We start from the raw sequence: 56699 nt of genomic DNA, 5'->3' as shown, positions 1-56699 counted from the left end.
TGTTGATCGCCTGCCCCTGCGCATTGGGATTGGCGACGCCCGCAGCCATCATGGTTGGCACCGGACAGGCTGCCAAGCAGGGGGTCTATATCCGTAACGGCGAGAGTCTGGAAATCGCCAGCAAGCTCAACGCCATCGTATTCGATAAGACCGGGACGATTACCGAAGGCAAGCCCAAGGTCGTCAAAATCCATAAAGTCTCGCGCATCGCCGAAAACAAGCTGCTGATGCTGGCGGCTTCCGCCGAAAACAATTCCGAACATTTCCTGGGTAAGGCCATCGTCAAACATGCCGAAGAACAGGGAGTGGCCTTGCACGACTGCGCTTATTTTTACAGCGAGACCGGGCACGGCATCCGCGCCGAAGTTGACGGCTACAAGTTGCTGATCGGTAACCAGGCCTGGTTGCAAAGTCATCAGGTTGAGGTTCACGGATTGGCGGAGCCGGCCGATACCGCCGCCGCGCTGGGACAAACGCCGGTTTTCATGGCGGTTGACGGCAAGGAAGCCGCGGTATTTGCCATCGCCGATACGCCGCGACTCGAAGCTGCCGCCGCGATCGAGCGTTTGCATCGGATGGGTATCAAAACGATGATGGTCACCGGCGACACCGAAAAAACCGCCTACGCCATCGCGTTTCGGGTGGGAATAGCCGACGTGGTGGCACAGGCCAAGCCGGACGACAAACTCCGGATCATTCGGCAATTGCAGGCGGACGGTCTGAATGTCGGCATGATAGGTGACGGTATCAACGACGCGCCGGCATTGGCTGCCGCCGATGTCGGTTTCGCGGTCGGTGGCGGTACCGACGTCGCGATAGAATCCGCCGATCTGACGTTGGTGCAAGGCGACATCGGCAAAGTTACCGACACGATAGAACTCAGTGCCTTCACGATCAGCGTGATTAAACAAAACCTGTTTTGGGCATTCGGCTACAACACCATCGCCATCCCGGTAGCGGCAATGGGCAAACTTAACCCGATGATCGCCGCGGCAGCCATGGCGTTGAGTTCGGTGTCGGTCATCGTCAATTCACTCAGACTCAGCAAATAAATGGACCACCAAATGCACGGCATGGATCATGCGATGCATGGCATGACGGAGATGGCCGCCGCTAGCGGTTTCGACTATACCCTGGCATTCGCGGCAGGCTTTTTAGGTAGCGGACATTGTCTGGGCATGTGCGGGGCCTTGGTATCCGGCTTTTTCATGAAGGCCGGCAAAAGTCGAAGCTACTGGCCTTATCTGGCTTACCAAGTGGCCCGTATTACGGTGTATGCGACGATAGGCATGGCCGCTGCGACCCTGGGTGTCGTGTTGATATCCAGCGGCTTGTTCGGCAAGATTCAAAGTGTGCTGCAAATCACGATGGGCTTAGTCGTCATTGCGTTGGCGATGGGGGTTTTGGGTTGGATACCCTGGCAAGGTTCGCTTCGATTAATCCCGTTGGGAATGTTGCGCAAGGGTTACGCCACGGCGAATCAACGAGGACCTATTGTCGGCTCGATCATCGCCGGACTGTTAAACGGCTTGATGCCATGCATGCTAACCTTCGCGATGGCCGTCAAAGCCACGACCGCGACGAGCGTGCTGGAAGGGGGGGCGTTAATGTTGGCATTTGGCGCCGGCACCTTACCGATGATGCTATTCATCAGCGTGGCATTCGGCAAAATGAGCGCGAAACTGCGCGGTTTCATGTTCAAGGCCGCCGCGGTGATTATGCTGGTGATGGGCTTGAACACGATCAACAACGGCGTCAGCTTTTACATGGACCAGGACTTCGACCACAGTCATTTCCTGTTCTATCTACAAACCCAGCTCGATCTGGCGATAGCGTTTCTAAAGAACATGATGGACTACTTGTCGAGCATGATAGACAGCATACGCAACAAGTAGCGCGCCGCAAAAAATGCTGGATTACCTCGCCGTTTTTTGTATAATGGCGAGCCAATTTGCTGGCGTAGCTCAGTTGGTAGAGCAGCTGATTTGTAATCAGCCGGTCGCGGGTTCGAGTCCCATCGCCAGCTCCATATTTATCAAAGGCTTAGGTAGAAATACCTAGGCCTTTTTTATTGTGCTGACCATAAAGTGTCCACTTTTTTTCATTGGGTTAGCTTAATGCCAATACAGGGAAATTAAGGGGGGGCGAGGAAAAGAATGATTTGTTTAAATAGAAAGCGAATTGCTGCTATTTTGAGTGTAGACAAACATCTATATATAGTTTGCGAATGGCAAAAAAATGCTATATATTGATTTCTAGCACTCTGATTGTAAGAGTGCTAACGCGTTGAGAGTAATCCGCCAGAGGTTGCAGCCTCTAGCGGATCGGCAGTGACAAAACTTTAATCAGCGTACTGCCACCTAATACTGAAAGGCGGCGAATCATAGTTGAATTGCTTTGATTTTTCAACCATTTTTCCCGCGTTGGATTCTTGCGCTGATTCCTTTTTTAAGGAATTTAAAATGAGTAATACAAATAAGCCCGGTGGAAACACCGGTAAGAACGGCGGCATCTTTCAGGAAGTCGGTCCGCGGGGTGGTCGAAAAGACAACTACGCGGCCGTTCCTGATAATAAGACGCTGCCACCCACTTCTAAACCCGGTCATTCTTGGGAGCAAATTAAGCGTACTCCTGATAGTCATCGGAAATAGTAGTGGTTTAAAGGCGGTCGTAAGACCGCCTTTTTATTTGCTTAGATGATGTGTTGGTCGTTTCGTTTAAGGAGTTGTGATTATGAAATGTCCGTCTTGCGGCGCTGCCGAGCTGGTGGGGGATACCCGAGACATGCCTTACATCTACAAAGGCGAGTCTACGATGATTCCCGACGTAACCGGCGAATTTTGCCCGGCCTGCGATGAAGTGATTACAGATGCCGACGAATCCCGGCGCACGATGGCTTTGATGATTGAATTCAACAAGCAGGTCAATGCGTCGATTGTTGACCCCAGCTTTATTGCCAGCGTCCGCAAAAAATTGGCACTCGACCAAAAGGAAGCATCGGAGATTTTCGGTGGCGGTATCAATGCCTTTTCCCGCTACGAGAACGGCAAAACCAAGCCACCGCTGGCACTGGTCAAACTTCTAAAAGTCCTAGACCGACATCCGGATTTGTTGGACGAAGTTCGGACGGCTTAGCCTAGTTTTGGGCGTTGTCCCGTGGGACACTGGCGGGACACCCAGAGATAAAAAGCCGCGGTCATTGAGCATAAGCGTTGCTCTTAGATGCCTGTAACATCGTCAACAGCTCTTTAATCTCGTCCAGGCTCAAATATTTCAGCTCGAACTCGTCAATTTTTAAGCTTCTTAACCTTGCCGACAGGGTTAGGCTCCGACCAGTCGCCCGAGCGGCCCAGCTCGTTAAAAATCGCGTTTAGATAAGTCTGCTCGTGATTGATCGTATTGGCCGACACGCCGGCCGCTAATCGCTCGTTGCGATATGCTAAAAACAAATCCGCGTCGATCTCGATGGCTCTTGGATTCTTCAACCGACTGCACATGTTCCGGATCATCAGCAACTGGTTTTCGCCGTCCTTCAAATGTTGGCCGTGTGACTGATACCATTTGTCCACCAACTCCGACAATCGCCGGCTATCCTTAGGCGTTGGCTCCCAATCCGGCCGCTGCTTTAATCCAGGCTTCCCAGCGTAACGCCTCCGCCTTGGTCGGAAAGCTCTTTCGATAACGTTTTCCGCCAACCCCGCGTTCGGGCGAATATCGGCAAATCATTCGCCGGATTCCTGTTTTTTATGCTCATTGGCTACAACTGCAGTATTGTTCCTGAATGCGTTACCATATATACATTAAAATGATAGCTGAAGTAGGAAGAGGTTAGGCCTGTGCTGTTCAGGGCTCGCTGGTCGCTTCGAATTCAGAATATTTAATTATTTTTCGGTGTTCTATATTTCTGTAGAACATTAGTTTATCTGTTTAATTGGTTTTTAAATGGCTTATCATCAGCGCGATTTGTTTGAAGTGGGTTATTATGAAACATTTTCTGCGTTAATTGATAGTTGCGGCGAACCTGCGACAATCGTAGTAGGTTGTGGGAAATCCAAATTAGGTGAATCTTCCGCCGCTAGAAATCTGTATACCTCGTTTCGCTTTAGAGCTGCTTGCGAAATTGCTGAAACATTGAATGCGAAATATTATGTATTGTCTGGCCTTTATGGTTTAGTTGAACCAAGCAAAGTATTGCCTTCTTACGATTTTGATATTGCAGTAGCCGATTCTGACCATATGATTAAATGGTGTAAGCAAATTGAATCAATGTTAAAAAGGAAGAAAAATAATATTAAGAAAATATGCTTGTTAGCTAATAAAATATATTCTGAAGCTTTTATGAGTGTATGTAGTAAACAACTTCAGCAGGTGTCAGTTATAGCACCTCTAGTGTCGATTGATGAGTTTTACTATGACGACTGGCACAGAAAAGCATTGTCTGATTCAAAGCGATATCGAGATTTGAGACAGTTATATGGTTTGATTAAAAAATCTCGTCTATCTGGGAAAACTTTTTTGCTCAGTAAATTAAGAAATCAATCGCTACCCAAAAGAGGTGTGTATGTATTTCTTGATCTCAACGAACCAAATTTTTTAGGTGAGCCTGGAAGAATAGTCCGTATAGGGACACATGCAGTAAGTGAAGGATCAAAAGCAACGTTAAAAAATCGCCTTAGATGCCATGCTGGTCAAATTGATGGAACAGGCAATCATAGAGGATCAATATTTCGCCTTCATGTGGGGAGAGCACTACTTGTTAAGGAGGAAACTGTCGCATCACTTACTAGTTGGGGAGATGGTCAGAATGCATCAGCCTATATTCGAAATATTGAAAAGCAACATGAACTCCGCGTTAGCGAATATCTTGGTTCGTTAGAGGTTTTTGTGATAGATGCGGACGATGTGCCCAGCAAAAATAGTTTAAGGGCAAGCATTGAGAGGCAACTGATCGCTCTATGTTCCGAAGATTTCCAACTAATCGATCATCCTTCCAAGGAATGGCTTGGACAATTTTCTTCGATGCCTACAATTGTACGCTCAGGCCTGTGGAATCTAAGGGACGTTGGGCGTAAATATGACGCTGATGGTAGTGGCTCCGTATCTGACATTATTAGGGGATTTAAATAATGAAGCACCTTCGAACTGCATTCGAAAGGCAACCGAATTTGCATCGTTTTTTGTGCCATTTATATCAGCGAATTGCCGAAAAGCGTCTGAATTTGGTTACTGGGGCTGGAATATCGATTGATGTTGGCGTTCCTTCTTGGTTTGGCTTGCTTGATCGTTTGTCGGAGCGTTCTGAAGAGTTAAAGGTAGATATTGGTTTTCACAGGGAAAACGGGTTAAATCCAGAATATCTTGGTCAAATAATTTTTCATCGCATAAAAAACGAACCTCGGTCCGATGTCAGTTCTGATTTACTTGAGGCAACTGTAAATCGTGACTGGTCTAACGCAATTCACGAGGCAATATATAAAGATCTTGATAAAAATATTACTGAAATTCTGGGCAGGCATCCTTACTTAAATGATCTATGTGAGTTGGCTAAAAAATTGTCTTTGGTAATAAACTTTAACTTCGATGATATTCTAGCGGAGGCTATGAATTTTGTTTCAGAAAAAGAAAAGTCGTTAAGCCAACGACCATTTACTGTGGTTTACCATCCGCCTTTATTAGACAGGTCGGATGCTACGACTATTTATCATGTAAATGGGGTTTTGCCTCGCGAAAATTTAAAAAAGCGTAGTCCGCAACTTATTTTTACTGAGGATTCATTTGCTGATGCTTTAGCGCGTTCTCCGGGAATTAGTAGCGAATATATATTCTTGCGTTTCGTTCAAAATACAATGCTGCTAATCGGTCATTCTTTAAATGACACTTCTCTCAAAAACTACCTGAGGTTGAATCGCGATAAATGTCCTGCAAATCATCATTATATGATTTATTGGCTTGATAAACCGGATTCTTTGTCTGCGCAACAGCGAAATGATTTATTCGAAGCTAATTTGGAGTTGTATAATTTAATAACTATATTTCTAACGTCTCCCGAAATCAAGGAAGTATTGGAATTGCTTAACAAAAAAGAGGAAAGGGATTTTCGCGACTTAATTGATGATATTGTTGATGAAGGTTGCTCGTTTAATTACTATATTGTTGGTCCGGTTGCTGCGGGAAAGTCGAGTGTACTTGAACAGTTACGTTGTTTTCATACGTATGAAGAATGGACACGTTTGCCTCCGAAGGAAATGTATTTGTCATTTGACAAATTAGATGACAACGAAAAGGAAAAAGTTGACAATTTTGTTTATGGAGAGCTCAAGGAGAAGAATATTCGCATTAGTAAAGCGGGTGTTGGGTTCCACTTCATGGATCGTGCACCTTTAGATTTATATGCTTTTTCGAATGACGATAAAGAGCGAAAAGATAAAACTAAATCTATTAAATCCAAGGTGACTCGGCATCAGGGTTTTCAAAGAGGAGAAATTATATTTGTTACGGCGAAAGGTGAGACTTTGGTAAAGCGTAACCTTGGGAGAGGTCGCCTTCCCTCAAAATCAGGGGAGGAGGGTTATCTAGAACAACAAAGTGGTTTTCTAAAAGATCTCTATAATCCAAATATCATTATTAATACTGATAATATGATGCCAGGGGAGGCCGCGCGGAAAATTGCTAGACATGTATTGCTTGACGAATATTCTCCAATAGACCTCAACAAGATCATGGACAAATATTCATGAAGCGGCTAAAAAAAATAAATATTTATTTTGCAGCGCCGCTCTTTAATCCTGTTGAGCGCGCATTTAATGAAAGTCTAGTCGCTCGTCTTGATGAATACGCTGACATATTTCTTCCACAGCGCGATGGCGCATTGCTAACTAAGCTTGTTTCTGATGGCAATACAGTTGAAAGTGCTAGAAATAAAATATTTAAAAAAGATACCAGTGCTATTCGGAACTGTGATCTTGTTGTTGCTGTATTAGATGGGCGAACAATTGATGAAGGCGTTGCATTTGAACTCGGTTACGCGTTTGCATTGGGGAAAACATGTGTAGCATATAAAAGCGATGATAGGGTAATGCTTCCAACAGGTGACAATCCGATGATAGTAATGAGTTGCAAATATCATTGTTCGACACCAGATAGTTTAATTGATGTTATTCTAAATATTAATTTAGATAAGCTGGAAAGTAAGAATTCTCTCCACTCGTCCTCTTCGTTGCACAATACAATTTACAAGTAAAATAGACGATGTATTGATTGTCTTTGTTTAACTCTGTATATCTAAACCTTTATCATCCCTGGCTGAATAACAGTAATTCCATTTTGCTAAAGCCTTAGCTACCGTTACCCAGCGCTGTCTAGTTTTGTCTGGTTGCCTCCAGCTCAGGGCTGATTTGTCCAGTTTCTGGGTTGGTCTGTTCTGTGGCTATCGATTATGCGTATTCAGGCTATAGCTTAATACTGCTTCCAAATGTTATTCTTCGTTGGCTCAAATTGGGTCTTTGCGCTTGATGTTTGACCATTTTGCACGGTCAACGCTTGTTATCTCTTCTAAAGATTTTGGAGCTTGTCCTTTAAAGTCAATTACCTGAAAAGTCGCTCGCGCAAGGTTTCCATAGCGGTAGCTTGTAAATATAGCAGTCATATTTTACCTGTAGCCCAACAAGCACTAATACTACCCCAAACGCCCGACAACATGGAACAAGCCCAACAATGGCCCTTGCCGGCCGTCGTCCCGGTTATGCATCGGGAACGCTTCCGCGAGCTAACCGGCATCCTCTCCGGCGTCCTCGAAGGCTGGGTGACTCGCGGTTATATCCCGATTGTCGCGATTGGCAAACACAAGCTAATCAACATCGTCGAGCTAACCCAAACCAGCAAATTTCGATTCGTGCCCAACGCCTGTGATGCAATCCATGACCCAGTTGGTTCGGGCCGCGCTGGTGCCGTTCGACGGCGAGCGGCCTTGGCCGCGCAGTTCGGCGACGATGGCGGCGATCAAGTGCAATTGGATGTTTTCCGGATTCGGCGGCAGGTAGCGTTGGGTGCCCGTAGGAGTTTCCAGCTCGATCTGCGTGAAGGCAAAAGTCGAGAAGCGGATCGTACCGGTAGTGCCTAGGATTTCGACGCTGTCGCTTCGGTCGGTGTCCGTGGCGGTGAAGGTCCAGAAACCCGTGCCCAGCGCGCCGCTTGCGAATTTAAAAGATGCCGCGACGGTGTCTTCCGCCGGATAAAGTCCGCCGCGATTTTCGGCGCAGCCTTGGGCGTCGACGATGGCGCCTAGTAAAAAGTCCAATAGGTCCAAGCTATGGCAGGCCAAATCGAAGAAGTAACCGCCGCCGGCCACGGCCGGGTTTACCCGCCACGGCAAGCTGTTTGGATTGCGGTCGGCCGGGCGCGGCGATTGCACCAGGCGCACGTTGACCGCCAATACCGTGCCGATCGCGGCGGTATCCAACAGCGCTTTGACTTGCAAAAAATACGGCAAGGCTCGCCGGTAATAGGCTACGAATAGCGGCAGGCCGGCGGCGCTGGCGGCTTGGTTCATGGCCTGGCATTCGGCGTAGCGGCAGGCCATCGGTTTTTCGACGTAGACCGGTTTGCCGGCTTGCAAGGCCAGCACTGCGTATTCGGCGTGGCTGGACGGTGGCGTCGCGACATAAATGGCGTTGACCCCCGGATCGGTCATCAGCGCCTCCGCATCGGCATACCATCGCGGGACACCGTGGCGCGCCGCGTAATCCGCCGCCTTGCGGGCATCGCGGCCCATCACCGCCACCAGCCGCGAATGCTCGATCTTATTGAAGGCCGGCGCGCTTTTGCGTTCGGTCACCGCGCCGCAGCCGATCATGCCCCAGCGTACCTCGTCGAGAACGATCCCCATCGCCGCGAGAACTAAACCGCCGGACGGCGCTTACACCGGATATTCGGCGTAACGCGGCAGATCGTCGCCGTCGCAAGACCAGTCGGCGCGCGAATCCCAAAATATCCGCGCTTGCGGCTGGATCGGCGCGGCATCGTCCAGTGCGCCGGCTGGAATTACCACGCCGTTCAATTCCGGTACGAAGCGAGCCACCGCCGCGCCGCATTCGCTGCAAAACTGGCGGGCAAAGCGTTGGGCGTCCGGTACTTTAAAGCGCTTCAGCAAGCTTTCGCCTTGGGTAAAACTCAGCGCTGCGTCGCCGATGATCAGATTGCTGGCATGGCCGGTGCCGCTGGCCTTGCGACAGCGGCGGCAGTGGCAGTGGTAAAAACGTTGCGGCTCGCCGCGCACTTGAAATTGCACGGCGCCGCACAGGCAACCGCCGTTTAACGTGACTTCGGACATTGGACCTCCGGAAAATGGCGACGGCCGGGCGGCGAATTCGCCCGGTCGTCGCAGTTGGACTGACAATCAGAATGCACTTTTGATCACGCCGCCGTCAACCCGCAGCGCGGCGCCGGTGGTCGCCGCAGCCAGCGGACTGGCCAGATAGCAGACCAGCGAGGCGACTTCGTCGGTCGTCGCGAAGCGTTTGATTAACGAAGTCGGGCGGACGGTTTCGAAAAATTGTTGTTCGAAGGCCTCGAAGCTGATGCCTTGTTGCTCGGCCAGTTGGTTGACGAAATCGCCAACGCCGCGCGAGCGGGTCGGGCCGGGCAACACCGAATTGACGGTGATGCCGGTGCCGGCCACGTGTTCGGCCAAGCCGCGCGCCACCGCGATCTGCGCAGCCTTGGTCATGCCGTAATGAATCATTTCCGCCGGGATTTGCACGCCGCTTTCGCTGGAGATGAACACAATCCGGCCCCAGTCGGCGGCGCGCATCGCCGGCAGATACAGTCGGGCTAGGCGCACGCCGCTCAGCACGTTGACTTCGAACAACCGGCGCCAGTCGGCGTCAGGAATGTCTTCGAAGGCCACCGGTTCGAAGATGCCGAGGTTGTTGATCAAAATATCCACCTGGGGATGGGCGGCCAGCAAGGCCACCGCCGTGTCGGCCTGAGCTAAATCGCCGGCAAAGCCGAACAACTGGTTAGCGGCGCAGGGCGTTAGCGCTTCGATCGCCTGCGCCACCGACGCCGTCGAGCGGCCGTTGACGATGACGTTCGCGCCTTCGCCGGCCAGCGCCTTGGCAATGGCGAAGCCGATGCCGGCGGTGCTGCCGGTCACCAACGCGGTTTTGTCGTGTAATTGCAAATCCATGAAGACTCCTGATCGATTGTGCTGATGGTTCTGACTGGCCGAGACTAGCCGATTAATATTGCAAGCAGGGGAAATCGATATAGCCGGTGGCGCCGCCCGGTGTGTACCAGTGGGCGACATCGGCTTCCGGATTCAATGCCGCGTTCCGGGCAAAGCGTTCCACCAGGTCCGGATTGCTGATGAACGGCCGGCCGAACGCGATCAGGTCGGCCGCGCCGGAAGCGATGGCTTGCTCGGCGCTGGCTTGATCGTAGCCGGAGTTGCCCATCAGCGGCCCGTGGAAATACTCGCGGAATTCGCTTAAGGTCATCGCGCTGCCGAGTTGGTGAAATCCAAAGCCCAGGCCGTCCATCACGTGCAAATAGGCCAGGCCGAGTCGGTCGAGTTGTTGAGCGACGTAAGCGAACTGCTCGCGGTAATCGGCCGACCCCATGTCGTTGAAGGCGCCGTTGGGCGACAGTCTAACGCCGATGCGGTGCGCCGGCCAGACCGTCGCGATCGCGGCAAACACTTCGCCGAGCAGGCGATAGCGGTTGGCGATGCTGCCGCCGTAGGCGTCGTCGCGGTGATTGGTTTTGGATTGCAGAAATTCGTCCAACAAATAGCCGTTGGCGGCATGGATTTCGACGCCGTCGAAGCCGGCTAGCAAGGCGCGTTCGGCGGCGCGGCGATAATCCTCGACGATGCCGGCCAATTCGGCGGTTTCCAGCGCGCGTGGCGTTTCGTAAGGCTGTTTGCCTAGCGGCGTGTGAATGTAATCGCCGTTTAGTTTTATCGCGGACGGTGCGACGGCCGGTTGTCCGCCGTGAAAGCTGCTGTGCGAAGCCCGGCCGCAATGCCACAGTTGCATGAAAATCCGGCCGCCCCGGCTGTGCACCGCGTCGGTCACCTGGCGCCAGGCTTGCGCCATCGCATCGCTGTAAATACCGGGCGTTTCCACCCAGCCCAAGCCTTGCTCGGAAATCGACGTCGCTTCGCTGATCAGTAAGCCGGCGGAGGCGCGTTGCCGGTAATATTCGGCCATCATGACATTGGCCAGCCGTTCCTGGCCGGCCCTGGCGCGAGTCAACGGTGCCAGCACCACGCGGTTGCTCAGCGTTAAATCGTGCATTTGAAAGGACGTTAATAGTTGCTTGGACATGGCTTACTCCTGGTTTAGATTGTGTTTGTCGTTGAAAGCGGTTGTTGGGTTCAATTCAGTCCGCCGTTGGCGCGCAGGACTTGGCCGTTGATCCAGCCGCCGTCCGGGCCGGCCAGAAACGCGACGACGGCGGCAATGTCGTCCGGCGTTGCCAGGCGTTCCAGTGGCGGCAGCTTGCGTAAACGTTCGACTTGCTCGGCGGTCTTGCCGTGAAAGAACAATTCGGTATCGGTCGGTCCCGGCGCGACGCAATTCACGGTAATATTGCGGCCGCGCAATTCGTTGGCAAAGGTGCGGGACAGGGCTTCCACCCCGGCCTTGGCGGCGTTGTAGATCGCATAGCCGGGCAAGGCCAGGCCGATCGCGCTGGTCGAAAAATTGACGATTCGGCCGGCGTCGTTCAAGTGTGTCGCCGCCAGGCGCAACGTGTTGAACGTGCCTTTCAAGTTGACCGCGACGATGTCGTCGAAGCCGGCGTCGTCGGTTTCCGCCAGCATTTGCAATTTCATGATGCCGGCGTTGTTGACCAGCACGTCGATGCGCCCCAGCGCTTGCTCGGCGTTGGCGAATAACTCGGCGACTTGCGCCGGATCGCTGACGTCGGCGGGCACAGCCACCGCTTGCCGGCCGATCAGGCGAATTTGCGCGGCGACCTCATCGGCGGCCTGGGCGTTCGCGGCGTAATTGACCGCGACGTCGAAGCCGTCTTGTGCCAGACGCAGCGCGACGGTCTTGCCGATGCCGCGCGACGCGCCGGTGATTAAAGCGATTTTTGCCATCCGAACCTCCGTTTTGCGGCGCCAGCGCGCCGGTTGCAATAGACGGAATTCAGTATATTTTTAGGATTTCATCGGATAAACGGGCAAATGCCGATAACACTGTTCAAAATTTCTAACTATTCATACGGCGTTGCCCAATCGCTTTTTCAGGAAACCAGTCCTCCAAGATGAATCAACTCGACGCGATCAAAATCTTCGTTCGGGTCGCGGAAGCGGCCAGTTTTACGCAGGCCGCGGCGGATTTAGGCCTGCCCAAGGCCTCGACCTCGCTGGCCGTGCAATGGCTGGAAAACCAAACCGGCATTCGCTTGCTGCACCGCACCACCCGGCGAGTGCAAATGACTCAGGACGGTCAGGTGTTTTACCAACGCTGCCTGGAATGGCTGGCAGACGCCGAGGAACTGCAAGACATGTTCCGGATCGATCCGGCCGACGTGCGCGGCCGGCTGCGGGTGGATATGTCGGTCGGCGCGGTGGCCGGCATCGTGATGGCGCGCTTGCCGGAATTCATGGCCCGCTATCCGAACGTCGAAGTCGAACTCGGCGCCACCGACCACTTAGTCGATATCGTCGCCGAAGGCTTCGATTGCGTGATGCGGGCCGGCACCATCTCCGACTCGCGCTTGGTGGCTCGCCGCTTGGGCGCCTATCGGCAATTGAATTGCGTCAGTCCCGCGTACGCCGCCGCCTACGGCATCCCGCAAACCCTGGCCGATTTAGCCGAACATCGTTTGATACATTACGCCCTGAGCCTGGGCAGTAAACCCGCCGGCTTCGAATATGTCGATGCCGCCAGCGGCGACGTCCGCAACCTGCCGATGGCCGGCAACTTGACCGTCAACAGCTCCATCGCCTATTTCTCCGCCTGTCTGGCCGGTTTGGGTATGATTCAGGGACCGGAACCCAACCTGGAACCCTACCTGCAGCGCGGCGAGCTGATCGAAGTCTTGCCGGACTACCGGGCCGAACCGCTGCCGGTCACGCTGCTATACAGCAACCGCCGCCACCTGTCCCGGCGCGTGCAGGTCTTCATGTGTTGGCTTGAAGGCGTTATGACACCGCATTTGCAAGCGCTCGCGCCCTCGCGGCCCTAACGATGGCGGGATTGCCGGCGCCGGACTCGTTCGATCGGCGCTTGGCCGAAGCCGATGCGTTGCTTGGGCGTGTTGCAGCTTTCGGCGCAATGGTTACTAAGCAGGCGCAATCCATGGACTTGGGCGGCGAGCAACCCGGTTAAGTTACGGATTAACCGTTTGTCCCGAGCACGGTCGACGGGCGAAGGGTTAAACCGTCCGCAGTTCGACAAGCTCACCACGAACGGTTTAACTTATCGGCATATGGGCGACTATTTCGGCTATGTCACCGGCTTAGACGGTTTTCTCTGGGAGGGGAGGGCGCCAACTATCCGGACTTCCCTGATCGCTAAGCGGACGTCAAGCCAGCCATCGAGACGGCCGGCTGCGGTGAAGCCGCGTAACGCGGTCCGCCGCTAACCTTATTGAGCCGGCCCTTAAAAGTTCAAACCTTGCGTGCTTATCGAAAGATTGGCCGTCTTGCCAGAGGCGAACGGCCGTTTAGACTTCGCGAGGCCGGAATAACAAACACCCAGGAGACCTTATGACTGTTAAACGTATGGACAATGTCGGCATCGTCGTGGCCGATCTCGATGCCGCCGTTGAATTTTTCTTGGAACTCGGCCTGGTCCTGGAAGGGCGTATGAACATCGACGACGAATGGGCCGGGCGCGTCACCGGCTTGCGCGGCCAGCGCGTCGAGATCGCCATGCTGCGTACGCCGGACGGCCACGGCCGCATCGAGCTGGCGCGTTTCGACGCCCCAGCCGTGGCTTCCGATCACCGTGCCGCCCCGGTCAATGCGCTGGGTTACCAGCGCGTCATGTTTGCCGTGGACAACCTCGACGACACGCTGACCCGGCTTGGTCTGCTCGGCGCGACCGTGGTCGACGAGGTCGTCAACTATCAAAACAGCTACCGGCTCTGCTACATTCGGGGTCCCGAAGGCATACTGCTTGGCTTGGCCCAGCAACTTGGGCAACAGACCGATCGAGAGAATCCGCTGGCGGATAGCGGTTGAGCTGGCAATCCGCCGATTGGCGAAATACCATCGGGGAAAAGGGACAGAACGCCAATGATGCGACCGTTCATTGGACCAAGCACTTTGCGGAATCTGCGAGTCCTGCGGTGGAAGGGAGGCAGAATGCGATCCACGGGAGGCAATCCTGCAGGGCTTATCCAATGACCGGGGGCGAGTCAATTGCCGACAGTAGGATGGGTAGAGCGAAGCGAAACCCATCAAACGAAATACCCCGATAAACCCGATATGACAGAATATCGCCGACATCGCCTCAAAGGCGGTTGTTATTTTTTCACAGTCAATTTGGCGGAACGACACCGGACTTTACTGACCGACAGGATTGAATTGCTTCGCGAATCTTTTCGTAACGTAAAAGATCAACACCCGTTTAATATCGACGCGATTGTTGTGTTACCGGAACATCTCCATACCATTTGGACCTTGCCGGAAGATGACGATGATTTTAGTTGTCGCTGGCGGCTGATCAAGACCCGCTTTACCAAACAGGTCGAAAAAGGCGAACGAATTTCCAAAAGCCGCGAACGCAAACAGGAACGCGGTATATGGCAAAGACGGTTTTGGGAGCATCGAATTAGAAACGAGGACGACTTCGTCAAGCATGTCGACTATATTCATGACAATCCAGTAAAACACAGCTATGTCCGTTGTGTTGCCGATTGGCGATATTCTTCGTTTCATGATTTCGTCAAACGCGGCATTCTCCCGGAAAATTGGGCGGGCGGCATCTATCCTGAATTGGATTTGGCGTAATCTATGGTGTTTTGATGGGTTTCGGCTAGCGCCTCTACCCATCCTACGAGCTGAATGGAAATTATATGCCAATCAATGAATTATCGTTTCGAGGATCATTTTTCGTTAGATATACGGAAACTATTTAATTCCTTGTTAGGCATGAAAATATGTACATCCTCGACATGAACCAACTAAAGGAGGGCGATGTTTTACTCACATCGGAGAAAAGCCTCACTAGCAAAGGTGTACGTGGGGTGACTTTCAGTGGCTTTTCTCATGCCATTCTATACGTTGGCCATGGAAGCTATATTCACTCCGACTCGAAAGGCGTTCATTCCGCGAACATACAAAGGCTACTTTTTGACAAACCCTCTAGGGTTAAGGTGCTTCGGCCTAAGGCGGGAGGCGTTGCTACTAACGCTTCAATGTATGCTCGCTCCCAGATAGGAAAGGAGTATTCGATCAAAGAAGCTGTTAGAACAAAGATCGGAACCCAAAGAAATAAAGAAAACAAGCAGTTTTGTTCCAGGCTTGTAGCGGAAGCTTTTGAACACGCCGGAAAAAAAGTAGTAGAAAATCCATCATATTGTTCTCCAGAAGATATTAATCACTCATCATTCTTCGATGAAGTATCTGGGGTTATTCGAATAGCAACAGAGGAAGAAGTAAGATTCGCAAAAAGCTTCAATCCGATACAAAGGCAGACAGAAATAACAAATGCAATATTATCTGAAGCAAGGCGCATCACAAAAAGCAAGATCCAAACTCTCGAAGAACTAACGCTTTATGTAACATCTAACCCGGCCTGTGCTGACAGTATAGTGGATGTATACACAAAATCTGGTTATCTCACTATGTGGCAATTTGAAATGGAGCAAAACCCATGGCGGTACAACGGGGAATTGTTCATGTCTTTGCCTATATCACGAGAAGAAAAACTTAGTCTCGCTAAGTTCGAGGCTGAAAGCGCAAAAAAGCAATTGGAATTGTATGAGTATAACTATCGCGCTTATGAACAGCTGGGCAAAAAGGCTTGGTCTTCCTATATCAGTATGAGCTTAAATTTATATAGTAATCTTTTGAAACAAATGACGTCTCGTCTTCAAGCATCGGAGTATGTCATAAAAAATGCCTAACAATGCCATAAACACGGACGTCAAAAAGCTGCGCCACTCGTTTCTCGCTATGCAGCTTTTTGCCTCCGGTTATGGCAGGCGTTAGCCATCGGAAACCATACAGATGTACTGTTATGCGTTTATAAGTTACCAAACCGCAGATAAGCAGATTGCGGGCCGAATCAAGGAACTTCTGGAATCTATCGGGATTACCTCATTTCTAGCACACGAAGATATTGATGTTTCCGAAGAATGGAGTGATGTAGGGTACGCATTGCGTACCTTCTTTGGCGTTTGACTCATCGGAAACCTTGAATATGATATGCGGTGCATACCCTACGCGGCTCATGCCCTCAATACGAGAGAGCATTCCACAAAGAATCATGGGGTTAAGCGTCAATGACAACATCATCCAACGCCCATTTCAAGTCTGGTGGACAAGGCTTTTGCGCCCACGCGAAGCAAATCGATGGGCAATTTTGCCCACCCTACAGCTGCTCGGCTTGGGGCGCGAGACTACTCGCAAGAATTGGCTGGCGGATGGTCGAAGAAATGGTCCAATTCCTTGGACGCATCGGATTACTCGGAGGTGATGGGAATGAACCGGGATGCCGGAAATAACCGCCGTGCAATTTTTGCCGATTTTTTCAAGCAGGATGTCCGAAAAAGTCTTTCGGAAAAAGGCTCGGGACGGGTTTATTAAACCCGTCCCACTCAAGGAAATGCATCGATCACGGCCAATATTTTTGTGCCTTACCGAAGTTTACGAGATAAACCCATAAAGCCAAGCGCGGATAAAAATAGTACGGCTGTTGGCGGTAAAGGCACAACGCTAGCCTCTATATGGTATGAATATTTATTTTCGCCTGCCGGTGAATCTGACGGTGAGCTACCTATCCAGGTAACGTTCGGATAAAAGGCAAAAAATTGCATTTCGTTACTCGTAAAATCAACCGATAAGGATTTACCGTCAAATGCTCCGGATATTTTAGGTGCAAATATATTAGGCATTGTAAAGCAAGCGCATATTGTGCCAGCAGGCAAAGAAAATGCTAAGTTATTTGGAAAAACCCCGTCCCGTAATGTCTGTGCTGGCAAATTCAGAGTAACATTCCGGCCGCTTGGCAGAATACCTGGCGAGACGTTAATGGCTTCCGTTTCTAATGAATAGAGGTAGTTGCGACCCAGTATGACATTAATATTGCCGCTTAAGGAAAAACGCTCACTCGGATGATAAATTGCTTCCGGCTGTGGCTCGCCGAATGGTATTCCCGAAGATAAATCCGGTATTTCACCCGCTGAATTTGGAAGAACTTCAACCCAAGGAATATCTTGAACCCAGCTTGTCGATGGATTTATTTGTAACGTAATAACCTGTGTCGCATGGCTAAGATTAGGAGCAAATAGCCAGGCAAATATTAAAATCGCACTATTATGTAAATTTCTTGTTTTCATATTTTGATATTAATCCTTTTAGTACCGGTCCAGCCAAATACGAAAATTGCTAAAGTTAATTGCACACGATAGTAGTCCCAACCTACAAAGGTTGTAATACCGCGACTATCATCGTTCCGAGTGGATTGGCGTCGGGGCGGGATCGGCTGATGCCGCTAACACGACTGTAGGTCAAGCTTTGATCGTCCAAGTTAAAAGGCGCTAGGTCGCCTCGGCTTGGAAGACGGTTAAGCTCAAAAGCAGGCTGATGGCCCAATATCTATTTCTATATTAGCCACCTTAAATGGTTCGTCTGCAGCCAACACTCGAATGTGTTGGGCTAGCCTTTTGCCATTATGCGTCGGTAACTACCGAACACTTGGGGGTCTAACGAACATTCAGCGCCGCTTTTCAGCATGATGACCAAAATATCAAATTTTGTAAAGCACTTAAAGTTATTTGATGTAAAGGTTTCATGACAACTCTTGACATTACAAAATTTGATTCTGCTAAACCCTCGGCAATGGTATATCTACGAGCATTATGGTCAATTTCACCCGCAGAGACGGGCCGCTTTCGGTGAGCATTTCGCCGTTGGCATTATGACTGCAGGTGTCTCTTCGTGGCCGTATTGCGCCGCCGTATAACGTCAATGACACCCGATGACGATCGATTGATGTCCAATATTCCGATCAAATCGCCGCTCTAAAACCGAAATACCGGAAAAGTTCAACAGGTTCAATAACGCTACAGGCTGGTCTTCGTTTCGGTCGTGAGCCGGCGCGCTAAGGTTGGTTAGTCGGCATTCCACTAGGCCGAGGCAATCGGACTGAATTCGGTTGGCGGCATCGGCGAACCGGCAGGAACGTTTATGATTCCTTCAAGGTCGTTTGTCGCTAGATTATTAGCCATGCTTGGGCGGACACAAGCTATTGGTCCAGATGTAAAATTTTCCGATATTTCAAAATGCACCGCTTCGGACGGCTATCGCCATCCGTCCGAATCGTCGGTCAGGAAAGTTCAGGACCCGCGTATTCCAAGCTTTGCTATCCGCGACGTTTCAAGCCCAGCAAACCCAATATGGCTGAACCAAACAACCAGGCCGCGCCAGGTACAGGCACTTGGCTGATCGTAAACACTTCCATGGCACCATAGGTGACATTGACGCCGTTGTAGTGTGAACCGTCGATAATGGAGTTTCCGCTGGAAGTATTGGTGTAGGTCGCCAGGTATGAATAACCAGTATTCAAACTGCTATCGACAAAGATATCGTAGCCGCTACCAAAACTTGGGCCATACGAGCTTTGGTTGAGTGTTATATAAGCACCAAATTGTAAAAAAAATTGACTATTGCTTAAATTGAAGAGGAATGAGCTTTGCTGAGTGGGGTTAGTGTGAGCGACAGAATTCCATGACTCGGGATTGTAGCCACCGATCACCGCGATATTTCCATTGTCTTCCGCTGCTTGCATCACCACAAAGGTCCGGCCTTTATTGTCAACCGCATTGTGGAAATCAACGGAAGTGGCGCCGGGTGATTTAGTGAATATATTGGTCAACGCGATAGGGCCTTCGCCAAGCTGATTTTCCAGTTGGCTCAGATAGGTTTCGGTCAACAGCGAACTGCCGCCGACAATGATAGCCGCCTGGGCTGGCATAACCGATGCCGCCAACAACACGCCTGACAGGCAGACTGTCGTCATCATGTGGTTTTGATGCTGCATAATCTTGAACTCCATGGTTAAAAATGGGAAACCCTGTTAGTGAGCAAACTCTGTGCCTTCGTAAAGTATGCTAAAAATCAATGAATTAAAAACGCCGTATCAAGCTTGCGTAAAATTTTTTGACAATTTTAAAACGCTATAAGTAGCCCATTTATCCAATAAGTCTTTAAGGACGCTCCGAAAAAGCCTGGGTGGGCAAGGTTTTGTGCTCGCGCGAAATTGATCGGTGGGCAAATTTGTCCGCCTGTTTCCAAGTCCTTTAATGCTTGCCAATGGTCTTCAACATCGACCGCCCCGGCAATTCAGTCAATCTTGACGCTGTTTAAAGCGGATATTTGCTTCGATCGCTTTGGGTTTGGGGGCAATCAACCGTTGCTCCGGAACGGAATGATCCGGGGAGATAGCGATTTTCAGGGAAGGCGACCTTTCAGGAACATTTCATTTATAACAGACCGATCTACCAAATCCGGTAGCCGAAAAAACGGCGCAAGCGACCAGATAGCCTTGCCAGCAATTCTCAAAGCCTTGCGCTCGAAGTTCCGAATAATAAACGCAAGGTTCCGAGCCTTGCCCGCAACGCTAAATGTCTTGCGCGCAATGCTCAGCGTGATAAACGCAAGGCGCCGAGCCTTGCCCGCAACTCTCAAAGCCTTGCGCGCGACACTCCGAGTGATAAACGCAAGGTTCCGAGCCTTGCCCGCAACACTAAATGTCTTGCGCGCAATGCTCAGCGTGATAAACGCAAGGCGCCGAGCCTTGCTCGCAACGCCAAAAGCCTTGCGCGCAAAGCTCCGAGCAATAAACGCAAGGCGCCGAGCCTTGCCCGCAACGCTAAAAGCCTTGCTCGTAAGCCAAAAAGCCTTGCGAGCCGGCCGCAATGCCAAACGCAGCGCGGAATTCGAACGGGCGGGCTAGTGCGGCCGCCGGCGAGCGGTTTGCGCAGGTTCGGTTCGCGGCTGGCCGGTGTCGACGGTATCGCCGCCAACCGGCTGCCCTTGGCCGGTAAGCGCGGTTCACTGGCGCGGCACTTTAACTTAAATTTAATGGGGTATTCAGCTTGAGCTTATCGCCGTCGAATAGGATTTTGGCTTCCTAATCTTATTCGTTCAGGAGAACAAACCGTATGAACCACGCCTTATCCGTCAGGCTATTCAGTTTTCTTACCGTGTTGGGCCTGTCGGCCAGCGCCGTTGCCGCTACCACCGTGCAAATCGGTCCCAGCGGTAAAACCTTCGCGTCGGCGGCCGTCGCTTGCGCGATCAATCCGGCGACCGGCGCCCAAGCCGCTACGATTCAAGCGGGGCTGTTCAATCCCAGCGCCAAAACCACGGCCACGGTTCGCCTCAATGGCGGCACGGTCGCTAAAGTGACCGCGGCCCAGCCCGCCGTGCCGGTTTGGCTGGCGGACGGCAATAACAGCGTGGTGGTGGCTCTGTCCAAACGGGTTGCCGACACCTATACGTTCACGGTCCAAGCGGATTTCTGCAGCCTGCCGGATACCTCGGGCAATACCTTCAGCAGCGACGGCACCTTAGAGTACGCGGCTAGCGGCAAATCCTACGCGCTGGTCAGCCCCGGTTGCGCCTTCAATCCGGCCACCGGCAATGCCCAACCCTTTGTTAACCTGTTCGATAACGGCACTTATCTATTGAACGTGTCGATCAACGGCACGCCGTTAACCCAATTGAACGGCACCACGCGTAAAGCCGTGCCGGTGTTTTTGGGCGCGGGCCCGAACGTGATCTCGGCCGCGAACGGCACGCTGTCCACCGACTACTACATCCGCGATGGCGGCGACGGTACCTGCACTCTGCCGTAAGCCGCCGCTCGTATCGATTTGCAAACCTCGTTATCCACTTTGCCGCCCGGGATGGGCGGCTTTTTTTTGCTCGAAATCCGGCCGCCGTGCGGCGCCGGCCGCCTTGTCTTCCGCGCTCTTGGAGTTAGTCAAAGCCTATCGGCCATGCGGGTCTGCTTGCGACTAAAGCCATTAGGCTAAGCAACGGCGTAGCGTACCCCGTTTTAGTCAACGCGCGCGAAACCCGGATACCCCAGCAAACGACAGGCGTATGGCCTAAACTTGGCGCATGAATCTACCCGTATTGTTTTTCATCGCCGGTCTGCTGGTATTGCTGATAGTGTTTTGGCGGCGTTTACGGCGTTCCGCCCGTGCCGACTATATTCGTACTTACCGTTTTCCGCCGGCGCTTTACGACAAGCTTCGCAAGCGCCGGCCGGAATTGGCATTAAAGGATTGCCAGTTGGTGGGGCGCGCCTTGCGGCAGTTTTTCCTGGCTTATTTGCTGGGTGGTCGCCGTTACGTGTCCATGCCCTCGCAAGTGGTCGACGATCTCTGGCATGAATTGATTTTATATACCCGCCATTACGACAGTTTCTGCAAAAAAGCCTTTGGCGGCTTTCTGCACCATACGCCGGCGGTGGTGCTGAGCCGGGATAAACAAAACAACAGCGGTTTGCGCCGAATTTGGTGGCTGACTTGCCGCGACGAGAATATCGATCCGCGCAATCCCAGTCGTTTGCCGTTACTGTTTGCTATCGATAAAAAACTCCAGATTACCGACGGCTTTGTCTATGTGCCGGATTGTCGCGGCGTGCGGCGCGAAGACGATACCGGCGGAGGGACGGCCTACTGCGGCGGGGATTTCTCCAGCAACGATTTCGACGGCTCGACCGACGGCTTCGGCGACGGGTCCTGGAGCGGCGACAGTAGCGATGGCGGTAATAGTGACGGCGGCGATGGCGGTTGTGGTGGCGGCTGCGGCGGCGGCGATTGACGCGGCGATGGCCGACGGCGGCCAGTGCTCGGCGAGTTGTCGCCCCGCTTTTTCAACGGAGGAAGGCACTTGAGATTGAAACCATTCGCGATGCCCATGCCGAATAGCGTCGTTCCTTAGGTATCTGACCGAGACTTTGGAGGTCGATCATGCCGAACTTTTCGGGCTTGTCTCGCATCGATATCGATGGACAGCATCGGGCCGCCAGCGCGCGTAAAGCGCGGCGTTGCGGCCTTCTTCAGGCGTTCGCTTGCCAGGACGGTGGTTCGCGATGACAATCCCCGCCGAGATGACTTCTTTACTACCCCAACAAATCGCGCCGGTCGATCCCCGTCAACGCGCATTGACCGAGACCTATCTGGCCAGCCGGATCGATGCGCTGGCGCGTTATTTTTTAGGGTTGCGGGCCGAGGTCGATGCCCAATTGGCGCTTAGTCTGCCCGACGCCGCCGGCAAGGCCTATCCCTACGGGCGCTGCGAGGAAATTACCCGCGAGGTGTATGCGCTGTTGGCGACCCGGCTGCGATTGGCCGAGACCCCGGTCGAACGCTGGCTGCACGAATTCATTGCTCACGGCGGCTTCGTCCGTTCGGTATGGGGCGTGTTGCGCGAGCAATATTTCCAAAATGCGTTGCAAGTGGGCGGATTGTATGTGGATGTCGCCAACGATACCGTCGATGTCGCCAAACCGCCGGTGGAAATCCTGCCGCTGGAAAGCAGCGGCTTGCTGGCGGTGCGCGATCTCGCGCATTTTCGCCGTACCGCCGAAGCGTATTGGGGCGCGACGGTTTACGCCAATCACGTACTGCCGTCGCTGGCGCCCTTGTTGCCGATGGTGTCGGTCAGTCCCGGCCGGCTGCGGCCCGGTTTGCAATCGGCTTGCGATTACATGATCGCGCTGATGTGCCGCGATGGCTTCGAACAAGCCGAAGCTTGGCTGCGCGACGGCCCGCCGCCGCCGGCCGAATTGGCGGTGGAACTGCTGAACCAGACGCCGGCCGATTTGCGGCCATGGACCGAGCGGGGGGGCGACGAGGCCGTTGCCGCCTGCCGGCGCGCCCGACTTGGTGCTTGCGCCGCCGACGACCGCTGGCGGCAAGCGCGGGTGTTGGATTACTTGCGTTCGTTGCAAAGCCCGCCGGCCGCGAATCCGGCACCGTCGGCCGGCTGATACGCGGGATTTGTAAACGCGGATAGGGGCAGGGCGGCGATAGCGCGCCAGTTAGCTGAATTCCCGTGAATTTAGGACTTATCGAGTGGCCTATATCAGTTTTATTGTCCCGCCCCCCCTCGGCTCCGCTCGGGGCAAGCCTCGATTGCCTTCAGTGCAGGCCTCTGTTCCGCTCTGGGCCAGTCTGGTTTCGTTCGGGGGGCCTCGGCTTCGCTCTGGGCCAGTCTGGTTTCGTTCGGAGGTGTCCTCGGCTTCGCTTGGGGCTAGTCTGGCTTCGTGAGGGGCAAGCTTCGGCTTTATTCGGGGCCGGCCTGGCTTGGTTTTGCGGCGGGCCGACAGGCTTGGCGAACCAGTCTTACTATGAAAGTCAGCGAATGCAGTCACCCAATTCGGTGTCGGAGCGCTGTCAATCGCGGCTAAAGCCGCTCCCGCGCCAGGACTTTCAATTGCCGGGGCGACGCAGCAGTTTCATGAGCGTTAGGGGGCCTGAACTCGGCGGCCTTGTTTCCGCTAGGGGGCCTGCCATGCTTGGCGAATCATCCGCGCGGTCCCTGAGCAGAGCCGCGGCTTGTCCCGAACGGAGCCGAAGGCGGTCCCTGAGTGGAGCCGAGGCTTGCCCCGAACGGAGCCGAGGGCGGTCTCTGAGCGGAGTCGAGGGCGGTCCCTGAGCGGAGCCGAAGGGCCGCTAAGCCTTTCGGCGCCATCCTGTAGGATAATGGCGTTTTTTCCATTCCCGTCGTTTTATCCAAACCGTATTGCTGACTATGAACTGTGATTCCGTGTTAACCATCGCTCAACAAAGCCGCGTGGCGGCTCGTCAATTGGCCTCGGTGTCGGCGGCCGCCCGCAATCGCGCCTTGGCGAACATGGCCGAAGCGCTGGAGGCGGTTAAGCAATCCGTGCTGGAGGTCAACGCGCTGGAAATCGCCAAGGCGCGCGATGCGGGTCAGTCGGACGCGATGGTCAAGCGGCTGACGATAGACGACAAGACCTTCAATTACATGTTGTCGCGTCTGACGAAAGTCGCGCAACTGCCGGACCCGCTGAATCGGGTGCTGACCGGCCATACCAACCCGGCCGGCTTGCGGGTGTATAAAAAATCGGTGCCGCTGGGGGTGATCGGCATTATTTACGAGTCGCGTCCCAACGTCACCACCGATGCTGCCGGCGTCTGCATTAAAAGCGGCAACGCGGTGATTTTGCGCGGCGGATCGGAAGCGCTGCAAACCAACGCCATTTTGACCGATGCAATGGTCGCCGGCGCGGTCGCGGCCGGCTTGCCGCAACACGCGATTCAGATCATACGCATGCCCGGCCACGAAGCGGTCGGCGAATTGCTGAAAATGGACGGTTATATCGACGTGCTGATCCCGCGCGGCGGGAAGGGCTTGATTCAGCGTATCGCCGAAGGCACCCGAATTCCGGTCATCAAGCATTACGACGGGATTTGCCATTTGTATTTGGCCGGCGACGCCGAGCCCGACAAGGCGGTGGCCTTGGCGGTCAACTCCAAATGTCAAAGCGTGCAGGTTTGCAATGCGCTGGAAACCTTGCTGGTCGATAGCCAATGCGCCGAACAATTACTGCCGTTGTTGAACGAAGCATTTACCGCGAATCATATCGAACTGCGCGGTTGCGAGCGTACCCAAACGTTGTTGCCCGGTATCGCCGCCGCCGGCGAAGAGGATTGGTCCACCGAATATCTGGCGCCGATTTTGTCGGTGAAAGTCGTGGCCGGCATCCAGGCCGCGATCGATCATATCAACCGTTACGGTTCCGGCCACACCGACGGCATCGTTACCCAAAGTCTGAGTCTGGCCCGGCAATTCGAGGAACAGGTGGATTCGGCATCGGTGATGATCAATGCCTCGACCCGGTTATCGGGCGGCGGCGATTACGGCTTGGGTTCGGTCGTCGGTATCAGTACCGATAAACTCCACGTGCGCGGTCCGGTCGGTCCCGACGAACTGACGACCTATAAGTGGGTGGCGGTGGGGGACGGGCATTTGCGGGCTTAGCGTTTGGCGCCAGGCTCGTCGGGGTAGGATCCGCAACGATCGATCGCGACCCAGCGCGCGCCGGATTGCCTCCAACGAGGAAGGTCATCGGCCTAATCGGCGTTTAGGGCGCTGAGCAAGTTTTCCGGATGAAGCAGTTGCTGTTTGATCTCGGCCGCGCGCCAATCCGGGTGCAATTGCAATAATAACGCGGTAAGTCCGGCAACATGGGGCGTGGCGAAGGAGCTGCCGGTCATGAAGTCGTAGGACTCGTGAGGTAAGGTCGTCAAAATATCCCGGCCCGGCGCCGCGATTTGGTTGCCGTCCGCCTTAAGGTTGAGGTCGAGTTGATTCACGGCGATGACGCCGGGAATGTTGGCTGGAAATCCGCCGGCCAGCGGGTTGCCCGGCACGGCGGCGATAACGATGATGTCTTTGGTCAGGGCTTTTTCGATCAGCATTTTCAGCAACGGGTCTTCCGGTCCGCTCAAACTGAGGTTAATAATCCGCGCATTCATCCGAATCGCTTGATTCAAGGCCAAGGCCAGCGTGAAACTGTTGCAGCGAGCGGCCAGCGCATTGGGTTGTTCCGGCCAACACGCACGAAGCGCCAGGACGTCGGCGGCCGGCGCGATACCGGCGATCCCGATGCCGTTGTCGGGGCGCGCCGATAACACGCCGGCCACCGCAGTACCGTGCATGTCGGCCAGATTATGATCGCCAGGTTCCGGGGCCAAGTTTTCCGAATAATCGATTTGGCCTTTCAAATCCGGATGTTCCACGTCGACGCCGGTATCGATCAGCGCGATGCGTATGCCTTGGCCGGTGGCTCGCTTATGCCATTCGCCGATGTTCAACGCGTTGTACGCGGTTTGCAACGGCAAATAGGGGTCGCCGTGCGTCGGATTTCCGGCCGGCGGGTCGGCCAGCACTTGGAAGCTCTGCATCGCTTGCACCGAGCCGACATCGTCGTCGTTTTGCAATTCGCCGATGACTTGCGGTAACGGCAGTGAGTTCGGAATTTCGTAAACCACGCAACTGACACCGAGTTCCGTGACCGGCCATTGGGCGACGAAGCGCAGTTGGTGGCGTTCCGCCAGCTTTAGCGCGATACGCTCGCTCCAGGACGAATTGCCGTAAGTGCCGCGCGTCCGATAGCGATCCTGGGAATTGCCGGGTAAATCGCGTTGAATGCCGCGGTCGATAAAGGTCACCAAAATTCGCCGTTCCCGATCGGCAGGCTGGTCGCCGAGGTTCGCGAAGTCGATTCGATCGGCGCAACCGCATCCGAGTAACAAGAGTATCGCGAGTGTCGCTACACGGATCGGATTCATGGTTGTATCACAGGCTCCGCCAGCAACACGTCGGATCGGCTCCTGAGCAGGGCGATGGCTTGCTCCAGATTCGGGTGACCGTCCTCGGTGCTCAGACGCACGGTCAAGGCGCCGACACTATTGGCTTCGCCTTGTTGTTCGCCGTGTAAATCCCGGAGCACGGCCGATATATCCGTAGCCGATACGGTATTGGCAAAGACCACGCGCAAGGTCGGCGCCGCGAGTCCGGCGGGCTTGGCGGTTGCCAAGGTCCGGTAGCCGTCGGTGCCGATCGGCATGAGCCGCCAGCCCAGCGGCATTAAGGCCAGCAAGATCGAAGCCGCCAATGCGTAGCGGAAACCGCGATGTTTGCTATAAGCGTTCAGGCGGCGGGGCGTCCGCGACGGTACCTGGCGATCGTTGGGCGCGGCCGAGTCGGCCGAGCGGTCGCGGGAGCGAAGTTTGGCGGAAACGTTGGCGAACGACGTTTCCGCGGCGATATCCAGATCGGTTGATTGGCTGATGGCTTGCGCCAGCTTTTTCAGACCTTGCAATTCCCGGCGGCAGGTCAGGCAGGTCCGAATGTGTTTATCCACCAGTCGGTACTCCGCTTCCGGCAGGCTGTCGTTGGCGTACCACGGCAGCAGTCGCTGAACTTGTTGATGTTGGGCTTGGGTGTGGGCTTCGGCGTTCATCGGTCTAATCTCCCTGGCCTAGGCAAAGGCTTGCAGCTTTTTGCGGGCATGGAACATACGGGTTTTCACGGTATTCTCCGGGCAGTCCAGGATTTTGGCGATTTCCTGGTAGGGCAGGCCGTGGTAGAAGGTCAATTCGATCACGGCACGTTGATCGGGCGGCAGATGGGCCAGCGCGCGGTTCAACCAATCGGCGGTCTCGAAATTGTCGGCCAAATTGGCCAACGGATCGCCCAAGGTTTCGTGAAAGTCTTCGATATCGACATCCGCGCAGTATTTGCCAGCTTTGGACAAGGCCTTCAGCGCCTTGCGATAAGCGATACCGAATACCCAAGTCGAGACTTTGCTTTCGTGGTTGAAGCGCTCCGGTTGCTCCCAGATCAGTAACAGGGTTTCCTGTATCAATTCTTCGATATTTTCGGCGTCGCGAGTGACGCGCAAAATAAATCGAAACAAGCGCGGGTAGTACAGTTTATAAAAAATCTCGAAGGCTTGAGCGTCCCCTTCGGCAATACGGAGCAGAATTGCCTGTTCATCGACGGGATGTTCGGTGTGGTTCGGCATGGGTGGTATTGAATTACGCACTGGACGCAGCATCATCTAACCTTGGTCGCGGATCCTCGGGTGGTCTCGGGTATATGCCGCGCTGGGCGTCCAAGGTTCAATGACGGTTCGCTTTTAAAATCCGACAGTGACCGAAAATAGATAGCGGTCGTCTTGCCGGCGCGGATAGAATTCGTCTTGATTCGGATCGGCGTGGTGATGAGCCGTCAACGCGGCGTCCAAGTAGCGCATATCGACCGACACATGTTCGTTCACAAACCAGGAAAGACCGGCATTCCAGTAAAAATAGTCCTGGCCCAACAATCTACCTGCTTGATGGTAGCCCAAACCTGCCGAAAATTGTATGGTATCCCAAATGTCGCGCCGATAATTCAGTTCGTAATTGGGCACGTCGGCCTGTCGTTGGTAGGCATTGGGAGCGACCGAAATCGTGGCGCTCAGCCAGTCGCGGAAATGTAGCGAGGCGGAATATTCGGCATAGTCGGCGGAGTGGTTGAATAGTTTGTTATCGAAAAGGTATCCGCTAACCGACAGCTCGGCCCGCCAATCTCTGTCGATCGGCCAATTCCAACCGAAATAAGGTTTGATTTCAATTTCCGCGCGGTTGCTGTTTGTTTGGTCGTCGAAGCGAACTTGAGACAAGCCGAGGCCGGCGAACCAGCCGATCTCGTGCTGGTAATCCAGATGGGCTTGAGCCAACGGATTGCCGCGATTTTTGGAGTAGCCCCGGTAGATGTAATCGCTGAGGAAGGTCAAGCTACCGTGCCATTCGGCCACGGCGGGCGGGGTGTCCGGTAACCAACAAGCCAGACCTACCGCCAATGAAAACAAACCTTTGCGAAAAATAGTCCTAAACTCCATAAGGGAGGGTAGCGATGGCGGGGATTCACACCTCGACGTAGCGGTAGGCAACGGCGCTTATTCGACGCATTATTTACCAGTTACATTGAACCTTCAACTTATTCGGAGAATAGCTCGATCTGGCTATGCATTGGTTCGGGAGAATCGGGTGAGTCGTAACTTGCGACTGTATTGCGCAACTAGATATTCTGCTTGTAAGTGTTATCCGCCGAAACTGGTCTCGCCGCCGCAATCGGATAGTTAAGAGAGCGTTAAGAAAGCTTGTCTACAGTCGCCCGCAAGTCAATTACAACGGATCGTCATGAATACCTCGCTTAGTGTAAGCACTCAAAGACTCAGGGAAGATTGCATTAGTGGCGGAATCTATGTCGCAACGGACGGCATGTTGAGATTTTGCGTCACCGGTCCGGTGATGGAGCTACCTATCGATTTTAAGGAATGGTATCAAGCGGAGGCCGAGGATGTGGCTGCGGATCGCTTTAAGGCCGCTTAACGACAGCTCTTCTTTTGAATGCCCAGATGATAGGCACGTGCGCCGGCATTAAGGAAATGCGCGGCGGGTAACCGACGAGATGGGGGAGCTCTCGTCGGCTGTTGCCAAAGATAAAGAATTAGTGCGCGCTGTAATGGCTTTCGATGTAGCGCTCGACCAATTCCTGAAACTCGCCGGCAATGTTATCGCCTTTTAACGTCACGGTTTTAACGCCGTCTTCGAATACCGGCGCGACCGGCGTTTCTCCGGTGCCCGGCAAGCTGATGCCGATATTGGCGTTCTTGCTTTCGCCCGGTCCATTGACGACGCAGCCCATCACCGCGACTTTCATCTCTTCGACGCCTTGATACTTGTTTTTCCAGAGCGGCATTTGGTCGCGCAAATAGCCTTGAATATCTTGGGCCAGTCTTTGGAAATAGTCGCTGGTGGTGCGGCCGCAACCGGGGCAAGCAGTGACCATCGGCGTAAACGAGCGGAAGCCCATCGTTTGCAGAATCTCCTGAGCCACGACAACTTCCTTGGTGCGGGCGGCGCCGGGTTCCGGCGTTAGCGAAATACGGATCGTATCGCCGATGCCTTGTTGCATCAGTATACCCAGTGCCGCCGACGAGGCGACAATACCCTTGGAGCCCATGCCGGCTTCGGTCAGACCTAAATGCAAGGCATAGTCGCAACGCTCGGACAGGTCTTGGTAAATGCTGATTAATTCCTGCACATCGCTGATTTTGCAGGAAAGAATGATTTTGTCCTTGCCCAGCCCTAGCTCTTGCGCCTTGGCGGCGCTTTCCAACGCGGATAGCACGATGGCTTCGCGAGTGATGGCCGGTAACTCCTTAGGCTCCGCCAGTTGGCGGTTTTCATCGAGCAGGCGGGTTAGCACCGCCTGATCCAGACTACCGCCGTTAACGCCGATCCGTACCGGTTTGTTGTACTGGATCGCGAATTCGATCATTTGTTGGAATTGCGGATCGCGGGCTTTACCCTTGCCGACGTTGCCGGGATTGATTCGGTATTTGGCTAGGGCCTGGGCGCAGTCCGGATATTTTTCCAATAATTTGTGGCCGTTGAAATGGAAGTCGCCGATAATCGGTACCGAAAACCCTTTTTGCTCTAGCTGGTTAACGATTTCCGGGACGGCCTTGGCGGCTTCCTCGGTGTTGACGGTGATCCTGACCAATTCCGACCCGGCGGTCGCCAATTCCATAATCTGCTGTACGCTTCCCGCAACATCGGTAGTATCCGTGTTGGTCATGGATTGGACTACAATCGGAGCGCCGCCGCCGACTCTGACGTTGCCAACCAAAACCTGTTGAGTGTGCTTTCTGGGACTTATGGACATAGAAATGTTTTGCAAGAAATCGAAGTTGTTTGGAAAAATACCAAGCGTTTTACTCGGTCTTAAAATTATAACCCAACGCCAATAGTCAAGAGTTAATTTGTGTTGATCAATTATTTTTCCGACGTGCATTTGGAATTCGGCGAGCAGGCGGCGCCGGAAACCGACGCGGACATTATCGTGGCGGCGGGCGACATTGGCGTTTTCGACCAAGGCGCGGCTTGGTTGAAGGCTTTGAATAAACCGGTGATCTACGTCGCGGGCAACCATGAGTTTTATGGCTACGAGTATCGCCAGGTGCTGGAAATGTTGCGCCGGGAATGTGCGGGTAGCCAGATTCATTTTCTGGAAAAAGATCAGTTTGTGTTCCAGGGTGTACGCTTTATTGGCTGCACGCTCTGGACTGATCTGTTTTCCGAAGGCGACGAAAAAGCGAATGCGCTGCAGAAAACCCTCAACGATTTTCGCCGGATCAGCTTTGAGGATCAGGCGTTCTCGCCCTATCAGTTTTCGGCCTTGCATGCCGATGCCAAGAGCTGGCTGGAAGCGCGTTTGGCAGAACCCTACGCCGGAAAAACCGTCGTTGTCACGCATCACGCGCCTACCGAATGGAGCTGGATAGGTTCGCCCAAGGTTCTAAAGCGATTGGCCTATTGCAACGATTTGAAACCGCTGTTTCACGAGTACGAGATCACGGCTTGGTTTCACGGTCATGTGCACAATTTGGGCGATTATCGTATCGCCGACGCCCGCATCCTCAGTAATACCCGTGGCTATCTAGGGCGTAAAACCGTCGACGGATTCGATATCAATAAAACCATCGAAATTTGAAGTCAAAAAACGCCTTAGTTTGCGTGTTAATCAGGGCTGCAGGTGGCGTCGCGACTGAGGATTTCTCGTTGAGAAAGCCGATAAGTTGTGATGTAATGACAGGGTTTTATGTCTTGAAGTGCCCGGTGGGGTTGGAGTTTTTTCCGGCGGGCTTTTGCTGCAATCTGTCTGGAGAGTAGGCGTATCTACTATGCAATTTACATTAAAAAAAGGTTTGGATTTGCCTATTACGGGCGGACCCGAACAGAAAATAAGTGACGGTAACGGCATCAAGTCGGTAGCGCTTTTGGGCTGCGATTATGTCGGCCTAAAGCCAAAAATGCTGGTTGCCGAAGGGGACAAAGTCAAGTTGGGCCAAGCTTTGTTCGTCGATAAGCAAAACCCCAGCGTCAACTTTACTTCGCCGGGCGCCGGTGTGGTCAAGGCCGTCAATCGCGGCGATCGCCGAGTGTTATTGTCGGTAGTGATCGAACTGAGCGGCAATCAACAAGAAAGCTTCGCCAGTTATGACGAGGCGGCGCTGGCCGGCTTGTCCGCCGATCAAGTCAAGGAAAATCTGTTGGCTTCCGGCCTTTGGACTTCTTTCCTGACTCGCCCCTACGGCAAAGTTCCTGCCGCCGACATCGCGCCTAGCGCTATCTTCGTTACCGCGATAGACACCCGGCCCTTGGCCGCGGACCCGGTCGTGGTGATTAAAGACCGGGCAGCCGACTTTCTGAACGGTTTGACCGTGATCGCCAAACTGACCGCCGGCAAGACTTATTTGTGTAAAGCCAGCGGCGCGGACGTGCCAAGCAACAGCGCGGTTCAGGTCGCGGAATTCGCCGGTCCGCATCCGGCCGGATTGCCCAGCACTCACATCCACTTCCTCGATCCGGTTAACGGTCATAAATCGGTCTGGCATATCGACTATCAAGCGGTGATGGCGATCGGCGCCTTGTTCACGACCGGCAAATTGAATGTCGAAAGAGTCGTATCGCTAGCCGGACCTACCGTTAAAAATCCGCGGTTGGTGCGTACCCGTGTCGGTGCGAATCTGGAAGACTTAGTCGCCGGCGAATTGCAGGACGTTGAAAATCGCGTGATTTCCGGTTCGGTGCTGTATGGCCACGAAGCCGCTGGTGCGTTGGCGTATTTGAGCGCCTACAGTCTGCAAGTTTCGGCACTGAAAGAAGGTCGCGATCGCGAATTCTTCGGCTGGATAGTGGCCGGCAAGGACAAATATTCGGCGATGAACGTTTATGTGTCCAGCAAGGATCGCAAAGATGGCCGTTTGTTTCCGTTAACAACCGATAAGAACGGCAGTAACCGGGCCATCGTGCCGGTCGGCGTTTACGAGAGCGTAATGCCGATGGATATTTTGGCGACACCGTTACTGAAAGCCATTGTGGTCGGCGACACCGATACCGCGCAAGCCTTGGGTTGTCTGGAGTTGAATGAGGAAGATGTTTCCCTGTTCACCTTTGTCGATCCCGGTAAGCATGATTTCGCGCCGGTGCTTAGAGCTAATTTAACTAAAATCGAGAAGGAAGGATAAATGTCGGCTAGAGACTTATTAGATAGCATAGAGCCGCATTTTACAAAAGGCGGCAAGTTCGAAAAGTACTACGGTCTCTACGAGATGGTGGATACTTTTATCTACACGCCGTCCGATGTAACGCGCGGTAAAACCCACGTTCGGGACGGAAACGACCTGAAACGGACCATGACCTTCGTGGTGATCGCCACGGCGTTCTGCATATTGATGGCGTGGTACAACACCGGTTATCAGGCTAATTTGGCGATGAAGGCGATGGGTGTCGAAGCGATCGACAACTGGCGCCGCTTCCCTATGGTCTTGTTCGGTTACAACCCGTACAACCCCTTATCGTGCCTGGTGCACGGCATGCTGTACTTCTTCCCGATCTATTTCACCACGCTGGCCGTGGGCGGCGTTTGGGAAGTGTTGTTCGCCACCGTTCGTAAGCACGAAGTCAACGAAGGCTTCCTGGTTTCGTCGATGCTTTACACGTTGATTCTGCCGCCGGACATGCCTTTGTGGCAAGTGGCGTTGGGTATCTCCTTCGGTATCGTGTTGGGCAAAGAGGTGTTCGGCGGTACCGGTAAAAACTTCCTGAACCCAGCCTTGACCGGCCGGGCCTTCCTGTTCTTCGCCTATCCGGCTTCGATTTCCGGCGATGCGGTCTGGGTCGCGGTTGACGGTTATAGCGGCGCCACTGCGTTGTCGCTGGCTTCCGCCGGTGGCTTGGACGCGATCAAAGCCAGTTTCGGCTGGTTCCAAGCCTTCTTGGGCTTCATTCCCGGTTCGATGGGTGAAACCTCGACCTTGGCCTGTTTGTTGGGCGCGGCCTTCCTGCTATACACCCGCGTCGCATCTTACCGGATCATGGCGGGCGTGTTGATCGGCATGATCGCGATGTCCACCTTGCTGAACGTGGTCGGCAGCAATACCAATCCGATGTTCGCGATTCCCTGGTATTGGCACATGGTGTTGGGCGGTTTTGCGTTCGGTACGGTCTATATGGCCACCGATCCCGTTTCCGCCGCCAATACCGATACCGGCCGCTGGATTTACGGCATCTTGATCGGTGTGATGATCGTCATCATTCGGGTCGTAAACCCGGCGTTCCCGGAAGGCGTGATGCTTGCAATTCTTTTCTCCAACATGTTTGCGCCGTTGATTGATTACTTTGTCGTCCAAGCGAATATCAGAAGAAGGATTAAACGCCATGCTTAATGCCGAGAAAAAAACCTGCAAGTATAACGAGCAGCTCTGTAAATATTACGAGCAGTTCAGAGTTTATGCCGACCGTATCCTAGCGCTGAGCAACGATAGTTTGGAAAAAACCATCAATGTCGCATTGGCCCTATGTTTGGTCTGCGCGGTGTTGGTGTCTATGGCCACTGTCGCATTGCGTCCGTTGCAGTCGCACAACAAAGCCCTGGACATGAAGAAAAACATTCTCGATGTCGCCGGTTTGTTGGAAAACGATACCAACATCGATGCGGCCTTCAAGGACAGAATCGAAGCCAAATTGGTCGATCTGGCGACCGGCGAATACGTTGACGGCGACGTTGACGAATACGACCAACGCAAGGCAGCCAAGGACCCGGCAACCAATGAAGTGATTCCGGTCGAGAAAGACATCGCCAGCATTCGGATGAAAGCCAAGGTTGCTAAGGTGTTTTTGGTGAAGGACGCCGGTAAATTGCAATCCATCATTCTGCCGATTAACGGCTACGGCTTGTGGTCTACGATGTACGGGTTCCTGGCGCTGGAAGCCGACGGCCAAACCGTGCAAAGCATCAACCTCTATGACCAAGGCGAAACACCGGGTCTGGGCGGCGAGGTGGTTAACCCCAACTGGCGGGCATTGTGGAAAGGCAAGAAAGTCTACGGCGATAACGGCGAAGTGGCTTTGACTCTGGTTAAAGGCACGGTCGATACCAGTCGTCCGGATGCGGTCAACAAAGTCGACGGCCTGGCCGGCGCCACCTTGACCAGCCGCGGCGTCAGCAATTTGATCCTGTACTGGATGGGACCGGAAGGTTTCGCGCCGTACCTGAACAAAATCAAGTCAAACGGTTAGGAGTCGTCATGGACAAAGAAACTAAAAAAGTATTATTCGAACCATTGGTCGATAACAACCCGATTACCTTGCAGGTACTCGGCGTTTGTTCGGCGTTGGCGGTGACCTCGCAAATGTCGACCTCGCTGATCATGGCGTTGGCCTTGACCTCGGTTACCGCGTGTTCCAGCGCGGCGATCAGCGCCGTGCGCCAGCACACGCCGAGCAGCATCCGTATCATCGTGCAGATGATCATCATCGCTTCGCTGGTGATCGTGGTCGATCAGTTGTTGAAAGCCTTCGCGTTCGATGTTAGTAAAAAACTGTCGGTGTTCGTCGGTTTGATCATCACCAACTGTATCGTCATGGGCCGCGCCGAAGCGTATGCGATGAAAAATCCGCCGCTGCAAAGCTTTATCGACGGTATCGGCAACGGCGCCGGCTACAGCTTGATTTTGATTCTGGTCGCTTTGGTTCGCGAAACGCTGGGTTCCGGCAAATTGTTGGGTATCGAAGTATTACCGTTGGTCAAAGACGGCGGTTGGTACGTACCGAACGGTTTGATGCTGTTGCCGCCCAGCGCGTTCTTCGTGATCGGTTTGATTATTTGGGCTTTCCGCACCTGGAAACCGAAACAAGTCGAACACAACGAGTTCAAAATTATGGCTATTGCTCACGGTGAAGGAGGGCATCACTAATGGAAGCCTATATCAGCTTATTTGTTAAAGCGGTTTTCATCGAAAACCTGGCGTTATCGTTCTTCCTGGGGATGTGTACCTTCTTGGCGGTGTCCAAGAAGATCTCAACGGCGATGGGTCTGGGTATTGCGGTTATGGTGGTACAAACTTTGACCGTGCCGGCCAATCAGTTCATCTATCAAACCTTGTTGAAGGAAGACGCCCTGGCCTGGATTGGCATTACCGGCGTGGACTTGAGCTTTCTTAGTCTGCTCAGTTGTATCGGCATGATCGCCGCGATCGTGCAGATTCTGGAGATGACGTTGGATAAGTTCTTCCCGGCGCTCTACAACGCATTGGGTATCTTCCTGCCTTTGATTACCGTGAACTGCGCGATTTTGGCCGGTAGCTTGTTTATGATCGAGCGCGACTACAACTTCGGTGAGAGTGTGACCTACGGTATCGGTTCCGGTTTCGGTTGGGCATTGGCGATTACGTTGATGGCTGGCGTGCGCGAGAAGCTGAAATACAGCGACGTGCCGGCGGCCCTGCAAGGCCTGGGTATCACCTTCATTACCGCCGGCTTGATGTCTTTGGGCTTTATGGCGTTCTCTGGAATTCAATTGTAAGGGTATCGTAATGCTAGAAATTGCATTAGGGGTTATTTTCTTCACGGCTATCGTGATTGCGCTGGTGTTTATGATCATCGGCGCGAAAAGCAAACTGGTGGCCGCCGGGGATGTGGAAATTCTGATCAACAACGAGAAGAAGATTCACGTGCCGGCCGGTTCGAAATTGTTGAATGCGCTGTCCGACAACCAATTGTTCGTTTCGTCCGCTTGCGGCGGCGGCGGTTCTTGCGGCCAATGTAAGGTGAAAGTGCATAGCGGCGGTGGCGATATTCTGCCGACCGAGCTGTCGCACATTACCAAGCGCGAAGCGGCTCACGGCGAGCGTCTAGCGTGCCAGGTCGCGGTGAAAACCAATATGGCGGTCGAAGTCGAGGACAGCGTATTCGGCGTCAAAAAATGGCTTTGCACCGTCAAGTCCAACGACAACGTCGCGACGTTTATTAAAGAGTTGGTATTGCAATTGCCGGAAGGCGAAGCGATCAATTACCGCGCGGGTGGTTACATTCAAATCGAATGTCCGCCGCACGTGTCCAAGTACGCCGATATGGATGTCGCCGAGGAATACCGCCCGGATTGGGATAAATTCAATCTTTGGCGCTATGTTTCCGACGTAAAAGAGCCGACTTTGCGGGCCTACTCGATGGCTTCCTATCCGGAGGAAAAAGAGATTATGTTGAACGTGCGGATCGCCACGCCGCCGCCGGGCGCGCCGGACGGTATTCCGCCAGGCATCATGTCTTCTTTCATCTTTAATTTGAAGCCGGGCGATCAAGTTTGGGTTTCAGGTCCTTACGGAGAATTTTTCGCCAAGGATACCGATGCCGAAATGGTCTTCATCGGCGGTGGTGCCGGTATGGCACCGATGCGTTCGCACATTTTCGACCAGCTGCGTCGGTTGAAATCCAAACGCAAAATCACGTTCTGGTATGGCGCGCGCAGCAAGCGGGAAATGTTCTACGTCGAAGATTTCGACATGTTGCAACGCGAGAACGACAACTTCCAATGGCACGTGGCTCTGTCCGATCCGTTGCCGGAAGACGAATGGACCGGTTACACCGGCTTCATTCACAACGTGTTGTTCGAGGAGTTCATCAAGAACCATCCGGCGCCGGAAGACTGCGAGTTCTACATGTGCGGTCCTCCGATCATGAACTCGTCGGTGATCAACATGCTGTTGGCTAACGGTGTAGACAGGGAAAACATCTTCCTGGACGACTTCGGCGGCTAAGTCGGTTTTTTGCCGGTCAGGAACGAGGAGCAATCTCAGGATTTCTCCTCGTTTTTTTTGTGACGATGGTTGATTTTGGCGGGAATCAGGTTTTAGTATGAATTGGCTTCAATTGCCGTAGTCGCTACACCTATTTTGGCCGGTACTGTAACTATTTCTGTTTTTGACGATCTATCGATTAGACGTATTTTCAACCGTCATATTGAATTAGAGGACATCCATGACGTATTTTTTAGTAACTTTCGTGTTTATGCTGATCGTGATCGCGGTCATGGCGATCGGCGTGATATTCGGTCGGCACGCGATCAAAGGCTCTTGCGGCGGTACCGGCAATTGCATCTGCACCGAGAAGTGCGACAAGCGCAAACTGTTGGAGGCCGAGCAGGCGAGATTAGCGCATTCTGATGATGCCGCTCTGAAAAGCTGATAGAAGCGATTTGAATCTTGAGATCATTGCCCCGCTTAAGCGCGCTAAGAGGGGCAAAGCAAACTCCAGTTCCTACTGGGTTTCTTCTTCAACTTCTATGTTAATCGTGTCCGGTTCCCTATAGATTCCCGATAGTTTCCGTCTAAATTCGTGTGTGACGTCTTGAGCATCTATACGACTTTTCATCACGCGAGGGGTTAGAAGTACGACTAATTCGGTCTTATCCTTATTGCGGGTAGTGCTGCCAAATAGCGGACCCACTAATGGAATTTCATGCAGCAGCGGTACGCCGAAGCGGCTATAGTCGTTATTTTCTTTGATCAAGCCACCCAACACGATAGTTTCTCCACTCTGCACCACCACGCTGGTTTCTATTTCTCTTTTTTGAATCGTCGGCGAATTGATGGTGGATGTGCCGGTCCCACCCGTACCAGTTGTTGGGATGGCTTGATTGACGCTTTGCAATATATCCATTAACACCAATCCGCCCGAGTTGACTCTTGGCCGAACGGCGAGGTTAACGCCGGTATCCACCATTTGAATATTGTTACTGGTAGCTGTACCGGTCGTGAAAGTGGTGGTGCTCGTCAAGATTGGAACCGAATCGCCGACCTTGATCGAAGCCTCCTGATTATTTAAAACCATTAGCGAAGGTGATGAGATGACGTTGATATTGTTGTTGGTGGCGCCGGCTTTTAGGACAGCGTTGATGTCCTTGGAACCGCTCGAAAAAGCGTAAGAAAAACCACCGGTTCCAATACCTTTGGCGATGTCGGTCAACGTGCCGGAACTAATCAGCCCATTGTCCGCTCCGCCCGAAGCGATATTGGTCCCGCCGTTCTCGTGTTGTAAATACCATTGGATGCCGTACTGCAAGTCGTCTTTCAATGTGACTTCGACAATTGTCGCATCGATCATCACCTGCAGAGGTAACACGTCCAATTGTTTTATAACTCTGAGGATTTTGGAGTATTCCTCTGAGTTTGCGACGATAATCAGTGCGTTATTGCCATCGTCGGGGATGATTTTGACGTTGGGCATGTCGTTGTTACTCGAGCCGGCGGTAGAGGCGTTACCCAGTACCGAACCGACGCTGCCGCTCGCGCCGCTGCTACGATTGCGGTCTTGGTTGCGGTCGCTGAGCGTGCGCTCGCTGTCGCCGCCACTGCGGCTGCTGCTACTGGAGCTGGTACCCGTGCCGGTTGTGCTGCTAGAGGCGCCGGTTCCGCTGCTGCTGGAAGACGAACGATTGCTGGCCGACATGCTTTTTCGGCCGGAGGCAATGGAGGCTTTCGAACTGCGTTGGCCGGAACCGTTTCCGAATATCCCGCTTAGCGTTTCCGCCAAGTCTGAAGCACTGACATGCTGCGCCCGGTAGACGTTCACGCCGCCGGCCGCCGCCGGATTGATCCTATCTAGCCGCAAGATCCAGTTTTCGATGTCTTTTAAGTAATGCGCCTGATGAGTGATGGCTAGAATCGCGTTCAGGCGTTCGATTTCTATGAAACGGAAAAAGCTGGAATCGCCGCCCTTGTCCTTCTCTTGTTTGTGGTTGAAGATTTGATCCAACTCGTCAATGACTTTGCCGGCGCTGACGTGGGCCGGCGTGAACAGCGCGAACGAACGGCCTTTCAAAATATCGGTATCGAAGGTGTTGACCACATCCATGACCCGGCCCAGCTCGGCGCCGGAACCGGCCACCATCAGCAGATTGCGATTGGCGTCGACATGCAGTAGCGCTTTTTCCGGCAACAAGGGTTTCAGTATTTCGCCCAGTTCGGCGGCGGCGACGTTTTTGACCGGAATGATGCGGACCTGATAGCCGTTGGGCATTTTCGAACCCGACAGAGAGTTGATCGAACTACTGTAAATCGCTTCGTTGGACGGCTTGATCAAATAAACCCCGTCCAGCGTCGAAAGCGCGGCATTGTTCAGGCTCAGCAGCATTTCCAGGGTCGGAATCAATTCTTCCTTGCTGAGCGGTTTCGAGGTCTGTAGCGTGACTTTGCCGGTGACTTGCGGACTGATCGTATAGTTGCGATTCAAGATATCGCCCAGGATCACCTTGGCTACTTCACCAAGATCCGCGTCGTCGAAATTCAAGCTGTATTCGCCTTTACCGACCGATTTTTTCGGTTCGGACGTGGTGTTGGCTTGGGCGTTGATGACGGGTTCGCCGTTCGGGAACAACTCGACCTTGGTGACTTTGTTTTCAGCGTTTTTATCGGCTTCGTTGGACAACTCCGGTAGCGATAATTGATCGCCGGACGCCGGTTTGACGTCGGCCAATGGCAGTTTCTGATGGAATTGCGGACCGATAAACTCGCAACCTGTCATCGACAGCGCTAACGCCACGACCGGCGTGAGAGTGAATTTACTAGTTGTCATTGATGTTCTCGACATTTTCAACGGGCGGAGATGGTTCGTTGGGTTTCGGGGGCGGCTGCATGGCGGCTGGCGGTTGCGCCGGTCTCGGCGGCACGGGGGGCCTGCCCGGCACCGGCGGTTTGGTTTGCGGTCTAGGCTTACGTAACGCGACGGCTTTTTCCTGGCCGGCTTGGGTCAGCACAACCCGGTCGGCCAGTATCTGTTTAAGCGTCCAGCCGGAAATGCTTTGCGATTCGTTGAGCTTTTGAAATTTTTTGGCTTCGTTGCGTTTGCTGAACAGTGCGATCGGATTCCGGTCTTTGTTGTAGATGCCGACTAAGGCCCAATCGTCGATCTGGCCCAGGTCCGGTCCGGCGGTCGCATCGGATGTCGCGGTATCCGCAATCGGCCGGCGGCCTTCGATAAACACCGGGCGATCGACGATTTCGGCGAAATTCTCCAACGAGCGTTGGCGCTCCGGCAGTTCCGGCAATTCCTCGCTTTGAAATTCAGCCGGCACGGGCGGCTCCAAGGCCTTGAGCAACTCGTTCCAGGCAAGATTGCCGTAAGTCCACTCGGCGGCCAGCGTTAAACTTGCCAGGCCGCAGCCTATCAATTGCAGTTTCAATAGTTTTTGGTTCATGAGGATTTGGCTCGCATGAAACTGACCACTTGAAAACTGACGTTGAGTTGGGTGCTGGGGTCTATTTTGTTGGTGCCGCGATTGCGGGCCCCGCGAACCGGGGTAATGTCCAGTTGATCTATGACCAGCAGCGGTACCGAAGACTCAATGCTGTGCAACACGTGGCGCAGTGCGTCTATCGAGGACACCATGCGCACCTTCACTGAAATTCGGACGAATTCGTTTTCGGCTTTGCCCGGCAGCCCCTGCGTGCTGGTGAGCTGGCCGCCGGCTTCGGTGACGGCCGTCTTGATCGCGTTTTGCAGCTCGGCGGACGCCAAGGCCTCGGTCGTGCTGTTCGAGAAGTAATCCTGCTCTTCGAATTGCTGCTGCAAGGCTTGCAAATTGTCGGCTACGCCTTGTTTGCGAGCGGCAACGGCTTGTTGGCGTTGCAGGCGGAATAACAAATCGCTTTTTTGGTCGCGATAATCCAACCATTGATTCAACAAGGGCAGCAGAATCGCAAACAGCAATGTCAAGACGACGCCGATCAACAGCCCTAGAGCCAACCAACGTTGATAACGCGGATTACTCATTCGCCGTCCCTGACCCGTTGTCATCGGCCGGATTCGCATCGGTGTCGGTTTCCTCGGCGGTATCGGCTGCTTCCGAGGGTTCGGTTTCGGCGACGGCGGCGACATCCATGCTGATTTGAAAGCGTTCCCGGCCGGTGTTCTTATCCTGAGTCAATGGCGATACGAAAGCCACGTTGGCGAAATAGGGCGACGTTTCCAAGATGCCGATCAACGCGGAAGCGGCCGGCGACTGGCCCTGAACCTGCAAGTGCTTGTCGGTGTACTGAAAGTGGGTGAGCCAAGTGTCGTCTTTCAACAACTTGCTGAGCTCGTTGAGCACTTCGATTAGCGAGGGGGTTTGGGTTTTCAGGTCGATCAAGCGTTGAGTCTTGCTCCGCACCGCCTCGATTTCCTGTTGTTGGCCCTCAATCAGCCGCGTTTCCTTTTCCAATGTTTTAATACTGGCCTTTAAACGCTCGACCGCTTCACCTTCCCGCCAAACCGGCCAAATTGTCGCGGCCAGCAACAATAGCGCAAACAATCCGTTCAAAAGCCAGTGCAGCGATTGCGACAAGCGATTGCCGCGCGGTTGGAAACGTTCCGGCAATAGATTGTAATCCGCCGTGATACCTTCAGCGGGTAACGCCTCGGCGTAATCGACGCCGCTGGGTTGCACGCCCCAACTCTGTAATTGTTCCAGCAGGCGATCCAGCACAGGTCGCGGCGTGAGCACCAACTGAACCCGTAGTTGGCCCGAATCGGTTTTCCCCAACGGTAAGTTGGCGAAATACACCGCGTCGGCCTTGAACGGCGTGTACCGGTCCAGCTCGAAACCGACCACTTGCGCCAGGTTTTCCTGGGCGGCCAGCGGTAGATAAATGGTTTTGGTCAGACCCTGGCCCGCTTCCAGCCTGAGCAGCGTATCGGCTTTTTGCAGTTCCGGTTGTTGCGCCAGCAACTCCCGATAGGCATCGGGATTGTCGCGATTCAGGGTTTTACTGAAGACGGGAGGCTGATCGGGGTCGAGGGCGCGGCGAAACGTCGCGGTCATGCCGGCTGGGGTTTCGGCGAAAATCAGATAGCCGCTGCGGTCGCTTAATAAGGCCAGCACCGGAGCGGGTATCCAGTAGCTCAGCTCTTTGCTCCACCAGCGGAAAAACCGCCGCAGGTCAAAATCGATTGTCGCTTGTAAATTCATTCTTGAACAAAAATTAGCTGGGATTCCATAGCCGAGTCGAATAACGACAATGCGTCTTGCCGAGGGTGCCAATCCAGGATTTTTATAGGAGGCTCATCCGGGTTCTGATTCTGAAACTTAATGACCGCTTCGAGGCCAGCGCCGGCGTCTTCGCCAATCCGGGTTTCCACCGTGATGGTAAAAGCCTGGTTCTCGGCGATTCCGCTGTCCTCGCCGGTTTCGCCAGTGTCTTCCTGGTCCGACGACTGAGCCGCCAAACGATTGTCCAAGTATACATCATGAACATTGCGTTCTTTCAGATCGGCGCCGATGATTTGCAACAGCTTCGGATCGGCAACCTTGAAATCCACTTCGGCTTGTTCCGAATACACGGTTAGCCAGGGCCGCAGGCGTTCCAGCAATTCAGCGTCGATGCCGATCACCTGTTGCAGTTCTTCGACGGACTGGAACGGTCGATTGCCGGGGCGCTGCCGCAAACCGGCCTGTTGATATTCCTTGCGTTCGGCGCCGTGTTGACGCGGCTCGTCGTCGGCATCGCGCCAATCGACGATCGCGTCCACCAAGCGCGCTTGTTCCTTCTCGTCGCTGGTCGCGCCGGCAATGACGGCTTGCAGCAGTTCCTCCTTACCGGCGTTGATGTCTACCTTGCCGGATTCGGCGAGAATCTTGATGCGCGTGACGCCGTCCACGGTCGGGACCTGATAAACGCTGCCGTCTGATAGCCAGCGCTGCGCCTTGTCGGTTTGTTGCAGCCTGAAAATAGCCAGATTGATGCCGCTTTCGGCGATCGCCATCGCTTCGGCGTTTTTGTGCAGCGCATAACTGACGCTGCTTTCGCGGCGCATGCTTAATGCAAAACTGCCTGCCATGATGCTCAGCAAGGTCAAAATCCAGATGACGATGACCAGCGCGAAGCCCGGTTGCCGATTAATTCGGGTTGGCATCGTCCACGCTCTCGGTATTGGCGGGCGGCGCGGTCAGCGTCGGTCTGGCATTGATTCTGACCGGAAAGATCATGTCGGGCCAGAAGCTATGGTCTCGCAGCACGATGCGGACCTTAATCAGCAACGGCAGTTGCTCGGCGTTGATCCATTGCTCGTGCCACGCGGTTTTATCGGTTTCCGCGTTGGTGCCGTAATAGGCCAACTCGAAGTCCTCGACATTATTCAGTAGGACCGTGGCCTCGGCCGCGGCCTCGGGTAATTGGCCGTAAGGCACCAGCGAAACCCGAATCACCGACGAACTATCAGGGTCGGTATCGACGGTAAACGTCTGCAAGCCCTTGCGGGCCGAAGCCGAAGGCAGCGCCGCGACGAAACGAATGGCATGCGGACGACCTTCGAAGGCCAGCGTCTCGGCGGCTTGATCGGCGGCGTCGGGGGTGTCGGTGCGCAGGCCGGTCGGCGATGACGGATTGTCTTCGGCCGGCGCCGGTACCGGCTTGATGCCACTGAGGTGCCGTCTAAAAAACTGATAGACCACGGCTTTTTGATTGACCTCGGTCAGCTTGGCTTCGCCGACGTTCCAGCTTTCGGCGGCAATGCGCAGACTGGCGAACAGTAGCGCCACGATCACGCTAAGCAGCGTCATCGCAATCAACATCTCTATTAAGGTAAAGCCGTTTCGCGTCGGGCGGTCCATGCCGGTTATTGAGCGGTGGTCAGTTTTAAGGTATCGAGTTCTACCGTGCGGCGTTGCTCGTCGTCGCCCCAGGCCACGGTGACGTCGACTCGCATCAGTCGCGCGGCCGGTTCCTGGTCGCCGTCGGCCAGCTTGCGCAGACTTTCGCGAACGCCGCCGCTGTTTTGCACTGGTTGGACGCTGACCCGCCAATCGAAGCGTTCGCCTTCGTTGCCGTCCAGTTCGCCCGGCTCCAGCGCGGTTTCGACGCCGGTGCGGGCCATCAGCGACTCGGCGATTTGCACCGCGATCGTGTATTCCTCGGCGATTCCGGCGTGGTTGACGCCGTTGCCGAATACCCGCAACACGATAGTCAGCGCGATCGCCATGATCGAAAAGGCGACTAAAATTTCCAGCAGCGAAAATCCGTCAAGCCGTCGCATGGTCGAGCAGGTCGGGTTCGGCGGCCGAAATGGCGACTTCGCCGGTAATCCAGTTCACGTCGATGCGTTTGGACAGATTGCCCCATTCCAGCGTGATGCGGCCGCCGGTCGAGGAGCCGTCGCCGAAGAAGCGGATGCTGCCTTGCTCGCCGTCGGCGAATTCTTCCTCGGCAACCACCAGCGACACGTCGATGTCCTCGGCGAATGCGTAAGTCTTGTCGCGATGGTCCACCCGGTAGCTGTTATCGGCCAGGCTGATCGTGACCGCCGCGGTTTTGCCGGTCAACAGGGCTTGACCGTGGGCATAGCGCAGCGCCGAAGTGATGTCGCGCGCCACGGCCTGCAACTTGGTGGCGTGGTTGCCGGAAGCGATATTGTTGCCGAGTACCGCGAAACCGAGCACGGCGACCAGCAACACGATCGCCATCTCGATCAACGTGAAACCCCGCGCGGCGGCGGGACGGGGCGGCCGGGCCATTATTCCCAGCTATTGATGTCTTGTTCCTCGCCTTCGCCGCCTTCCTTCTCGTCGGCGCCGTAGCTGAACAAATCGAACTTGCCGTGTTGGCCGGGGAAGACGTAGTGGTAATCGACGTTCCACGGGTCTTGCGGAATCTTCTCCTTGCGCAGATAGGGGCCGTTCCAGCGCTTAGCGTCGGACGGTTTTTCGATCAGCGCCAGCAAACCTTGTTGTTGGGTTGGGTAACGACCCTCGTCTAGCTTGTACATGTCCAGCGCCGCCGCCAGGTCCTCGATTTGCACCCTGGCCGCCTTGGTTTTGGAGGCGCCCATGTGCTTCATGACCTGCGGGCCGACGATGCCGGCCAGCATGGCGATAATGCCCAATACCACCAACAGTTCCAGCAGCGTAAAGCCGCGTTGGCGGCGTATCGTGTGTGTCATCGCGTGTCTCTCCTTGGATTAAAAAGCCAGATCGTTGACGCTGAGAATCGCCAGCAAAATCGAGACGATGATGCCGCCTATCATCAGGCCCAACGAGATAATCAACGCCGGTTCCAGCAAGGCCAGCATGCGTTGTATCGTTTGTTTTAATTGTTTGTCGTAAATGCCGGCCACCCGCATCAGCATTTCTTCGAGCCGGCCGGTTTCCTCGCCCATTTTAATCATTTGCACGGCGAGTTTGGGAAACAGGCTTTGTTGACTGAGCGCCTCGGATAAAGTTCGGCCCTGTTTCAATTGGGCCTCGGCATAATCCAGCGATTCGGCCAACACCGTGTTGCCGACGGTTTCCCGAATGATGACCAGCGACTTTAAAATCGACACGCCGTTACCCAGCAAGGTGCCGAAGGTGCGGCTGAAGCTGGCGACCTCCATCGTCAACACGATTTCGCCGACCAGCGGGGCTTTCAAAAACCGGCCGTCCCAGACCTTCTTGCTGGCCGGTGCGCCGAGCTGGGATTTGAAGTATTGAACCGCGGCTGTGATGCTCAGCAGCAGCAGCCACCAATAGCTTTGCAGGAACTCGGCCAGCCCGACCACGATTTGCGTGGGCACCGGCAAGGCCTGGCCGGCGCTGTCGAACATTTCCTTGAACTGCGGCACGACGAAGGTCAACATCACGAACAGCGACGCCAGCGACATCACCAGCAACACCGCCGGGTAAATCAGCGCGGTGCTGACGGTATCCTTCAACTCCTGGGCGCGTTCCATATACTCGGCCAGCCGCTGCAATACGCCGCCCAGATTGCCGCCCAATTCGCCGGCGCGGATCATGTTCAGATAAAACTTGGAAAATACGCCGGTCTGGCTTTCCAGCGCGTCGGCTAGCGCCTTGCCGCCCTTGACCTTGTCCAGTACGTCGGCGGTCAGCTTGTTGAGCTTGGGCTTATCCTCGGTCAGTTGCAGCAAGATCGTCAGCGAGCGGTCCAGCGGCAGGCCGGATTCCAGCAATGTCGCCAATTCGGCGGTCAGCATGCCGATTTCCTTGGCGGACAGGCGCACGCCGGCGGTTTTCAGCTTGAACCCGAGAAAGGTCTTGTCCTTGGCCGCTTCGACGCGGATCGGAATCAAACCCTGATTTTGCAGTTCCAGCAACAGGGCCTGCTCGTCGGCGGCATCGCGCACGCCTTCCTCGGCGAGACCCTGATTGTTGACGGCTTTGTAGGAATATAAAGGCATGGAATGGTTTAGCGATTGGCAATGAGCTGGATTTGCGGTGGGTATAAGGCAAAATTCTCGTCGGCGGAAACAATCGGCATGTTTTCGCTAAAGGCAGTAGCTAACAATAGCCTATCGAACGGGTCGCGGTGGTTGGTTAATAATGGTATTTCCGCGTAGGCATCGATGTGTCGGTTTTGAATGCCGAGCAGATTAAAACCATCGCGTTCGATAAAGTTCGTCAGTTGATCGATAGTAAGATCAAGCTCCGCCAGTTTCCCCAGCTTTTGCTTGATGGCGATTTCAAAGAAACTTATCTGACTGATAAATGTCGCTTCGTTTTCTAACGCATTTTTTACTTGTGGCGCCAGTTTGTTTGGCGCCACCAAGGTCCATATCAAAATCTGCGTGTCTACGAGATAACTCACCACATGTAATCCTTTAGGTCATCCAGTGGCTCGTTAAAATCATCAGGAATGCTATACCCCTTTCCCGCCAGGCTACCGATCTTTACCCCTCGATGGACAGGTTTAGCTACAGTTTGTTCTTCGGTAAGAAACATAACAACTACTTTCGACTTCGTATTGGTGGGCGGGGTTTCTTCAAGTATGACTTGGCCGTTTTCGTAAATGCCTTTAATTGCGGTATACATATTACCTCCGGTGAGTTGGGGTCATTTTACCAATCGGTGCCTATCGCATTTCAAAAAATTTCCGTTCTACAAAGCAACTCGCCTGGCAATTTCAATGTCTTTTCTTAGTAAGTCGTTGACTAATAACTGCAAGTTTTCAGGGTTTGATTGACATTTTTCCGAGAGATAAAGAGCGATGTCCCGGTCCAGATAAATCGGTATTTGAATGTCTTCCAAAGAAACATAAAACTTACCTTGCTCGGCATTAGAAAAGTCATATTCGTCTTTCATTATTTTGCCCTCCGGGTATAAGTGGCTTTTTCATTTTGGGTGGCTTTTCGGGCCGAAATAATACGAATCATGTCATCGTAACGAAAAGTATGGACCACCAGCAATATTTGTTCGTTCAGATTTTTGCCCAACAACAGCCAGCGCTCTTCATCGTCTGAATGTTCGTTGTCCGGCATGCTTAAAGCGAAAGGATCGGCAAACACATATACCGCCTGGCGAAAATCGACGCCGTGCTTGCGGATATTGTTCTGGTTTTTGTTTTCATCCCATTCGAATTTCATTTGAAATGCTTTTTTAATTGGGGGGCTGAGCACAGTCGGCCAAAAGCGGACAGCCCTTTAAATTTTTGATCGTCCGGTTAAGTGCTTTTGCAGATGTAGGGTGGGCAAATTTGCCCACCATTGCAACCCGGGTGGGCACAAAAATCCGTGCCCACCCGGGCTGCTGTCTTTCACAATATTTAGGAGCAATTTTAAATTATTTCTTAATGCATGCTTTGTAAAATAACTTTCCAAATTCGCTAAGCTCGATACAGTAATATGTAAACGATGAAAATCTCAGTCGAACTTCTCGAAGTTCGCCATCATTAAAAATCTCATTATTATAAGTTATTATGCCAAGAGAAACGAGGTGTTCGATAAAAGTCAGAAGTAGGCTGGGGTTTCCAAGGATATCATGGTTTATTTTTTTTGAAAGGAGCAAGTTTTTTATCTGATCGTTTAATACATTAAATCCTTGCGAAAGACTAAGCTCATTGTTCCCTATAATTTTATTTTTCTTGGTGTTTGATAGGAAGTAGAGTCTGTAACCTTCATTGCCTAATTCATTGATAATCAAGGCCTCATCAGGAGCAAGTTGGGTGATTATGTTTATAAAGGCTGGATGGGCTTCCCCTAAGCGCTCTTTATCAAGTCCGCGAGATAAAAGGTTTATATATAATATGGTTATTGGGTTGTCTTCCTCCTGATACTTCAGTTTCTCGGATACTGGTAAAATAAGCGATTCCATAGGGGCGATTCGCCTATCGTTCGGCACTTGTGCAATAGACTGATCTATATATCGTGCAAGCCGGTCTTGAAGAGCTGCCGCATACTGAAGTGGAAACAATGCTAATCTTATTGTTTTGACAGCATCAACTCCTATCTTACCTGCTTCCTTCAATGCACCCGAAACAAGATCACTGTATGTTTCTTCCAATACTTTTGGAGCGCTACTAATAGTTTCAATTATTTCATTCATCTTAATAAAGCCAAGTAGGGCGGGCACGTTTTAGGGCCGTAGGGTGGATAAGCGAAGCGCCATCCACCATGGGAACGCAAATAGGTGGATGGCGCTTCGCTTATCCACCCTACAACTTTTATTATTTGAATGGCTGATTTAAATTTTAAACCGACATTCTAGATAAATACACGAGCTTCCGCCTTGGGTCGGATTTCGCCAATCCACAATTGATTATTTTCAATAAATCCACATAACGACTTTATGTAATCCAATTACGCCTCCGTCGTCACCCTTAACACTTCCTCCAGCGTGGTCGTGCCCTGCAAGGCTTTGCCGACGCCGTCTTCGTACATGGTTTGCATGCCTTCGGCGATCGCGGATTGCTGGATCACGAAAGCTTCCTCGTGTTTCATGATTTGCTTGCGGATCGTGTCGGTCATCGTCAAGAACTCGATGATCGCCAGCCGGCCTTTGTAGCCGATGCCGTTGCAGGCCGGGCAGCCGACCGGTTTGTGCAGCAGGATTTCACCGGTCGACTGCCACTGCCGTAGTTTCATTTCCTCGATCAGCGTTTCCGAAGCCGGGTGGGCTTGCTTGCAAACGGGACACAGCCGGCGCACCAAGCGCTGGGCCAGAATGCCGTTGATCGTCGAACTGAGCAGATATTCCTCCAGACCCATGTCCTGCAAGCGGGTGACGCCGGCGGCGGCATCGTTGGTATGCAGCGTGGACAGTACCAAGTGGCCGGTCAGCGCGGATTGCACCGCGATCTTGGCGGTTTCTAGGTCGCGCATCTCGCCGATCATAATCACATCCGGGTCCTGGCGGACGATGGAGCGCAATGCCGAGGCGAAGGTTAAACCAATCTGCGGCTTGGCTTGAATCTGGTTGATGCCTTCCAGTTGATATTCCACCGGGTCTTCGACGGTGATGATCTTGCGCTCGGAGGTATTCAGGGTTTTCAGCGCGGCGTACAAGGACGTGGATTTACCGCTACCGGTTGGACCGGTAATCAAAATAATGCCGTGCGGTTGCGCCAGCACTTCCATGAAACGCTCGGCCTGCTTGCCGACGAAACCCAGGGTTTTAAAATCCAGTACCGCATTTTCCTTGTCCAGCAAACGGATCACCACGCTTTCGCCGTACAGCGTCGGGATCGTCGAGACCCGCAGGTCCAGTTCCTTGCCGATCATTTGCAATTTGATCCGGCCGTCCTGGGGTAGGCGGCGCTCGGCGATGTTCAGTTTCGCCATGATCTTGATCCGCGACAGCACCGCGGCGGTCGAAGCGACCGGCGGCGAGTCGATGTCCTGCAACACGCCGTCGATGCGCAAACGCACTTTCAGGCTTTGTTCGAACGGCTCGATGTGTACGTCGGAGGCCCGGCTTTCGACGGCTTTTTGCAGGATGAAGTTGACCATTTTGATGATAGGCGCTTCGCTGGCCAGGTCTTTCAGGTGTTCCAGGTCTTCGCTGTTTTCTTCTTCGCTGGTCAGGCCGTCCAGCAGTTGGTCCATTTGCGATTTGCCTTCGCCGTATTGCAGTTCCAGCGCGGCGTCGATGTCGGACATTTGGCCTATTTTCAGCGCGACAGGCTTGCCGGTCGCCAGTTGCAGGGCTTGGGCGACGTAGTCGTCTTCCGGATCCAGCACCGCGACGGTGACGGCGTCCTCGCCGGCTTCCAGGCCGGCCACGTGGTATTGCTTGAGAAAGCGTCTGGAAATGAGCTCGGGCAGCGGCGATTGAGGCGGGTATTGTTCGCCGGCGACCTTGGGCAAGCCGCTGGTCTGAGCGAAGCAATTGGCGACATCGGCGTCCGAGCACATGCCGAGCTTGATCAACAGCTGGGGCAGAGAGTCGTCCAGCGAGGTTTTCTGCATGCGCCGAACCTTGCTCAAGTCGCTGTCGGACAGTTTGCCGTGGTGTTTGAGCAGGCTCAGAAAAGCCGCGTATTTTTCGGGTCGATTTGCGATTTCCATGTCCATCGTCGGTGCCGTAAACTAAAGCCGTGTGGCCGGCATTGTAGCGATTTTCCACTGAGTCTGGCTGCCGATTATTACCGCAACGCGTCACGGCGCCATGCCGAAGGAAAATAACGATGACGAATGGAATGAGAGCCGGGCTATTGACTGTCGCGGCGGTCGCGGCCGGCGGCTGTTCGAGCGATTGGGCACAGCGGATGGGTTACCATGCGCTCAGCAATGCCAGGCAGATGCAGTGCCAAAAGGCGATGGCCGACGATTGCGAAAAACGCCCCGATTACGACCGCTATCAGCGCGAGCGTCGCGAGGCGACCGAGACCCAAAGTCCTCGCTAACCGGCGGTAAGCTGGCCTACATCTTCCTCAAAACCAGAGTCCGTCATGAGCGCAAACAGCGGCGAAAACTGGATGGCCGAATTGGGTTTCTCCGCCGATTCGGAATTGCAAAAGGCCTTGGAAATTGCCGCCCATATCGGCGACGTTTCCGAAGACGATGCCAACATCAGCTACACCTCGTTACTGATCGGCTTGTTATGGAACGGCGATGCGCTATCGGTCTGGTTGCAAGCCCAAATTCAGCGCGGCGGCGTTGCGGTCGAAAACCTCTACCGGCAGCGGCGCCTGACCGAGGCGCAACGCGAGCCGATTCTGGAAAACGTTCGTAACGGCCGGCCGGCCGCGTCGCGGAAAGTCGCGATCAGTATTTCGGCGCGGACCGTGCTGCAAGAGGCGCACACCCTGGCTTTGGAAACTGGTTGCGCCGGCGACGCGCCGCTGGCGACCCGCCACGTGCTGGCCGCGTATTTTTTTCGGAATCCGCCAGGGCATAACCATCAACTGCACCAAGAATGGGGCTTCGAAGCCGAGGTGTGGCGAAGCCGGTTCGCCGAATACATACACGATCACTATTCGGCGGAGTTTGGCGGTTGGGCGCAGGTGTTGAGCGGGTATCTGGATACCGACGATTTACAACCATCGGGACAATTCTTGGGTGGCTATGCATTCGATACCCAAACCGTGCAATTGCTGCGCACCTTGGAACAAACGATAGCGAGCCACTCGCCGCCGCTATTTTCCTCGGCAAGCTTGCTCGATCTGCTGGTGTCGCTGCGCGAAGTGCCCGATTGCGCGACCTTCGCCGAACTGGTCGCTATCCCGCTAAAAATCGGCGAGCCTCGAACGCTGACGACCGTCGATTCCCCGTTCGCCGGTAGCGGCAGCTCTTTTTCGGCGACGCACGGCTTCAAGAATATTTTGGATCGAGCGCGGACGCTGGCGCGGGCGATTAGCGGAACCGAAATCATCGGTGTCCGCCATATTATCGCCTCGCTGTTGGTCTCGCCGGATTCGACAGCCAATAAAACACTGAAGCGGGTAGGTGTCAGCCTACCGTTGCTGCGTAATCGAGTCTTGGGCGACTTTACCCGGCGCTGGGTCAATGACGACGGCTTGCAATGGCGCTTTCACTTGATCGGTACCACGCCGCCGACCATCGCCGGCTATAGCTCGGATTCGGCCGATACCGGCATCGACAAGCTGGATGTCGCGCGTTATGCGACCGCGTTCGCGGTGGTCGTGGCCGCCGAACAGGTCAGACCGCCGTTGTCGATCGGCATTTTCGGCGATTGGGGTGCCGGCAAGAGCTTTTTCATGCGCTTAATCAGCGAGCAAACCGAGCGGCTGTGCGCCAATTCTACGCTCGGGCCGGACGGCAAGCGTCTGTTTTGCCGGCGAATCCTGTCGATCCGTTTCAATGCCTGGCATTACGCGGAGCAAGACTTATGGGCCAGTCTGGTTCAGACCATTTTCCAGGAGTTAAATAAAGCGCTGCTTGGCCCGAGTGACGCGTCCGATGTTTTGGCCTCGGTGCAACAGGATTTAAACTTGGCTAAAGAGGCCAGAGCGGAGGCAGAGAATCAGCTTAACCGAGCACGTGACGAACAAGACGATCGCAATAATGCGCTGCAAGCGGTTCGGCAGCAGGCCAGACTGGAAGCCGAAAAAGTGCGGGCGCTAAGCGCTGTCGATGTCGTCGCGGCGGTCAACGCCGAAGTGATCACGGACCAAAACCTGGAGCGTTTGCTGGTCTTGGCTGAAGATTACCTGGGGTATCGCGGCATTCGCCAAGACATTCGGGAAGGCCGCCAAACCGTGAGCGCTTTGATGGACATCGTGCGCGACAGTCGCTCGGCAACCGGCAAAGTGCGGTCGGCTTTGAGCTGGTTGTCGCGCGCGCCGATTTCCAAAAATGAATTTCGTAAACTGACGGTCGTGGCGATTCTGGTACTCGTCGTCGTCTCATTGTTCGCTACGGTTTTTCGAGACTGGATAGGCAATGCTTGGGCCATGCTATCGACCTTGCTTGCCGAACTGGGCGCGGTCGGCGGGATGGCAATCGCTTGGGCGAAACGCCATTTGAAAACAGTGTCCGAGGGCTTGAGTCAATTCGATAATTTGAGCGGTGAGTTAGACCGCCGGCTGGCCGCCAAACACTTGGAAAATCAAGCCGATCTCCTGTCTGCCGAGGAAGCCTTTCGGCAATCTCAGGCCAAGCTGGCCAATGCGGAAGCCTCGCTACTGATGGCAATACAAAACGTCGAACAAGCCGAGCAAGCCGTCGCGGAAAGCCGGTCGGCGCAACGTATTGCCCGGTTGGTGGAGCAACGCCTCAGCGGCAGAAACTACGAACAATATCTAGGTATTGTCGCGGCCATCCGCGCCGACTTCCAAACCTTGAGCGATCTGATGAAGCAAATGCGCCGGGAGTCCGAGTCCGCACCGACCACGCCGGAACCCATCGATCGGATCGTGTTGTATATCGACGACCTGGACCGTTGTCCCAGCGACAGAGTGGTGGCGGTGCTGGAAGCGATTCATCTGATGCTGGCCTTCGAATTGTTCGTGGTCGTGGTCGGCGTGGATATTCGCTGGGCGGCCCGATCATTGGCCGAAAAATACCCCAACCATTTGACGCCGGGCGACGAACAATGCCAAACCACACCGACGGCGCTTAGCCGGGCCGACATTGACGGCGCGACCGCGCTCGATTATTTGGAAAAAATTTTTCAGATTCCGTTTTGGTTGCCGCCGATGGAAGAACAAGCCAGCCGCAATCTGATTTTCGAATTGTTGCCGGCGCCGGTCGGCCAAGCCGGTGTCGAATCCGGGCATAACGCCGCGGAGCAGAAGCCCGCGGACTTGCCGGCCGCCGATCAACAGGCCGCGACGTCGCAAGCGGCTCACCTCGACGCGGCCAAGGCCCAGCCCTCACCAACGCCGAAAGGGGCGGAACTGTTGGACATCGCTGCCGAGGAACGCAATTACATGCTGCGCCTGGCGGGCGCGGTCGGCAAGTCGCCGCGCCGGCTGAAGCGCTTTGTCAATACCTACCGAATCTTGAAAGCCTCGATCGATGCCTTGGAGCGGGAAACCTTTGTTTTAGAACACGGCGCCAACGGCGAATACCGGACCGCGATGACGCTGTTGGCCTTGGTCACCGGCGCGCCGCGCAGTTCGCTGGACATGCTGCGCTTTTTGGACGAGCATCGCGACGAGGACGCTTTCCAGTTGTTCGACGACTACCTGCGCAGCCTGATTTACGCTAACGAGGCTAAGTACGTGCTTGGCGCATTGACCGCCTACCGAACGACGCAGCCGACAAACTTGCGAGAATTGAGGCACTGGGCGCCGCTGGTGGCGCGCTTTAGCTTTCGGTCGGGTACGGGGATGTAGGCCGGTCGTCCGCCGCAGCGCAATTTGAGTGCAATTTGCCGGGCTTTGCATTAGCATCCGGCCAACCTATCGTCGAGCCGTCAAAACCTTGTACCAGTCCTATTTCAATTTCAGCGAACTACCGTTCTCGATCTCGCCCGATCCGCGGTTCATGTACATGAGCGAGCGCCATCAGGAAGGTTTGGCGCATCTGCTGTACGGCATCAATCAGGGCGGCGGTTTCGTGGCTTTGACCGGCGAAGTCGGCACCGGCAAAACCACCTTGTGCCACTGCTTGTTGCAACAGCTACCCGATAACGTCGATATCGCGTTGATCCTGAATCCCAAACTGACCGCCGTCGAATTATTGGCGACGATATGCGACGAATTGGGTATCGCCCATGCAAGTCTGAGTGCGAAGAGTTTAATCGATGCCATCAATGCTTATCTATTGGCTGCGTACGCCGAAGGTCGGCGCAGCGTGCTGCTGATCGACGAAGCTCAGAATTTGAGTCTGGAGGTACTGGAGCAGATTCGGCTGCTGACCAATCTGGAAACCAGCAAAGCCAAATTGCTGCAGATTATTCTGGTCGGCCAGCCCGAGTTGAATCAAATGTTGGCTCGCCAACAACTGCGCCAGCTCAATCAACGGATAACCGCGCGTTATCATTTGGGTCCGCTGTCGCTGGACGAAACCCGTGCCTACATCTTGCACCGTTTGCGGGTTTGCCACGGTAGCCATCGTTTGTTTCAGGCCGCGGCCATTCGCAAAATTTACCGGTATTCCGCCGGGGTGCCGCGCTTGATCAACATCTTGTGCGACCGAGCCTTGCTCGGCGCTTACGCGACCAATACCCGCCAGATCGGTCCGGCGATCATCGTCCGCGCCGCCAGCGAAACCTTGGGGCCCCGGCGAGCAGCGGTAAAGCGCTACGTGGCGGCCGCCGCGACGTTGGCACTCAGTGTCGCGGCGGGGGGCTACGTTTGGTGGACGGATCGGCCGATCGTCCAAACCGCCAAGCCGCTTGCAGTATCGGAGGCCGCCGTCGCCGTGGCGCCGCCGCCGGTCGAGGCCAAGCCGCTCGCGCCGGCTTTCCAGGAATGGCTCGATGAGGCGCCGGCGTCTCCGGATGTCGCGTTAGCCGAACTACTGCGGATTTGGCGGCAAAATCCGGCGACCGATACACCGGTCAATTGCGACTCGATCGCTACGTTGGGTTTGAGTTGCCTATCGGGCAAGGCGAGCTGGCGGGAATTGATACGCCTCGACCGTCCGGCCCTGTTGGTGTTGAACGATACGCGGGGCCAAAAGCGCTACGTGCTGTTAACCGGCGCCGACCCGAGCCGCGCGGAGGTCCGGATTAACGGCGACAAGTCCTTCCCGCTGGTCGAGCTGCTGACGCTGTGGGACGGAAATTATCTGCTGCTGTGGCGACCGCCACGGCCGGGCTTGACCGAAATCGCGCCGCCGCAAAAATCCGCCGATGTCGTATGGTTGCGCCGACAGATCGGCAAAGTCGCCGAGGTTCCCGCCGGCGGCGATCCGCAGCTTTTCGACGACGCGTTAAAAACCCAACTAATGGCATTTCAACGCCAGCAGCAATTGACGCCGGACGGCATCGCCGGCGCGCGTACCTTGATCCAGTTGCAGAACCGGAGTGGGGCGGAGGATTCGCCCCATTTGGACATCAACCCCCGCTAGTCTTATCGATATGTCTTACATCTTAAACGCATTGCGTAAATCCGAGCAGGAGCGGCAAGCGCTAAAGCCGGATACGGTCGCGGCCAGGATTGCGGTGCAACCCGCCCCCGCGCGACAGGGCATCGCCAAAATCGTTGTCGCATTGGTATTGCTGAACGCGGCTATTTTGACGTATTTCCTGGGCTTTGCACCGGGCAAGCCGGAGGCCGTTCAACCCATCGCGGCAAACCGGGCGCCGCGGCCCGACGCGGAATCTGAACCGGTGTCGGCCGGCCAAACCGGCAAGCCGGAACGGAAACGGCCGTCGGCGCCGAAAGCCGATCCGCCGCCACGGACGGTCGCGGCAAGCAGCGTGGCGGATAAGGCCGGCGCGGCCAAGAAAATGGCCCCCGAACCTCCAAAAG

General features: G+C 54.2%; 57 protein-coding genes, 1 tRNA gene and 1 pseudogene (1 of these 59 running past the window's edge). 29 read left to right on the top strand and 30 right to left on the bottom strand.

Annotation, left to right across the window (positions count from 1 at the left end; genetic code table 11):
* The 4 genes from BJL95_RS03775 to BJL95_RS03760 all read left to right on the top strand — a co-directional run.
* On the top strand, positions 1-1052 hold the 3' portion of the coding sequence (locus BJL95_RS03775; RefSeq protein WP_071155605.1) for a cation-translocating P-type ATPase. It extends 1399 nt beyond the left edge of the window; only the last 1052 of its 2451 coding nucleotides appear in the window; its start codon lies beyond the left edge, outside the window; the stop codon is at positions 1050-1052.
* The gene (locus tag BJL95_RS03770) at positions 1053-1895 is read left to right on the top strand and encodes a sulfite exporter TauE/SafE family protein (RefSeq protein WP_064028563.1); all 843 of its coding nucleotides are present in this window, start codon (positions 1053-1055) and stop codon (positions 1893-1895) included.
* 58 nt (positions 1896-1953) lie between these two features.
* A tRNA-Thr gene (locus BJL95_RS03765) sits at positions 1954-2029 on the top strand.
* Between the two features lie 704 nt (positions 2030-2733).
* Complete coding sequence (locus tag BJL95_RS03760) at positions 2734-3135, top strand: type II toxin-antitoxin system MqsA family antitoxin (protein ID WP_064028737.1); 402 nt, start codon at positions 2734-2736, stop codon at positions 3133-3135.
* A gap of 152 nt (positions 3136-3287) precedes the next feature.
* On the opposite strand, the gene BJL95_RS03755 is transcribed toward BJL95_RS03760, so the two are convergent.
* Complete coding sequence (locus BJL95_RS03755) at positions 3288-3581, bottom strand: hypothetical protein (RefSeq protein ID WP_071155603.1); 294 nt, start codon at positions 3579-3581, stop codon at positions 3288-3290.
* Positions 3582-3942: 361 nt separating this feature from the next.
* On the opposite strand from BJL95_RS03755, the gene BJL95_RS24450 reads away from it, so the two are divergent.
* From BJL95_RS24450 to BJL95_RS23580, 3 genes are read left to right on the top strand one after another with little or no spacing between them, the layout of a single operon-like run.
* Complete coding sequence (locus BJL95_RS24450) at positions 3943-5127, top strand: DUF6884 domain-containing protein (protein ID WP_139306116.1); 1185 nt, start codon at positions 3943-3945, stop codon at positions 5125-5127.
* On the top strand, positions 5127-6737 hold the full coding sequence (locus BJL95_RS03745) for an SIR2 family protein (protein ID WP_071155599.1): 1611 nt from the start codon (positions 5127-5129) through the stop codon (positions 6735-6737). Before BJL95_RS24450 ends, BJL95_RS03745 begins: the two co-directional genes overlap by 1 nt.
* Positions 6734-7240, top strand: coding sequence for a nucleoside 2-deoxyribosyltransferase (locus tag BJL95_RS23580; protein WP_083385610.1), 507 nt, complete (start codon positions 6734-6736; stop codon positions 7238-7240). Before BJL95_RS03745 ends, BJL95_RS23580 begins: the two co-directional genes overlap by 4 nt.
* Positions 7241-7864: 624 nt before the next feature.
* Here BJL95_RS23580 and BJL95_RS03740 read toward each other — a convergent pair.
* The 5 genes from BJL95_RS03740 to BJL95_RS03720 all read right to left on the bottom strand — a co-directional run bounded on the left by BJL95_RS03740 (position 7865) and on the right by BJL95_RS03720 (position 12106).
* Positions 7865-8884 carry a Gfo/Idh/MocA family protein gene (locus BJL95_RS03740; RefSeq protein WP_071155597.1) on the bottom strand — a complete coding sequence of 340 codons (1020 nt, stop codon included), beginning with the start codon at positions 8882-8884 and terminating at the stop codon, positions 7865-7867.
* A 30-nt stretch (positions 8885-8914) separates the two neighbouring features.
* On the bottom strand, positions 8915-9328 hold the full coding sequence (locus BJL95_RS03735; protein WP_071155595.1) for a GFA family protein: 414 nt from the start codon (positions 9326-9328) through the stop codon (positions 8915-8917).
* Positions 9329-9394: 66 nt separating this feature from the next.
* Positions 9395-10186: an SDR family NAD(P)-dependent oxidoreductase gene (locus BJL95_RS03730; protein WP_071155593.1), complete on the bottom strand. Its 792-nt coding sequence runs from the start codon at positions 10184-10186 to the stop codon at positions 9395-9397.
* Between the two features lie 52 nt (positions 10187-10238).
* Positions 10239-11327 carry an alkene reductase gene (locus BJL95_RS03725; RefSeq protein WP_071155591.1) on the bottom strand — a complete coding sequence of 363 codons (1089 nt, stop codon included), beginning with the start codon at positions 11325-11327 and terminating at the stop codon, positions 10239-10241.
* Positions 11328-11377: 50 nt separating this feature from the next.
* A complete protein-coding gene (locus tag BJL95_RS03720; protein ID WP_071155702.1) occupies positions 11378-12106 on the bottom strand; it encodes an SDR family oxidoreductase in 729 nt (242 codons plus the stop codon).
* A gap of 167 nt (positions 12107-12273) precedes the next feature.
* Here BJL95_RS03720 and BJL95_RS03715 point away from each other — a divergent pair, with 167 nt between their 5' ends.
* The 6 genes from BJL95_RS03715 to BJL95_RS03695 all read left to right on the top strand — a co-directional run bounded on the left by BJL95_RS03715 (position 12274) and on the right by BJL95_RS03695 (position 16771).
* Entirely contained in the window at positions 12274-13200 is a 927-nt protein-coding gene (locus tag BJL95_RS03715; RefSeq protein ID WP_071155589.1) for a LysR family transcriptional regulator, read from the top strand.
* A gap of 2 nt (positions 13201-13202) precedes the next feature.
* On the top strand, positions 13203-13343 hold the full coding sequence (locus tag BJL95_RS25425; protein ID WP_157197869.1) for a hypothetical protein: 141 nt from the start codon (positions 13203-13205) through the stop codon (positions 13341-13343).
* A gap of 380 nt (positions 13344-13723) precedes the next feature.
* Positions 13724-14200: a VOC family protein gene (locus BJL95_RS03710; protein ID WP_071155587.1), complete on the top strand. Its 477-nt coding sequence runs from the start codon at positions 13724-13726 to the stop codon at positions 14198-14200.
* A gap of 246 nt (positions 14201-14446) precedes the next feature.
* Positions 14447-14971, top strand: a complete 525-nt coding sequence (locus BJL95_RS03705; RefSeq protein WP_071155585.1) for a transposase — start codon at positions 14447-14449, stop codon at positions 14969-14971.
* Between the two features lie 149 nt (positions 14972-15120).
* Positions 15121-16089: a YiiX/YebB-like N1pC/P60 family cysteine hydrolase gene (locus BJL95_RS03700; RefSeq protein ID WP_064026774.1), complete on the top strand. Its 969-nt coding sequence runs from the start codon at positions 15121-15123 to the stop codon at positions 16087-16089.
* Between the two features lie 448 nt (positions 16090-16537).
* Entirely contained in the window at positions 16538-16771 is a 234-nt protein-coding gene (locus BJL95_RS03695; protein ID WP_071155583.1) for a hypothetical protein, read from the top strand.
* A 50-nt stretch (positions 16772-16821) separates the two neighbouring features.
* Here the strand turns inward: BJL95_RS03695 and BJL95_RS24440 are convergent, their stop codons facing one another.
* The 3 genes from BJL95_RS24440 to BJL95_RS03685 form a co-directional block, all read right to left on the bottom strand.
* Positions 16822-17523, bottom strand: coding sequence for a hypothetical protein (locus tag BJL95_RS24440; protein ID WP_139306114.1), 702 nt, complete (start codon positions 17521-17523; stop codon positions 16822-16824).
* 1025 nt (positions 17524-18548) lie between these two features.
* Entirely contained in the window at positions 18549-19226 is a 678-nt protein-coding gene (locus tag BJL95_RS03690) for a PEP_CTERM-anchored TLD domain-containing protein (RefSeq protein ID WP_175463639.1), read from the bottom strand.
* Positions 19227-19636: 410 nt separating this feature from the next.
* Positions 19637-20110, bottom strand: a complete 474-nt coding sequence (locus tag BJL95_RS03685; RefSeq protein WP_139306113.1) for a hypothetical protein — start codon at positions 20108-20110, stop codon at positions 19637-19639.
* 239 nt (positions 20111-20349) lie between these two features.
* On the opposite strand from BJL95_RS03685, the gene BJL95_RS03680 reads away from it, so the two are divergent.
* From BJL95_RS03680 to BJL95_RS03665, 4 genes are all read left to right on the top strand, one after another.
* Positions 20350-21045: a hypothetical protein gene (locus tag BJL95_RS03680; protein ID WP_254786674.1), complete on the top strand. Its 696-nt coding sequence runs from the start codon at positions 20350-20352 to the stop codon at positions 21043-21045.
* Between the two features lie 268 nt (positions 21046-21313).
* Positions 21314-22021, top strand: a complete 708-nt coding sequence (locus tag BJL95_RS03675) for a hypothetical protein (protein ID WP_071155579.1) — start codon at positions 21314-21316, stop codon at positions 22019-22021.
* A gap of 271 nt (positions 22022-22292) precedes the next feature.
* The gene (locus tag BJL95_RS03670; RefSeq protein ID WP_071155577.1) at positions 22293-23192 is read left to right on the top strand and encodes a hypothetical protein; all 900 of its coding nucleotides are present in this window, start codon (positions 22293-22295) and stop codon (positions 23190-23192) included.
* Between the two features lie 764 nt (positions 23193-23956).
* Positions 23957-25210 (top strand): glutamate-5-semialdehyde dehydrogenase, encoded by a 1254-nt coding sequence (locus tag BJL95_RS03665; RefSeq protein WP_071155575.1) that lies wholly within the window; start codon positions 23957-23959, stop codon positions 25208-25210.
* Positions 25211-25302: 92 nt separating this feature from the next.
* On the opposite strand, the gene BJL95_RS03660 is transcribed toward BJL95_RS03665, so the two are convergent.
* From BJL95_RS03660 to ispG, 5 genes are all read right to left on the bottom strand, one after another.
* Entirely contained in the window at positions 25303-26523 is a 1221-nt protein-coding gene (locus BJL95_RS03660; protein WP_071155573.1) for a S8 family serine peptidase, read from the bottom strand.
* Positions 26520-27197, bottom strand: a complete 678-nt coding sequence (locus BJL95_RS03655; protein ID WP_071155571.1) for a zf-HC2 domain-containing protein — start codon at positions 27195-27197, stop codon at positions 26520-26522. Before BJL95_RS03655 ends, BJL95_RS03660 begins: the two co-directional genes overlap by 4 nt.
* A gap of 18 nt (positions 27198-27215) precedes the next feature.
* Entirely contained in the window at positions 27216-27761 is a 546-nt protein-coding gene (locus tag BJL95_RS03650) for an RNA polymerase sigma factor (RefSeq protein WP_071155569.1), read from the bottom strand.
* A 114-nt stretch (positions 27762-27875) separates the two neighbouring features.
* Complete coding sequence (locus BJL95_RS03645; RefSeq protein WP_254786673.1) at positions 27876-28538, bottom strand: TorF family putative porin; 663 nt, start codon at positions 28536-28538, stop codon at positions 27876-27878.
* Between the two features lie 695 nt (positions 28539-29233).
* Positions 29234-30454 carry a flavodoxin-dependent (E)-4-hydroxy-3-methylbut-2-enyl-diphosphate synthase gene (gene ispG, locus BJL95_RS03635; protein ID WP_071155563.1) on the bottom strand — a complete coding sequence of 407 codons (1221 nt, stop codon included), beginning with the start codon at positions 30452-30454 and terminating at the stop codon, positions 29234-29236.
* Between the two features lie 99 nt (positions 30455-30553).
* On the opposite strand from ispG, the gene BJL95_RS03630 reads away from it, so the two are divergent.
* The 8 genes from BJL95_RS03630 to nqrM all read left to right on the top strand — a co-directional run bounded on the left by BJL95_RS03630 (position 30554) and on the right by nqrM (position 37815).
* Positions 30554-31282 (top strand): metallophosphoesterase, encoded by a 729-nt coding sequence (locus BJL95_RS03630; RefSeq protein ID WP_071155561.1) that lies wholly within the window; start codon positions 30554-30556, stop codon positions 31280-31282.
* A gap of 190 nt (positions 31283-31472) precedes the next feature.
* The gene (locus tag BJL95_RS03625; RefSeq protein ID WP_071155559.1) at positions 31473-32819 is read left to right on the top strand and encodes a Na(+)-translocating NADH-quinone reductase subunit A; all 1347 of its coding nucleotides are present in this window, start codon (positions 31473-31475) and stop codon (positions 32817-32819) included.
* Complete coding sequence (locus BJL95_RS03620) at positions 32820-34019, top strand: NADH:ubiquinone reductase (Na(+)-transporting) subunit B (RefSeq protein WP_071155557.1); 1200 nt, start codon at positions 32820-32822, stop codon at positions 34017-34019.
* Complete coding sequence (locus BJL95_RS03615) at positions 34012-34872, top strand: Na(+)-translocating NADH-quinone reductase subunit C (protein ID WP_064028071.1); 861 nt, start codon at positions 34012-34014, stop codon at positions 34870-34872. Before BJL95_RS03620 ends, BJL95_RS03615 begins: the two co-directional genes overlap by 8 nt.
* 8 nt (positions 34873-34880) lie before the next feature.
* Positions 34881-35549, top strand: a complete 669-nt coding sequence (locus BJL95_RS03610; protein ID WP_064028073.1) for an NADH:ubiquinone reductase (Na(+)-transporting) subunit D — start codon at positions 34881-34883, stop codon at positions 35547-35549.
* Positions 35549-36157, top strand: a complete 609-nt coding sequence (nqrE, locus tag BJL95_RS03605; protein WP_064028075.1) for an NADH:ubiquinone reductase (Na(+)-transporting) subunit E — start codon at positions 35549-35551, stop codon at positions 36155-36157. Before BJL95_RS03610 ends, nqrE begins: the two co-directional genes overlap by 1 nt.
* A gap of 10 nt (positions 36158-36167) precedes the next feature.
* A complete protein-coding gene (nqrF, locus tag BJL95_RS03600) occupies positions 36168-37388 on the top strand; it encodes an NADH:ubiquinone reductase (Na(+)-transporting) subunit F (protein ID WP_064028077.1) in 1221 nt (406 codons plus the stop codon).
* Positions 37389-37608: 220 nt separating this feature from the next.
* Complete coding sequence (gene nqrM, locus BJL95_RS03595) at positions 37609-37815, top strand: (Na+)-NQR maturation NqrM (protein ID WP_071155555.1); 207 nt, start codon at positions 37609-37611, stop codon at positions 37813-37815.
* A 72-nt stretch (positions 37816-37887) separates the two neighbouring features.
* Here nqrM and gspD read toward each other — a convergent pair whose 3' ends face one another.
* The 16 genes from gspD to gspE all read right to left on the bottom strand — a co-directional run bounded on the left by gspD (position 37888) and on the right by gspE (position 50880).
* On the bottom strand, positions 37888-40203 hold the full coding sequence (gspD, locus tag BJL95_RS03590; RefSeq protein WP_071155553.1) for a type II secretion system secretin GspD: 2316 nt from the start codon (positions 40201-40203) through the stop codon (positions 37888-37890).
* A complete protein-coding gene (locus BJL95_RS03585; RefSeq protein WP_071155551.1) occupies positions 40193-40825 on the bottom strand; it encodes a hypothetical protein in 633 nt (210 codons plus the stop codon). Before BJL95_RS03585 ends, gspD begins: the two co-directional genes overlap by 11 nt.
* On the bottom strand, positions 40822-41400 hold the full coding sequence (gene gspM, locus BJL95_RS03580) for a type II secretion system protein GspM (RefSeq protein WP_071155549.1): 579 nt from the start codon (positions 41398-41400) through the stop codon (positions 40822-40824). The genes BJL95_RS03585 and gspM overlap by 4 nt, the downstream gene beginning before the upstream one ends.
* Positions 41393-42577 (bottom strand): PilN domain-containing protein, encoded by a 1185-nt coding sequence (locus tag BJL95_RS03575; protein ID WP_071155547.1) that lies wholly within the window; start codon positions 42575-42577, stop codon positions 41393-41395. The genes gspM and BJL95_RS03575 overlap by 8 nt, the downstream gene beginning before the upstream one ends.
* Positions 42574-43521 carry a general secretion pathway protein GspK gene (locus BJL95_RS03570; protein ID WP_071155544.1) on the bottom strand — a complete coding sequence of 316 codons (948 nt, stop codon included), beginning with the start codon at positions 43519-43521 and terminating at the stop codon, positions 42574-42576. The genes BJL95_RS03575 and BJL95_RS03570 overlap by 4 nt, the downstream gene beginning before the upstream one ends.
* Positions 43505-44218, bottom strand: a complete 714-nt coding sequence (locus BJL95_RS03565; RefSeq protein ID WP_083385605.1) for a prepilin-type N-terminal cleavage/methylation domain-containing protein — start codon at positions 44216-44218, stop codon at positions 43505-43507. Before BJL95_RS03565 ends, BJL95_RS03570 begins: the two co-directional genes overlap by 17 nt.
* A gap of 5 nt (positions 44219-44223) precedes the next feature.
* A complete protein-coding gene (locus BJL95_RS03560; RefSeq protein ID WP_071155540.1) occupies positions 44224-44640 on the bottom strand; it encodes a prepilin-type N-terminal cleavage/methylation domain-containing protein in 417 nt (138 codons plus the stop codon).
* Positions 44627-45118, bottom strand: coding sequence for a GspH/FimT family pseudopilin (locus BJL95_RS03555; RefSeq protein ID WP_071155538.1), 492 nt, complete (start codon positions 45116-45118; stop codon positions 44627-44629). Before BJL95_RS03555 ends, BJL95_RS03560 begins: the two co-directional genes overlap by 14 nt.
* Entirely contained in the window at positions 45118-45543 is a 426-nt protein-coding gene (gspG, locus tag BJL95_RS03550; RefSeq protein WP_064028101.1) for a type II secretion system major pseudopilin GspG, read from the bottom strand. The genes BJL95_RS03555 and gspG overlap by 1 nt, the downstream gene beginning before the upstream one ends.
* Positions 45544-45561: 18 nt before the next feature.
* Positions 45562-46779 (bottom strand): type II secretion system F family protein, encoded by a 1218-nt coding sequence (locus BJL95_RS03545; protein WP_071155536.1) that lies wholly within the window; start codon positions 46777-46779, stop codon positions 45562-45564.
* An 8-nt stretch (positions 46780-46787) separates the two neighbouring features.
* A complete protein-coding gene (locus BJL95_RS03540; protein WP_071155696.1) occupies positions 46788-47186 on the bottom strand; it encodes a type II toxin-antitoxin system VapC family toxin in 399 nt (132 codons plus the stop codon).
* Entirely contained in the window at positions 47183-47410 is a 228-nt protein-coding gene (locus BJL95_RS03535; RefSeq protein WP_071155534.1) for a hypothetical protein, read from the bottom strand. Before BJL95_RS03535 ends, BJL95_RS03540 begins: the two co-directional genes overlap by 4 nt.
* 66 nt (positions 47411-47476) lie before the next feature.
* The gene (locus BJL95_RS03530; protein WP_071155532.1) at positions 47477-47680 is read right to left on the bottom strand and encodes a hypothetical protein; all 204 of its coding nucleotides are present in this window, start codon (positions 47678-47680) and stop codon (positions 47477-47479) included.
* Positions 47680-47961 (bottom strand): BrnT family toxin, encoded by a 282-nt coding sequence (locus BJL95_RS03525; RefSeq protein WP_071155530.1) that lies wholly within the window; start codon positions 47959-47961, stop codon positions 47680-47682. The genes BJL95_RS03530 and BJL95_RS03525 overlap by 1 nt, the downstream gene beginning before the upstream one ends.
* A 196-nt stretch (positions 47962-48157) precedes the next feature.
* Entirely contained in the window at positions 48158-48919 is a 762-nt protein-coding gene (locus tag BJL95_RS03520; RefSeq protein ID WP_071155528.1) for an Abi-alpha family protein, read from the bottom strand.
* Positions 48920-49173: 254 nt separating this feature from the next.
* Positions 49174-50880: a type II secretion system ATPase GspE gene (gene gspE, locus BJL95_RS03515; protein ID WP_254786672.1), complete on the bottom strand. Its 1707-nt coding sequence runs from the start codon at positions 50878-50880 to the stop codon at positions 49174-49176.
* 119 nt (positions 50881-50999) lie between these two features.
* Here gspE and BJL95_RS03510 point away from each other — a divergent pair, with 119 nt between their 5' ends.
* From BJL95_RS03510 to BJL95_RS03495, 4 genes and pseudogenes are all read left to right on the top strand, one after another.
* Entirely contained in the window at positions 51000-51218 is a 219-nt protein-coding gene (locus BJL95_RS03510; protein WP_139306112.1) for a hypothetical protein, read from the top strand.
* Between the two features lie 45 nt (positions 51219-51263).
* The gene (locus BJL95_RS03505; RefSeq protein ID WP_071155521.1) at positions 51264-54614 is read left to right on the top strand and encodes a P-loop NTPase fold protein; all 3351 of its coding nucleotides are present in this window, start codon (positions 51264-51266) and stop codon (positions 54612-54614) included.
* A gap of 157 nt (positions 54615-54771) precedes the next feature.
* Positions 54772-56295 carry an ExeA family protein gene (locus tag BJL95_RS03500; protein WP_254786671.1) on the top strand — a complete coding sequence of 508 codons (1524 nt, stop codon included), beginning with the start codon at positions 54772-54774 and terminating at the stop codon, positions 56293-56295.
* A 10-nt stretch (positions 56296-56305) separates the two neighbouring features.
* A pseudogene (locus BJL95_RS03495) lies at positions 56306-56699 on the top strand (hypothetical protein); the annotation flags it as partial.

The sequence above is a fragment of the Methylomonas sp. LWB genome (assembly GCF_001856095.1).
GTDB classification, from domain to species: Bacteria; Pseudomonadota; Gammaproteobacteria; order Methylococcales; family Methylomonadaceae; genus Methylomonas; species Methylomonas koyamae_A.
Note: the sequence above shows the minus strand (reverse complement) of the source record. Positions and strands in the feature narration are given on the sequence as shown.

Bases quoted from the DNA above. Each gene is read 5' to 3' on its own strand.
- BJL95_RS03770 (WP_064028563.1), top strand. From the start codon at position 1,053: ATGGACCACCAAATGCACGGCATGGATCATGCGATGCATGGCATGACG.
- BJL95_RS03760 (WP_064028737.1), top strand. From the start codon at position 2,734: ATGAAATGTCCGTCTTGCGGCGCTGCCGAGCTGGTGGGGGATACCCGA.
- BJL95_RS24450 (WP_139306116.1), top strand. From the start codon at position 3,943: ATGGCTTATCATCAGCGCGATTTGTTTGAAGTGGGTTATTATGAAACA.
- BJL95_RS03745 (WP_071155599.1), top strand. From the start codon at position 5,127: ATGAAGCACCTTCGAACTGCATTCGAAAGGCAACCGAATTTGCATCGT.
- BJL95_RS23580 (WP_083385610.1), top strand. From the start codon at position 6,734: ATGAAGCGGCTAAAAAAAATAAATATTTATTTTGCAGCGCCGCTCTTT.
- BJL95_RS03740 (WP_071155597.1), bottom strand. From the start codon at position 8,884: ATGGGGATCGTTCTCGACGAGGTACGCTGGGGCATGATCGGCTGCGGC.
- BJL95_RS03735 (WP_071155595.1), bottom strand. From the start codon at position 9,328: ATGTCCGAAGTCACGTTAAACGGCGGTTGCCTGTGCGGCGCCGTGCAA.
- BJL95_RS03730 (WP_071155593.1), bottom strand. From the start codon at position 10,186: ATGGATTTGCAATTACACGACAAAACCGCGTTGGTGACCGGCAGCACC.
- BJL95_RS03725 (WP_071155591.1), bottom strand. From the start codon at position 11,327: ATGTCCAAGCAACTATTAACGTCCTTTCAAATGCACGATTTAACGCTG.
- BJL95_RS03720 (WP_071155702.1), bottom strand. From the start codon at position 12,106: ATGGCAAAAATCGCTTTAATCACCGGCGCGTCGCGCGGCATCGGCAAG.
- BJL95_RS03715 (WP_071155589.1), top strand. From the start codon at position 12,274: ATGAATCAACTCGACGCGATCAAAATCTTCGTTCGGGTCGCGGAAGCG.
- BJL95_RS25425 (WP_157197869.1), top strand. From the start codon at position 13,203: ATGGCGGGATTGCCGGCGCCGGACTCGTTCGATCGGCGCTTGGCCGAA.
- BJL95_RS03710 (WP_071155587.1), top strand. From the start codon at position 13,724: ATGACTGTTAAACGTATGGACAATGTCGGCATCGTCGTGGCCGATCTC.
- BJL95_RS03705 (WP_071155585.1), top strand. From the start codon at position 14,447: ATGACAGAATATCGCCGACATCGCCTCAAAGGCGGTTGTTATTTTTTC.
- BJL95_RS03700 (WP_064026774.1), top strand. From the start codon at position 15,121: ATGTACATCCTCGACATGAACCAACTAAAGGAGGGCGATGTTTTACTC.
- BJL95_RS03695 (WP_071155583.1), top strand. From the start codon at position 16,538: ATGGGCAATTTTGCCCACCCTACAGCTGCTCGGCTTGGGGCGCGAGAC.
- BJL95_RS24440 (WP_139306114.1), bottom strand. From the start codon at position 17,523: ATGAAAACAAGAAATTTACATAATAGTGCGATTTTAATATTTGCCTGG.
- BJL95_RS03690 (WP_175463639.1), bottom strand. From the start codon at position 19,226: ATGCAGCATCAAAACCACATGATGACGACAGTCTGCCTGTCAGGCGTG.
- BJL95_RS03680 (WP_254786674.1), top strand. From the start codon at position 20,350: ATGAACCACGCCTTATCCGTCAGGCTATTCAGTTTTCTTACCGTGTTG.
- BJL95_RS03675 (WP_071155579.1), top strand. From the start codon at position 21,314: ATGAATCTACCCGTATTGTTTTTCATCGCCGGTCTGCTGGTATTGCTG.
- BJL95_RS03670 (WP_071155577.1), top strand. From the start codon at position 22,293: ATGACAATCCCCGCCGAGATGACTTCTTTACTACCCCAACAAATCGCG.
- BJL95_RS03665 (WP_071155575.1), top strand. From the start codon at position 23,957: ATGAACTGTGATTCCGTGTTAACCATCGCTCAACAAAGCCGCGTGGCG.
- BJL95_RS03660 (WP_071155573.1), bottom strand. From the start codon at position 26,523: ATGAATCCGATCCGTGTAGCGACACTCGCGATACTCTTGTTACTCGGA.
- BJL95_RS03655 (WP_071155571.1), bottom strand. From the start codon at position 27,197: ATGAACGCCGAAGCCCACACCCAAGCCCAACATCAACAAGTTCAGCGA.
- BJL95_RS03650 (WP_071155569.1), bottom strand. From the start codon at position 27,761: ATGCCGAACCACACCGAACATCCCGTCGATGAACAGGCAATTCTGCTC.
- ispG (WP_071155563.1), bottom strand. From the start codon at position 30,454: ATGTCCATAAGTCCCAGAAAGCACACTCAACAGGTTTTGGTTGGCAAC.
- BJL95_RS03625 (WP_071155559.1), top strand. From the start codon at position 31,473: ATGCAATTTACATTAAAAAAAGGTTTGGATTTGCCTATTACGGGCGGA.
- BJL95_RS03620 (WP_071155557.1), top strand. From the start codon at position 32,820: ATGTCGGCTAGAGACTTATTAGATAGCATAGAGCCGCATTTTACAAAA.
- BJL95_RS03615 (WP_064028071.1), top strand. From the start codon at position 34,012: ATGCTTAATGCCGAGAAAAAAACCTGCAAGTATAACGAGCAGCTCTGT.
- BJL95_RS03610 (WP_064028073.1), top strand. From the start codon at position 34,881: ATGGACAAAGAAACTAAAAAAGTATTATTCGAACCATTGGTCGATAAC.
- nqrE (WP_064028075.1), top strand. From the start codon at position 35,549: ATGGAAGCCTATATCAGCTTATTTGTTAAAGCGGTTTTCATCGAAAAC.
- nqrF (WP_064028077.1), top strand. From the start codon at position 36,168: ATGCTAGAAATTGCATTAGGGGTTATTTTCTTCACGGCTATCGTGATT.
- nqrM (WP_071155555.1), top strand. From the start codon at position 37,609: ATGACGTATTTTTTAGTAACTTTCGTGTTTATGCTGATCGTGATCGCG.
- gspD (WP_071155553.1), bottom strand. From the start codon at position 40,203: ATGACAACTAGTAAATTCACTCTCACGCCGGTCGTGGCGTTAGCGCTG.
- BJL95_RS03585 (WP_071155551.1), bottom strand. From the start codon at position 40,825: ATGAACCAAAAACTATTGAAACTGCAATTGATAGGCTGCGGCCTGGCA.
- gspM (WP_071155549.1), bottom strand. From the start codon at position 41,400: ATGAGTAATCCGCGTTATCAACGTTGGTTGGCTCTAGGGCTGTTGATC.
- BJL95_RS03575 (WP_071155547.1), bottom strand. From the start codon at position 42,577: ATGAATTTACAAGCGACAATCGATTTTGACCTGCGGCGGTTTTTCCGC.
- BJL95_RS03570 (WP_071155544.1), bottom strand. From the start codon at position 43,521: ATGCCAACCCGAATTAATCGGCAACCGGGCTTCGCGCTGGTCATCGTC.
- BJL95_RS03565 (WP_083385605.1), bottom strand. From the start codon at position 44,218: ATGGACCGCCCGACGCGAAACGGCTTTACCTTAATAGAGATGTTGATT.
- BJL95_RS03560 (WP_071155540.1), bottom strand. From the start codon at position 44,640: ATGCGACGGCTTGACGGATTTTCGCTGCTGGAAATTTTAGTCGCCTTT.
- BJL95_RS03555 (WP_071155538.1), bottom strand. From the start codon at position 45,118: ATGGCCCGGCCGCCCCGTCCCGCCGCCGCGCGGGGTTTCACGTTGATC.
- gspG (WP_064028101.1), bottom strand. From the start codon at position 45,543: ATGACACACACGATACGCCGCCAACGCGGCTTTACGCTGCTGGAACTG.
- BJL95_RS03545 (WP_071155536.1), bottom strand. From the start codon at position 46,779: ATGCCTTTATATTCCTACAAAGCCGTCAACAATCAGGGTCTCGCCGAG.
- BJL95_RS03535 (WP_071155534.1), bottom strand. From the start codon at position 47,410: ATGTATACCGCAATTAAAGGCATTTACGAAAACGGCCAAGTCATACTT.
- BJL95_RS03530 (WP_071155532.1), bottom strand. From the start codon at position 47,680: ATGAAAGACGAATATGACTTTTCTAATGCCGAGCAAGGTAAGTTTTAT.
- BJL95_RS03525 (WP_071155530.1), bottom strand. From the start codon at position 47,961: ATGAAATTCGAATGGGATGAAAACAAAAACCAGAACAATATCCGCAAG.
- BJL95_RS03520 (WP_071155528.1), bottom strand. From the start codon at position 48,919: ATGAATGAAATAATTGAAACTATTAGTAGCGCTCCAAAAGTATTGGAA.
- gspE (WP_254786672.1), bottom strand. From the start codon at position 50,880: ATGGAAATCGCAAATCGACCCGAAAAATACGCGGCTTTTCTGAGCCTG.
- BJL95_RS03510 (WP_139306112.1), top strand. From the start codon at position 51,000: ATGACGAATGGAATGAGAGCCGGGCTATTGACTGTCGCGGCGGTCGCG.
- BJL95_RS03505 (WP_071155521.1), top strand. From the start codon at position 51,264: ATGAGCGCAAACAGCGGCGAAAACTGGATGGCCGAATTGGGTTTCTCC.
- BJL95_RS03500 (WP_254786671.1), top strand. From the start codon at position 54,772: ATGAGCGAGCGCCATCAGGAAGGTTTGGCGCATCTGCTGTACGGCATC.